The 56220-nt window shown below is 71.0% G+C and carries 54 protein-coding genes (1 of these 54 only partly in view); 27 read left to right on the top strand and 27 right to left on the bottom strand.

The genetic code is table 11. From position 1 onward, the window contains the following. Window positions 1–51 precede the first annotated feature (51 nt). The 3 genes from N1028_RS07935 to N1028_RS07925 all read left to right on the top strand — a co-directional run bounded on the left by N1028_RS07935 (window position 52) and on the right by N1028_RS07925 (window position 3475). Entirely contained in the window at window positions 52–1572 is a 1521-nt protein-coding gene (locus N1028_RS07935; RefSeq protein WP_259526411.1) for an amidohydrolase family protein, read from the top strand. Further along, window positions 1569–2324, top strand: a complete 756-nt coding sequence (locus N1028_RS07930) for a VOC family protein (protein WP_259526409.1) — start codon at window positions 1569–1571, stop codon at window positions 2322–2324. The genes N1028_RS07935 and N1028_RS07930 overlap by 4 nt, the downstream gene beginning before the upstream one ends. 62 nt (window positions 2325–2386) lie before the next feature. Next, window positions 2387–3475: a BMP family lipoprotein gene (locus N1028_RS07925; protein WP_259526408.1), complete on the top strand. Its 1089-nt coding sequence runs from the start codon at window positions 2387–2389 to the stop codon at window positions 3473–3475. A 93-nt stretch (window positions 3476–3568) separates the two neighbouring features. Here the strand turns inward: N1028_RS07925 and N1028_RS07920 are convergent, their stop codons facing one another. Both N1028_RS07920 and N1028_RS07915 read right to left on the bottom strand, forming a co-directional pair. After that, entirely contained in the window at window positions 3569–3955 is a 387-nt protein-coding gene (locus N1028_RS07920) for a RidA family protein (protein WP_259526407.1), read from the bottom strand. A gap of 59 nt (window positions 3956–4014) precedes the next feature. Next, entirely contained in the window at window positions 4015–5217 is a 1203-nt protein-coding gene (locus N1028_RS07915) for an acyl-CoA dehydrogenase family protein (protein WP_259526406.1), read from the bottom strand. 190 nt (window positions 5218–5407) lie between these two features. Between N1028_RS07915 and N1028_RS07910 the strand changes: the two genes are divergently transcribed. From N1028_RS07910 to N1028_RS07880, 7 genes are all read left to right on the top strand, one after another. Then, window positions 5408–6295 carry an N-acyl homoserine lactonase family protein gene (locus N1028_RS07910; protein ID WP_259526405.1) on the top strand — a complete coding sequence of 296 codons (888 nt, stop codon included), beginning with the start codon at window positions 5408–5410 and terminating at the stop codon, window positions 6293–6295. 17 nt (window positions 6296–6312) lie between these two features. Beyond that, window positions 6313–7719, top strand: a complete 1407-nt coding sequence (locus N1028_RS07905; protein WP_259526404.1) for an amidohydrolase family protein — start codon at window positions 6313–6315, stop codon at window positions 7717–7719. Window positions 7720–7740: 21 nt separating this feature from the next. Further along, window positions 7741–8313, top strand: a complete 573-nt coding sequence (locus N1028_RS07900) for a flavin reductase family protein (protein WP_259526403.1) — start codon at window positions 7741–7743, stop codon at window positions 8311–8313. A gap of 48 nt (window positions 8314–8361) precedes the next feature. Further along, on the top strand, window positions 8362–9564 hold the full coding sequence (locus N1028_RS07895) for an acyl-CoA dehydrogenase family protein (RefSeq protein ID WP_259526401.1): 1203 nt from the start codon (window positions 8362–8364) through the stop codon (window positions 9562–9564). Between the two features lie 5 nt (window positions 9565–9569). Beyond that, the gene (locus N1028_RS07890; protein ID WP_259526400.1) at window positions 9570–10262 is read left to right on the top strand and encodes a helix-turn-helix domain-containing protein; all 693 of its coding nucleotides are present in this window, start codon (window positions 9570–9572) and stop codon (window positions 10260–10262) included. 3 nt (window positions 10263–10265) lie between these two features. Then, on the top strand, window positions 10266–11192 hold the full coding sequence (locus N1028_RS07885; RefSeq protein WP_259526399.1) for an alpha/beta hydrolase: 927 nt from the start codon (window positions 10266–10268) through the stop codon (window positions 11190–11192). A 130-nt stretch (window positions 11193–11322) separates the two neighbouring features. Further along, window positions 11323–12753 (top strand): MFS transporter, encoded by a 1431-nt coding sequence (locus tag N1028_RS07880; protein WP_259526398.1) that lies wholly within the window; start codon window positions 11323–11325, stop codon window positions 12751–12753. A gap of 38 nt (window positions 12754–12791) precedes the next feature. Here the strand turns inward: N1028_RS07880 and N1028_RS07875 are convergent, their stop codons facing one another. From N1028_RS07875 to N1028_RS07850, 6 genes are read right to left on the bottom strand one after another with little or no spacing between them, the layout of a single operon-like run. After that, window positions 12792–13472, bottom strand: coding sequence for an enoyl-CoA hydratase/isomerase family protein (locus tag N1028_RS07875; RefSeq protein WP_259526396.1), 681 nt, complete (start codon window positions 13470–13472; stop codon window positions 12792–12794). Continuing rightward, on the bottom strand, window positions 13469–15088 hold the full coding sequence (mhpA, locus tag N1028_RS07870; RefSeq protein ID WP_259526394.1) for a bifunctional 3-(3-hydroxy-phenyl)propionate/3-hydroxycinnamic acid hydroxylase MhpA: 1620 nt from the start codon (window positions 15086–15088) through the stop codon (window positions 13469–13471). Before mhpA ends, N1028_RS07875 begins: the two co-directional genes overlap by 4 nt. Further along, window positions 15085–16122 (bottom strand): branched-chain amino acid ABC transporter permease, encoded by a 1038-nt coding sequence (locus N1028_RS07865; protein WP_259526393.1) that lies wholly within the window; start codon window positions 16120–16122, stop codon window positions 15085–15087. Before N1028_RS07865 ends, mhpA begins: the two co-directional genes overlap by 4 nt. Further along, window positions 16119–16976: a branched-chain amino acid ABC transporter permease gene (locus N1028_RS07860; RefSeq protein ID WP_259526392.1), complete on the bottom strand. Its 858-nt coding sequence runs from the start codon at window positions 16974–16976 to the stop codon at window positions 16119–16121. The genes N1028_RS07865 and N1028_RS07860 overlap by 4 nt, the downstream gene beginning before the upstream one ends. A gap of 13 nt (window positions 16977–16989) precedes the next feature. Beyond that, window positions 16990–18225, bottom strand: coding sequence for an ABC transporter substrate-binding protein (locus N1028_RS07855; protein WP_259526391.1), 1236 nt, complete (start codon window positions 18223–18225; stop codon window positions 16990–16992). Between the two features lie 58 nt (window positions 18226–18283). Beyond that, on the bottom strand, window positions 18284–19816 hold the full coding sequence (locus tag N1028_RS07850) for an ATP-binding cassette domain-containing protein (RefSeq protein ID WP_259526390.1): 1533 nt from the start codon (window positions 19814–19816) through the stop codon (window positions 18284–18286). Between the two features lie 106 nt (window positions 19817–19922). On the opposite strand from N1028_RS07850, the gene N1028_RS07845 reads away from it, so the two are divergent. Further along, a complete protein-coding gene (locus tag N1028_RS07845) occupies window positions 19923–20927 on the top strand; it encodes a LacI family DNA-binding transcriptional regulator (RefSeq protein WP_259526388.1) in 1005 nt (334 codons plus the stop codon). A gap of 11 nt (window positions 20928–20938) precedes the next feature. Here the strand turns inward: N1028_RS07845 and N1028_RS07840 are convergent, their stop codons facing one another. The 5 genes from N1028_RS07840 to N1028_RS07820 all read right to left on the bottom strand — a co-directional run bounded on the left by N1028_RS07840 (window position 20939) and on the right by N1028_RS07820 (window position 25915). Beyond that, window positions 20939–21472 (bottom strand): flavin reductase family protein, encoded by a 534-nt coding sequence (locus N1028_RS07840; RefSeq protein WP_259526387.1) that lies wholly within the window; start codon window positions 21470–21472, stop codon window positions 20939–20941. Continuing rightward, on the bottom strand, window positions 21469–21759 hold the full coding sequence (locus N1028_RS07835) for an antibiotic biosynthesis monooxygenase family protein (protein ID WP_259526386.1): 291 nt from the start codon (window positions 21757–21759) through the stop codon (window positions 21469–21471). The genes N1028_RS07840 and N1028_RS07835 overlap by 4 nt, the downstream gene beginning before the upstream one ends. Window positions 21760–21767: 8 nt before the next feature. Then, entirely contained in the window at window positions 21768–22994 is a 1227-nt protein-coding gene (locus N1028_RS07830; protein WP_259526385.1) for an acyl-CoA dehydrogenase family protein, read from the bottom strand. 125 nt (window positions 22995–23119) lie between these two features. Beyond that, complete coding sequence (locus N1028_RS07825; protein ID WP_259526384.1) at window positions 23120–24109, bottom strand: AraC family transcriptional regulator; 990 nt, start codon at window positions 24107–24109, stop codon at window positions 23120–23122. Between the two features lie 105 nt (window positions 24110–24214). Continuing rightward, a complete protein-coding gene (locus N1028_RS07820) occupies window positions 24215–25915 on the bottom strand; it encodes an endo-1,4-beta-xylanase (RefSeq protein ID WP_259526383.1) in 1701 nt (566 codons plus the stop codon). Window positions 25916–25995: 80 nt separating this feature from the next. Here N1028_RS07820 and N1028_RS07815 point away from each other — a divergent pair, with 80 nt between their 5' ends. Then, entirely contained in the window at window positions 25996–26583 is a 588-nt protein-coding gene (locus N1028_RS07815; RefSeq protein WP_259526382.1) for a histidine phosphatase family protein, read from the top strand. A 35-nt stretch (window positions 26584–26618) separates the two neighbouring features. On the opposite strand, the gene N1028_RS07810 is transcribed toward N1028_RS07815, so the two are convergent. Then, window positions 26619–27659 carry a hemolysin family protein gene (locus N1028_RS07810; RefSeq protein WP_259526381.1) on the bottom strand — a complete coding sequence of 347 codons (1041 nt, stop codon included), beginning with the start codon at window positions 27657–27659 and terminating at the stop codon, window positions 26619–26621. After that, entirely contained in the window at window positions 27656–29050 is a 1395-nt protein-coding gene (locus N1028_RS07805) for a hemolysin family protein (protein WP_259526380.1), read from the bottom strand. Before N1028_RS07805 ends, N1028_RS07810 begins: the two co-directional genes overlap by 4 nt. 177 nt (window positions 29051–29227) lie before the next feature. Here N1028_RS07805 and N1028_RS07800 point away from each other — a divergent pair, with 177 nt between their 5' ends. Beyond that, entirely contained in the window at window positions 29228–30643 is a 1416-nt protein-coding gene (locus N1028_RS07800) for a carboxylesterase family protein (protein WP_259526379.1), read from the top strand. 165 nt (window positions 30644–30808) lie between these two features. Next, on the top strand, window positions 30809–31777 hold the full coding sequence (locus N1028_RS07795) for a PrsW family intramembrane metalloprotease (protein WP_259526378.1): 969 nt from the start codon (window positions 30809–30811) through the stop codon (window positions 31775–31777). Here the strand turns inward: N1028_RS07795 and N1028_RS07790 are convergent. Both N1028_RS07790 and argG read right to left on the bottom strand, forming a co-directional pair. Then, complete coding sequence (locus N1028_RS07790) at window positions 31774–32127, bottom strand: MmcQ/YjbR family DNA-binding protein (protein ID WP_259526377.1); 354 nt, start codon at window positions 32125–32127, stop codon at window positions 31774–31776. The genes N1028_RS07795 and N1028_RS07790 overlap by 4 nt on opposite strands. Before the next feature lie 112 nt (window positions 32128–32239). Continuing rightward, a complete protein-coding gene (argG, locus tag N1028_RS07785) occupies window positions 32240–33682 on the bottom strand; it encodes an argininosuccinate synthase (protein WP_259526376.1) in 1443 nt (480 codons plus the stop codon). Window positions 33683–33843: 161 nt separating this feature from the next. Between argG and N1028_RS07780 the strand changes: the two genes are divergently transcribed. Together N1028_RS07780 and N1028_RS07775 are read left to right on the top strand one after the other, a co-directional pair. Then, complete coding sequence (locus N1028_RS07780) at window positions 33844–34074, top strand: hypothetical protein (protein ID WP_259526372.1); 231 nt, start codon at window positions 33844–33846, stop codon at window positions 34072–34074. A gap of 57 nt (window positions 34075–34131) precedes the next feature. Then, window positions 34132–34674, top strand: a complete 543-nt coding sequence (locus N1028_RS07775) for a hypothetical protein (protein ID WP_259526371.1) — start codon at window positions 34132–34134, stop codon at window positions 34672–34674. 25 nt (window positions 34675–34699) lie between these two features. Here the strand turns inward: N1028_RS07775 and N1028_RS07770 are convergent, their stop codons facing one another. Beyond that, complete coding sequence (locus tag N1028_RS07770) at window positions 34700–35092, bottom strand: PPOX class F420-dependent oxidoreductase (RefSeq protein ID WP_259526369.1); 393 nt, start codon at window positions 35090–35092, stop codon at window positions 34700–34702. A gap of 100 nt (window positions 35093–35192) precedes the next feature. Here N1028_RS07770 and N1028_RS07765 point away from each other — a divergent pair, with 100 nt between their 5' ends. Beyond that, window positions 35193–35927, top strand: coding sequence for a class I SAM-dependent methyltransferase (locus N1028_RS07765; RefSeq protein ID WP_259526368.1), 735 nt, complete (start codon window positions 35193–35195; stop codon window positions 35925–35927). Window positions 35928–36071: 144 nt separating this feature from the next. Here N1028_RS07765 and aztD read toward each other — a convergent pair whose 3' ends face one another. The 4 genes from aztD to aztB form a co-directional block, all read right to left on the bottom strand. After that, the gene (aztD, locus tag N1028_RS07760; protein ID WP_259526367.1) at window positions 36072–37334 is read right to left on the bottom strand and encodes a zinc metallochaperone AztD; all 1263 of its coding nucleotides are present in this window, start codon (window positions 37332–37334) and stop codon (window positions 36072–36074) included. Between the two features lie 23 nt (window positions 37335–37357). Then, a complete protein-coding gene (gene aztC / locus N1028_RS07755; RefSeq protein ID WP_375163443.1) occupies window positions 37358–38296 on the bottom strand; it encodes a zinc ABC transporter substrate-binding protein AztC in 939 nt (312 codons plus the stop codon). 101 nt (window positions 38297–38397) lie between these two features. After that, entirely contained in the window at window positions 38398–39741 is a 1344-nt protein-coding gene (locus tag N1028_RS07750) for an ABC transporter (protein WP_259526365.1), read from the bottom strand. Window positions 39742–39799: 58 nt separating this feature from the next. After that, window positions 39800–40861, bottom strand: coding sequence for a zinc ABC transporter permease AztB (aztB, locus tag N1028_RS07745; protein ID WP_259526364.1), 1062 nt, complete (start codon window positions 40859–40861; stop codon window positions 39800–39802). A 54-nt stretch (window positions 40862–40915) separates the two neighbouring features. On the opposite strand from aztB, the gene aztA reads away from it, so the two are divergent. Both aztA and N1028_RS07735 read left to right on the top strand, forming a co-directional pair. Continuing rightward, a complete protein-coding gene (aztA, locus tag N1028_RS07740) occupies window positions 40916–41596 on the top strand; it encodes a zinc ABC transporter ATP-binding protein AztA (RefSeq protein ID WP_259526363.1) in 681 nt (226 codons plus the stop codon). Between the two features lie 34 nt (window positions 41597–41630). After that, the gene (locus N1028_RS07735; protein ID WP_259526361.1) at window positions 41631–42614 is read left to right on the top strand and encodes an NADP-dependent oxidoreductase; all 984 of its coding nucleotides are present in this window, start codon (window positions 41631–41633) and stop codon (window positions 42612–42614) included. Window positions 42615–42623: 9 nt separating this feature from the next. Here N1028_RS07735 and N1028_RS07730 read toward each other — a convergent pair whose 3' ends face one another. Further along, window positions 42624–42869, bottom strand: coding sequence for a hypothetical protein (locus N1028_RS07730; protein WP_259526360.1), 246 nt, complete (start codon window positions 42867–42869; stop codon window positions 42624–42626). Window positions 42870–42933: 64 nt separating this feature from the next. On the opposite strand from N1028_RS07730, the gene N1028_RS07725 reads away from it, so the two are divergent. Continuing rightward, window positions 42934–45336, top strand: coding sequence for an ATP-binding cassette domain-containing protein (locus N1028_RS07725; RefSeq protein ID WP_259526359.1), 2403 nt, complete (start codon window positions 42934–42936; stop codon window positions 45334–45336). Between the two features lie 227 nt (window positions 45337–45563). On the opposite strand, the gene N1028_RS07720 is transcribed toward N1028_RS07725, so the two are convergent. After that, window positions 45564–46148: a DUF1349 domain-containing protein gene (locus tag N1028_RS07720; RefSeq protein ID WP_375163471.1), complete on the bottom strand. Its 585-nt coding sequence runs from the start codon at window positions 46146–46148 to the stop codon at window positions 45564–45566. 14 nt (window positions 46149–46162) lie between these two features. Continuing rightward, the gene (locus N1028_RS07715) at window positions 46163–46378 is read right to left on the bottom strand and encodes a hypothetical protein (RefSeq protein ID WP_259526358.1); all 216 of its coding nucleotides are present in this window, start codon (window positions 46376–46378) and stop codon (window positions 46163–46165) included. Window positions 46379–46510: 132 nt separating this feature from the next. On the opposite strand from N1028_RS07715, the gene N1028_RS07710 reads away from it, so the two are divergent. From N1028_RS07710 to N1028_RS07700, 3 genes are all read left to right on the top strand, one after another. Continuing rightward, the gene (locus tag N1028_RS07710; RefSeq protein ID WP_375163470.1) at window positions 46511–47071 is read left to right on the top strand and encodes a ribonuclease H family protein; all 561 of its coding nucleotides are present in this window, start codon (window positions 46511–46513) and stop codon (window positions 47069–47071) included. A 36-nt stretch (window positions 47072–47107) separates the two neighbouring features. After that, a complete protein-coding gene (locus N1028_RS07705) occupies window positions 47108–47950 on the top strand; it encodes an aldo/keto reductase (RefSeq protein WP_259526357.1) in 843 nt (280 codons plus the stop codon). A gap of 128 nt (window positions 47951–48078) precedes the next feature. Beyond that, a complete protein-coding gene (locus N1028_RS07700; RefSeq protein ID WP_259526356.1) occupies window positions 48079–49818 on the top strand; it encodes a cell wall-binding repeat-containing protein in 1740 nt (579 codons plus the stop codon). Between the two features lie 186 nt (window positions 49819–50004). Here the strand turns inward: N1028_RS07700 and N1028_RS07695 are convergent, their stop codons facing one another. Next, the gene (locus N1028_RS07695) at window positions 50005–51615 is read right to left on the bottom strand and encodes an ABC-F family ATP-binding cassette domain-containing protein (RefSeq protein WP_259526355.1); all 1611 of its coding nucleotides are present in this window, start codon (window positions 51613–51615) and stop codon (window positions 50005–50007) included. Between the two features lie 125 nt (window positions 51616–51740). Between N1028_RS07695 and N1028_RS07690 the strand changes: the two genes are divergently transcribed. Genes N1028_RS07690 through N1028_RS07680 form a run of 3 tightly spaced genes read left to right on the top strand, consistent with a single transcriptional unit; the run spans window position 51741 to window position 53199 of the window. Continuing rightward, entirely contained in the window at window positions 51741–52466 is a 726-nt protein-coding gene (locus N1028_RS07690; RefSeq protein ID WP_259526354.1) for a hypothetical protein, read from the top strand. A 21-nt stretch (window positions 52467–52487) separates the two neighbouring features. Continuing rightward, window positions 52488–52850: a PRC-barrel domain-containing protein gene (locus N1028_RS07685; RefSeq protein ID WP_259526353.1), complete on the top strand. Its 363-nt coding sequence runs from the start codon at window positions 52488–52490 to the stop codon at window positions 52848–52850. Window positions 52851–52860: 10 nt separating this feature from the next. Further along, on the top strand, window positions 52861–53199 hold the full coding sequence (locus N1028_RS07680) for a DUF3140 domain-containing protein (RefSeq protein ID WP_259526352.1): 339 nt from the start codon (window positions 52861–52863) through the stop codon (window positions 53197–53199). Window positions 53200–53219: 20 nt separating this feature from the next. On the opposite strand, the gene N1028_RS07675 is transcribed toward N1028_RS07680, so the two are convergent. After that, window positions 53220–54104: an SDR family NAD(P)-dependent oxidoreductase gene (locus N1028_RS07675; protein WP_259526351.1), complete on the bottom strand. Its 885-nt coding sequence runs from the start codon at window positions 54102–54104 to the stop codon at window positions 53220–53222. 71 nt (window positions 54105–54175) lie between these two features. On the opposite strand from N1028_RS07675, the gene N1028_RS07670 reads away from it, so the two are divergent. Next, a protein-coding gene (locus tag N1028_RS07670; RefSeq protein WP_259526350.1) for an Ig domain-containing protein crosses the window boundary here: on the top strand, window positions 54176–56220 show its 5' portion. The gene runs 646 nt beyond the window's last position; 2045 of the gene's 2691 nt are visible here — the first part of the coding sequence; its start codon is at window positions 54176–54178; the stop codon falls past the right edge of the window.

The following is a 56220-nucleotide window of genomic DNA, read 5'->3' as shown; positions in this document are numbered from 1 at the left end:
GGCGCACCGCGCCCGCACGAGCCGGCGACCCGACGGTCGCCACGGAGAACCATGAGCACCCTCTGGCAGAACGCCCTCGTCATCGCTCTCGACGACGAGCACGGATCGACCCCCTTCCGCGCCGACGTGCGGGTGGAAGGCGACCGCGTCACCGCCGTCGAGCTGCCGCACTCGGTCGAGGCGAGCGGCCCGGATGCGCCGCGCAGCATCGTCGACGCCACCCACCTCCTCATCACCCCCGGCCTCGTCAATGCCCACACGCACTCGTGGGAGATCCTCGTGCGCGGCACGAGCGATCCGCTCCCCCTCGAGATCTGGACCCTGCTCAGCTACCCGCCCTCCGGCGTCGAGCCGCTTCCCGAGCGGCTCATCTACCTCCGCACCATGGTGGCGGCGATCGAGTCGCTCCTCGGCGGCACCACGGCGCTCCTCGACGACGTGGGCGAACTGCCCGATCAGTCCCCCAGCACGATCGCCCAGGTCTACGCCGCCTACGACGCCGCGGGCATCCGCGCCACCTGCACGGGTGTCGGCATCGACGTGCCCATCGTCGACCGTCTGCCCTTCGCCGACGAGGTGCTGCCGGCCGAGATCCTCCGCGCCAGCCGCGAATCGATGCCGCCCTCGGCCGAGGTGCAGGAGGCCTACTTCGGCTTCTGCGCCGCCGCCCGGGCCCTCACCACCGGGCGGCCGCGACTGCGCTTCGCCGTGGCCCCGAGTGCTCCGCAGCGGGTGACCGACGGATTCCTCGTGCGTGCCGCTGCGGAGGCGCGCGAGCACGGCGAGGTGCTGCACCTGCACCTGCTCGAGACCCGGGCGCAGCAGACGCTCGCGCGCACCCTCTACGCCGGCCGCACCATCGTGGAGCACCTCGACGAACTCGGGGTGCTCGGCCCGAACGTCACCCTCGCCCACGGCATCTGGCTCACCGCGGGCGACCTCGAGCTGCTGGCCGCCTCGGGCGCCACCGTGGTGCACAACCCGCTCTCCAACCTCAAGCTCGGCTCGGGGGTTCTCGGCTGGCGGGCCCTGCACGACGCCGGAGTGCGGGTGGCCCTCGGCACCGACGGCGCCTCGAGCAACGACACGATGCGCATGCTCGACGTGGTCAAGACCACCGCCGGGCTGCACACCCTCACCGACCCCGACTACCGCACCTGGCCCACCGTCGACGAGGTGCTGCACGCCGCCACCGTCGTCGGCGCCCGCGCCGCCGGCTGGGGCCACGAGGTGGGCGGCATCGCGCCGGGGCGGAAGGCCGACCTCGTGCTCTACGACCTCACCGCCGGCACCGCCTTCACACCGCTGAACGACGCCGCCCAGCAGCTCGTCTTCGCTGAGAACGGCTCGTCCATCCACCAGGTGTGGGTCGATGGGCGCCTCGTGGTGGAGGACGGCCGGTGCACCCGGATCGACGCCGACGCCCTGCTCGCCGAATTCCGCGAGGCCGCAGGCGCCTACCTCGCCGAGGCGCTGCCGAGGTGGCGGGCGTTCCAGAGCGAGATGGAGCCGTTCGTGCGCGAGGCCTACCTGCGGGCGACGAACCCCAGCCACGAGGAGGACCACCGATGAGACTCGACGACATCTGCATCGTCAACACCGACGTCACGGCGAGCGACGACTTCTACCGCGAGGGCCTCGGCCTCGAGCGGCGGATGCGCAACGTGCGGTTCGCCGACTTCCTGATCGGCGACGGCCCCAGGCTCGCCATGTGGATGCGCCCGAGCATCGCCGAGACGGTGGGCGAGGCCTACCCCTCGGCGCCCGGCCTGCCCTTCCGCGTGACGGTCGAGCTCGCCGACCAGCAAGCGCTCGAGAGGGCCGCCGCCGTGTCGAGCGCCATGCGGCTGTCGCCGAGCCCCGCGCATCCGGTGCGCTGGGTCGTCACCGACCCCGACGGCTTCGCGACCGTGCTCACCTCCTCGGCCACCGGCCGACCCCGGATCGCCGAGATCGAGCTCACGGTGAGCGACGTGGCCCGCAGCTACGACTTCCTCGAGCGGCTCGGCTTCGTGCCGCGGCCGAGCGACGGGCGCCTGCACTTCGACGGCGGCAACGTGCTGCTCACGGTGCTGGACGCCGCGGCGCCCCGCCTCGGCCCGGCGGAGTCCGCGTCGTTCACCCGCAACGGCGGTCACGTGATGCTCGCGATCGAGCTCGCCACGGGCGAGGAGGTCGACGCCATGCACGCCGACCTCACGGCCCGCGGGCTCGTGGCCTCCGGACCACCCGCCGTCTTCGAGTGGGGGGCACGCTCGACCTACTTCGTCGACCCCGATGGGTACATCTGGGAGATCTACGCCTGGGTTGAGACCCCGAAATGAGACTTCACCGACGCACCATCCGCACCGCATCCCCGCACCACCCGACCGAACAAGGAGCACCGATGTCCCGAACCCTCCCCCGCCTGCTCGCCACGGGCGCCCTCGCCCTCGCCGGCGCGCTCGTCTTCACCGGCTGCGCGAGCGCCCCGAGCGACGCCCCCTCCGGCGACGCCGGCAGCACCGCCGCCGCGGGCGACGTGCTGCCCTGCATCGTCTCCGACGAGGGCGGCTTCGACGACCAGTCGTTCAACCAGCTCGGTCTCGAGGGCACGACCCTCGCCGCCGAGGCGCTCGGCACCGAGCACATCGACGTCCAGTCGCAGTCGGAGAGCGACTACGCCCCGAACATCGCGAGCCTCGTCGACCAGGGCTGCACCACGATCGTGACGATGGGCTACCTGCTCGCCGCCGCCACCGAGGAGGCCGCGCTCGCCAACCCCGACGTGCACTTCATCATGATCGACGACAACACGATCGAGGCCGACAACGTCAAGGGCGTGGTGTGGGACACCTCGCAGGCCGGCTTCCTGGTGGGCTACGCCTCAGCGAGCTACTCCAAGTCCGGCAAGGTCGGCACCTACGGCGGAGCGCAGATCCCGCCCGTGACGCTCTACATGGACGGCTTCGCGCGCGGCGTGGAGTACCACAACGAGCAGAAGGGCACCGACGTGCAGGTCATCGGCTGGGACGCGGATGCGCAGACCGGTCAGTTCACCGGCAACTTCAGCGACATCAACGCCGCGAAGGTGCTCTCGCAGGGCATCCTCGAGCAGGGCGTCGACGTGATCGTGCCGGTCGGCGGCCCGATCTACCAGGGTGCCGCCCAGGCCATCCGCGAGTCGGCCTCCCCGGTCGCGCTCGTGGGAGTCGACACCGACATGTTCCTCAGCGACCCGGAGTACTCCGACATCTGGTTCACCTCGATCGCGCGCGACATGCCGAAGTCGATCTCCGAGGTCATCCAGGCCTCGGCCACCGGCGACTTCTCGAACGAGTCCTACGTGGGCACGCTCGAGAACGGCGGCGTGCTGATGAGCCCGTTCCACGACTTCGAGTCGCTCGTCGACCCCGCGCTGCAGGGTGAGCTCGACGACATCGAGGCGGGCATCATCGACGGCACCATCACGATCGAGACGCCCTCCGCCCCGTAGCGGTCACACGAGAAGGAGCCCGGGTCGCGCGTGCGACCCGGGCTCCTTGCTGTTCGGCCGGTGTCCGGGGCGGCGGTCCGCCCCGGCATGTGCTCAGACGGCGGCGATGGCGTCGACCTCGATGGTGGCGCCGTTGTAGAGGGAGTGCACGCCGATGACGGTGCTGGCCGAGGGCTCGGGCACCTTCACGAGGGCGTTGCGGGTCTCGCGCCAGACCTTCAGCTTCTCCTGGTCGAGCTCGGTGATGTAGACGTTGACCCGCACCACGTCCTCCCAGGTCGCGCCGGCTGCGCGGAGGGCGCGCTCGACCTCGCCGTAGGTGAGCTCGATGGCACGGGCGAAGTCGGTCGGGACCGAGCCGTCGGCCTCGAAGCCGACCTGGCCGGAGATGAACACGAGGTCGCCGGCGGTCACGCGGGTGCTGTCGGAGATCCCGGGGACGACGGGGGCGGGGATGCGGCTGATGCGGTCGTTGGTCACAGTGCTCTCATTTCATTCGGTCGTGGTCACCACGATAGGACGGGTGTCGGCTCGTCGCTCTAGACGATCGGGAGCACGAAGCGGGCGTCGTCCTCGCGGCCGAAGAGGATCTTGCCGAAGGCCTCGTAGCCGCTGGCCGACAGGGTGTGGCCGTGCCTGGCCGCGGTGGCCTGGTCGCGCCAGATGCGCTGCAGCACCGACGACTCCGCGAACCCGGCAGACCCGTGCGCGGTGATGAGGTCGTTGATGAGCGTCGTGATCGTCTCGACCACCCACCCGGCCTTCGCGCGCATCTCGATCCGCTCGGCGTAGGGGGCGTAGTAGCCGGCCTCGGTCGCGGAGTAGATCTGATCGGCGACCTTCTCGGCCACCGCCTCCGCCGCGGCCAGCTGCACGGCCGCCTTCGCGACCGCCGACTGGAAGATCGCCGAGTCGGCCTGCTTCTCGTAGCCGGTGTAGGCGATCGACTTCGACTCCGCCTTCGCGATCACGAAGTCCAGTGCCGCCCGGCCCATGCCGAGGTGGGGGCCCACGAGCTTCATGAACAACGACGGCACGAAGATCGTCTCGTACGACGCCTCCGGGTTCTCGCCCAGGTAGGTGCCCTCGACCGCCGCGGTCAGCGGCAACACCCGGTGCGCGGGCACGAACACGTCCTCGGCGATCTGCATCACGCTCGAGGTCGACTTCATTCCTGCCACGAACCAGTTGTCCTCATACGACAGATCAGCGGTCGGGATGAGCGCCAGGCCCGCGTCGACGACCTCGCCCTGCTCGTTCTTCAATGGGATGCCCAGCAGCGACCAGGTCGCCTGCATGCTCCCCGTGCCATAGCCCCACTTGCCGGTCACCCGGTAGCCGCCCTCGACGGGCGTGGCATCCGACGACGTGGCGAGCACGATCGAGATCAGCGAGTCGAGTCCGCCCTCCGATCCCCACACGTCCTCCTGCGCCCGCTCGTCCATGAGGCTCAGCACCCAGGCGCCGGAATCGAGGATCCCGTCGATCCAGGCCAGGCTGCCGTCGCCACGGCCGATCGCCCGCGCCACCGCGTGCGCCTCGCGGGTGTTCGCGGCCAGGCCACCGAACTTCGTGGGCGCCGAGATGCCGAACGCACCCGTGGCCGCCACGGCCTCGAACACCTCGGCTGGGAAGCGGCGGTTCTGGTCACCCTCGCGACCGGCCGCGATGAGCTGCGGTCGCAGGGCGTCGATCTTCTCGACGATCGCCTCGATCTCGGGCCGGATGGCTGCCACTGGCATGGGGTCTCCTCGTGTTCATCGTCTGCGATGGGATGTCCACCCGACGATTCCAATTCACCACACCATTTGTCAAGCGACACTGAACTTCCGGATGTTTTTACACAGCGGAAACACGATGGTGGGTTCATCGGTGCTAACTTTCTCGACAATCAAAGTAATTGCGACTTAAGCCACTCGTCGAAGGAGACCCGTGCCCACCGACTACTCGATCTGGTCCCTGGAGTTCTGCCACGCCGACATGCCGCACGACTTCTTCGGCGGCTCCGGCATCTTCAGCAACGCGGGCATCATCCGCATCCCGATGCTCTACACGCTCGTCGTGGGCGGCGAGGTCGGCGGCAAGCAGCACGTCGCCCTCGTGGACTGCGGCTTCCGCGACGACTACTGGCTCGACCGCTACGCCTTCTCCAACTGGCAGAACCCGCGCGACGTGCTCGCCTCGGTCGGCTACACCCCCGAAGACGTCGACGTCATCCTGGTCAGCCACATGCACTTCGACCACATGGGCAACTTCGAGGCCTTCCCGAACGCCAAGCTCTACGTGCAGCTCGACGAGTTCACCGGCTGGTCCGAGGCCGTTGCCTCGACTCTGCAGGAGCCGGAAGCCGAGCAGTCGTGGGTGTTCTCCTCCTTCGACCCCACCGACCTGGCGCGCGCCGCCCAGGGCATCGTCGACGGGCGCGTGGTCTTCGTGAAGGGCGACGAGGAGCTGCTCCCCGGCATCACCGCGCGACTGGCGAAGGACTCGCACACCTTCGGCTCGCAGTGGTTCCACATCGAGACCGGCAACGGCCCCTACGTGGCCGCAGGCGACACCGTCTACTGGTACTCCAACGTCGAGAAGATGTGGGCCCCCGGCTACGGCCAAGGCAACTCCTTCAACCTGATCGAGGTCTACCGCACCCTGCAGAAGGAACTCAAGCGCGAGACCGACCGCATCATCCCGGGGCACGACCCCGAGATCGCCGCGCGGCACACCTCCTGGCTCTCCGAGACCGGCAACTCGGTCACCGAGGTCAACCTCCGCGCCGACGACCACTCCCGCAAGCCCCACTCCGCCCCCCAGCTGTTCCGCTGACCCCACCAGGAGACATCATGACGCGCACCACGATCCTCGAGCCGTCCTGGACGCTCGTGCACCAGGGCGGGCGGGCCGAGCTCGTCGCCGACCACTCCGTGGTGGTGGAAGAGGGGCGGATCGCTGAGATCGTGCCCGGTCGGCTCCCGGGCGAGCAGAACCGGATCGACCTCACGGGGCAGCTGCTCCTGCCCGGCCTGATCTCGGCACACACCCACACGGCCCTCGGCTCCGCCACCAGGGGCCTGATCGAGGGCGGCCGCTCGTACGGTCCTCCCGCCGTGATGCTCGAGAGCCTTTCGGACGACGACATCGACGCGCTCACGCAGTACAACCTCGCCGAGATCCTGCGCGCGGGCTGCACCACGCAGGTGGAGCAGTCGCTCACCCTGGGACATGCGAAGTCGTACGTGCGCGTGGCGTCGAACTGGGGCGTGCGCGGTTATCCGTCGACCATGCTGCCGTCGTTCTCCTCGATGCTCCCGATCTGGTTCGGGGACGACGACGCGGTCACCGGATCCTCGGCCGGCACGATCGCGCAGATCGAGGAGTACCTCGCCTGGGCCCGCACGGTGCAGGGCGCCGAGGGCGACCGCATCCGGCCCATGATCGCCCCGCACGGGCCCGAGACGGCGACGCCCGAGACGCTCGACGCGATCCTCGCCGCCGCGAAGGAGCTGGGCACGGGCATCCACACCCACCTCGCCACCCTGCCCTCCGACGCCGAGCGCATGAAGCGGCTCTGGGGCAAGGGGCCGGTCGAGTGGGTGGGCGACCACGGCTGGTACGACGTGCCGCTGCTCGGGGCGCACCTCGGTGGGTGGGAGCCCGAGACCGACGCTCCTTACCTCGCGGCGCAGCCGAACTTCACCTTCGTGCACTGCCCCTCGGGGGCGGGGGCGGGCTCCGGCGAGGGCCGCCAGCCCTACATCGAGGCCCTCGGCGCGGGGATCAACGTGGCCGTGGGGCTCGACACCCACTCCAACGACATGGTGGAGAACGCGAAGCTCGCGGTGCTCTACGGGCGGCTGCGCTACGACATCATCCACGACTCGAGCCCCGTGCCCGTGAAGCGGCCTACGGTCTGGGACATGGTCGACTCCGTCACCGTGAACCCCGCCGACGGCCTCCAGCGCCCCGATCTCGGGCGGATCGAGGCCGGCGCCCTCGCCGACCTCACCTCCATCGACGTGTCGGGCCTGCTCGTGGGAGCCGGCACCGCCGGGCCCGAGCCGCTCAACAACCTCCTCTACGCCAACGGAACCATGGTGCGGACGGTCATGGTGGAGGGTGTGCTGCAGGTGCACGAGGGGCGGCTCGTGATCGCCGACGAGGGCGACGTGATGCGCCGCGGCGCCGCCGTCGTCGAGCGGCTCTGGAAGGACCTCGAGGCCCAGGGGTGGTTCACCCCCACCGAACGCTGAACCCACGGAAGGACGAACACCATGACGAGCAGCACCGCCGAGGCCCTGCGCCACCACCCGATCCGACTCTCCGACGAGGAGCGGACGGGGTCGGTCGACGCCGAGACGTTCAAGAGCGCGTTCCGGCTGCACCCCGCCGGGGTCGCCGTCGTGACCGCGGATCCGACAGGAGACGAGCCCGTCGCGATGACGGTGAGCTCACTCGCCTCGGTGAGCACCGAGCCGCCGATGCTCGTGTTCTCCGTCTCGGCGCTGTCGTCGTCGGCGCCCGCCCTGGAGCGCTCGGACACGGTCGTGGTGCACATGCTCGGGGCCGACCACCTCGGGATCGCCAAGCTCGGCGCCACGAGCGGCATCGACCGCTTCGCCGACCGCGACGCCTGGCGGCGGCTCCCCACCGGTGAGCCCGTCTTCACCGAGGTCTACTCCTGGCTCAGGGGCGAGATCGTGTTCCGGCTCGAGGCGGGCAACTCCACCATCTGCATCGTGCACGTCGTCGAGGCCCACCTCCCCGAGGTCGCACCCGACACCGCACCCCTCGTCTATCACGCGCGCACCTGGCACCGGCTGGGTGAAGGGTCCACGATCGACTGAGAGCCACCCGTCCCCACGATCCCACCCGCCCAGAGAATGAGGTTCCCGATGACCGGCCGCTCCCTCGAACCCGAGATCTCCGCCCTCGTCCAGCGCGTCGCCGCCACCGTGCCGACGCTGCTGGCGAACGGTGCGGAGGGCGAGGTCGACCGGCGCATCCCGGAGCCCTCGCTGCGGGCCCTCATCGACAGCGGAGCCTTCCGCACCTCGGTGCCCACCCGGTTCGGCGGCTTCGCGGGCAGCTCCCGCGCCGGCATCGCCGTGGCCAGGGAGATCGGCCGGGGCGACGGCGGGGCGGCGTGGGTGTTCGGCATCTACGATTCCGGTGCCTGGGTGACCGCTCTGCTCCCCCTCCGCGCGCAGGAGGAGGTCTGGGGCGAGAGCCCCGACACGCTCGTCTCGATCGTGCTCGCCACCACCTCCAAGGCCGTCAAGGTCGAGGGCGGCTACCGCGTGACGGGCAAGTGGAACTACGGCACCGGATCGCAGCACGCCTCCTGGTCGCTGCTCGGAGTGCCGCTCGAGGACGAGCAGGGGAACGTGATCGACGGCGGCCTCGCCCTCATCCCCGCCGCCGACCTCTCGAGCGAGGAGACCTGGTTCGTGGCGGGCATGAAGTCGACCGGGAGCGACACCCAGGTGGCCGACGACGTGTTCGTGCCGGACTACCGCATCCTCCCCCTCTCCCCCGCGCTCGAGGGCGAGTACCCGGGTCGGGGCGTGAACCCCGAGCTGTCGTACCGCACGCCGTTCGTGCCCTCGCTCGTGCTGAAGCTCGTGGGGCCGCACCTCGGCATGGGCCGCACGGTGCTCGACCTCGTGATCGCGAAGGCGTCGACGAAGTCGATCGCCTACACGAGCTACGACCGCCAGGCCGACTCCGTCTCGTTCCAGCTCGCCATCGCTCGCGCCGCCCTGCTGCTCGAGACCGCCGAGCTCTTCCTCGGCAGCCTGGCCGACCAGCTGCAGACCGAGGCCGAGGCGGGCGTCTACCGTCCCTACGCCGAGCGCATCCACGTGCGCGCGGGTGTGGGCTGGGCCGTCGAGTCGGTCACTCAGGAGATCGACACCCTGCTGAGCGCGCACGGCTCCGGAGCCTTCGCCGACGTCAACGCCATCCAGCGCTTCTGGCGCGACCAGGCCACCGCCGCCCGGCACGCGCACTCCCTGCCCTCGATGGGCTACGAGGTCTACGGCAAGGTGCTGCTGGGCCTCGTCGACGAGGCCAGAGCCGTTCTCCCGGCAGTATGAGTGATGTGACCTCCCTCTCCGCCATCGGCGCCCGCCTCAAGTCCGCCCGGGAAGCCCAGAACCTGACGCTCAAGTCCCTCGCCGATGCGATGGGGGTGACTCCGAGCCTGCTCTCGCAGATCGAGAACGACAAGGTGCAGCCCTCGCTCAACACGCTCTACCAGCTGGCGCTGCAGCTCGAGCTCTCGGTCGACGAGCTGCTCGGCATCGAGAGCGGCCGCGACACCCGCCGCCGCACGGGACCCGTGCAGCGATCCGAGGACAACCCGGTGGTGGAGCTCGAGTCCGGCGTGCGGCTGGAGCTTCTCGCGGGCGGCGCGACGGGCGTCGTGGAACCGCTCATGGTGACGTACCAGCCGCACTCCTCCACCACCGCCGGTGCGCTCTGGAGCCGGCACGCAGGCTACGACTTCGGCGTGCTGCTCGAGGGCGAGCTCACCCTGCGGCTCGGCTTCGAGGAGCACGTCATCCGCGCCGGCGACTCGGTGCACTTCGACACCACCAGGCCGCACGTGTACCTCAACGAGGCCGCCGAGCCCGCCCGGGGCGTCTGGTTCACGCTGCGCACCTCGTCCGAGCAGGCCGCCGCCGCCGCCGACACCGACCCCCGCGAACGACGCGACCGCATCTCCCGGGCGAAGCCCGGTTCCCTCAGCGACGTGCTCAACGCGCTGCACAACCACGACGATTGGGGCTAGACCTTGACCCTCCACCCGCACGCCCGCGCCTTCCTCGACATCGTGAAGGATGCGCCGCCGCTCGACACGCAGACCGTCGAGCAGAACCGCGCCGACCTCGAGAACGCGATCCCCCTCACCGGCGAGGGTGCCCCGGTGGCCGTGGTCGAGGACAGGCGCATCGCGGGCGTCGGCGTGCGGGTCTACAGCCCGCGACCGCTCGAGGAGGCGCTGCCCGTGGTGGTCTACTTCCACGGCGGCGGCTGGGTGCTCGGCGACCTCGAGATCGCCGACACCACGGCCCGGGCGATCGCGATCGCCGCAGGCGCCACCGTCGTCAGCGTCGACTACCGCAAGGGGCCGGAGGATCCGTTCCCCGCCGCGGTCGTCGACGCCCTCGCCGTCACCACCGCCGTGCTCACGGGCGACGCGGGCTTCCCCGCGGATGCGCGCCGGGTGGCTGTGGCCGGCGACAGCGCGGGCGGCAACCTCGCCGCGGTGACGGCCCAGCAGCTCGCCGGTGCGCATCCCGGGCTCGTGCATCAGGCCCTCATCTACCCCGCCGTCGACGCACGGATGCCCGACGATGGCAGCTACCGCACCTACGCCGAGGGCCACTTCCTCACCGCCCGCGACATGGCCTACTTCTTCGACACCTATGCGCCCGGTGTCGACCGCTCCGACGTGCGGCTCTCGCCCGCGGCGGCCTCCCCCGCCGCCCTCGCAGGCCTCCCCTCCGCCACCGTCATCACGGCCGAGTGCGATCCGCTGCACGACGAGGGAGTCGCCTACGCGAACGCGCTGGCGGCCGCGGGAGTGCCGGTGGTCTCGGTGACCTTCGACGGCCTCGTGCATCCGTTCGTCTACCTGGGCGGGTTGATCGGGCCCGCGCACACGGCACGGCGACTGATCGGGGGCGAGATCCGGGCCGCGTTCGACGCCGTGGAGTGAGTGCACCCCTGCAGAGCGGGTAGACTCCATGATCTGACCAGCCCCCGGCTGGTGTGGTCGATGCCTTCTGAGTGCATCGATCCGAGGCTGGAAACCTCCGGCAGCCGCATCGACGCCCGGAGGATCCTCCATGAAGACGACAACGCCCAATCGCTGGCTCACGCTCTGTGTGCTCGCCCTCACCCAGCTCGTGGTGGTGCTCGACGGCACCATCGTCAACATCGCCCTCCCCCAGGCCCAGCAGGAGCTCGGCCTCACCGACGGCCAGCGGCAATGGGTGGTCACCGCCTACGCGCTCGCGTTCGGCGCCCTGCTGCTGCTCGGCGGCCGCGTGGCCGACTACTGGGGCCGCAAGCGCACCTACCTCGTGGGCATGGTCGGCTTCGGCATCGCGTCGGCCTGGGGCGGTGTGGCCTCCTCGGGCCTCGAGCTCATCATCGCCCGGGGCTTCCAGGGCGCCTTCGCCGCGCTGCTCGCGCCGGCGGCCCTCGCCCTGCTCACCGTGACCTTCACGCACGGCCGCGACCGCAACACCGCGTTCGCGGTCTTCGGCACCATCGCGGGTGCGGGGGCCGCCGTGGGCCTCGTGCTCGGCGGCGTGCTCACCGAGTTCGCCGACTGGCGCTGGTGCCTGCTCGTGAACGTCGTCTTCGTGATCGTGGGTCTCGTGGGCGGCATCCTGTTCGTGCGCGAGTCGAAGGCCGAGGGCGACAACCGGTACGACCTGCTGGGGGCGGCCACGGTGACGCTCGGCTTCGGCTCGCTCGTCTACGGGTTCAGCCTCGCCGAGCACGGCTGGGGCGCGCCCGACACCATCGGGTTCCTCGCGCTGGGCGTGGGCCTGCTCACGCTGTTCGTCTACATCGAGACCAAGGTCGCCCAGCCCCTGCTGCCGCTCCGGATCGTGCTCGACCGCGTGCGCGGCGCCGCCTTCGGCATCCAGGCCATCGCCGGTATCGTCATGATCGGCGCCACGCTCTACCTGGCCTTCCACCTGCAGATCGTGCTCGGCCTGCCGCCGCTCGAGGCCGGGCTGGCCAACCTGCCGCTCACCATCGCGATCATGATCGTGGCGCCCGTGGCCACGAAGCTCCTGCCCGTGATCGGCCCGCGCCCGCTCATGATCACGGGGCCGATCGTGGTGGCCGCGGGGCTCGTCTACCTCAGCCGCATCACGGCCGACGGCGACTACTTCGTGCAGGTGCTGCCCGGGCTCCTCATCATGGGCGTCGGCATGGCCTGCGTCTTCGTGCCGCTGCAGAACCTCGCACTCACGGGGGTCGCTCCGCACGACGCCGGAGCGGCCTCGGCCTTCACCAACTCGGCCATGCAGATCGGCGGCTCGATCGGCCTGTCGGTCTTCACCGCGGTCTACACCGGGGTCGTGGCCGGAGCGGGAACCGGCGCTCCCACGCCCGAGGCGATGACGAGCGGCTACTCCGCCGTCTTCCTCGGCGGGGCGCTCGTGATGGTGCTCGGCTCCGTGATCGCGGCCGCCCTCATCCGGGGCCCGAAGTCGGCCCTCATGCCCCAGGGCGAGCCCGCGCTGCACCTCGGCTGAGCGGGGTCGTGTGGACTGTTCCACGCCGCCTCAGAGCCTCATCGGGCCGGCCGGTTCATCTCGGCGAACAGCTCCACCGAGGCGTCGAGCGCTTCGTCATAGCCCAGTTCGGCGAACCGGTAGAACGCCGGGCGCCCCACCGCCGTGACAGCGCCCGCACGCGCCGCCTTCTCGAGCCACGCCTGAGCGGCCTCGTGCAGGCGCTCGGGCGCGACGATCTCGTTCACCAGCCCGACCTCGCGGGCCCGCTCCGCGGTGAAGGGCTCCCCCGACCCCACGTTCTCCATGGCCCAGCGCGCGCCCAGTCTCTGGATCAGCGGCACCTGCGCCACCATCGGCCAGATGCCGAGACTGACCTCCCGCGTGCCGATCCGGGCATCCGGAGTGCAGACGGCGTAGTCCATGATGGCCACGAGGGATGCACCGGACGCGACCGCGTCGCCGTTGATGGCGGCGACGATCGGCGTCGACAGGGTGGGGACGAGCTTGAGCAGTCCGGCGAGCGCGGTCGCGAACTCCACCGGGTCTCCTCCGGCCTTGATCGCGGGGATGTCGAGGCCGCTGCAGAAGACCGAACCGGCCCCCGTCAGCATGATGCCCGTCACGGCGGGATCGCCGTCGGCCTGCTGGAGTTCGCCCACCAGCCGCGCGATGACGTCGGGGTTCAGCAGGTTGCCCTCCCCCGAGGGGTTCGAGATGGTGATGGTCGTGACGGTCATGCGGTGATCCTCTCCTGGGCGGCTGCGTCGGTGATGACGGAGGCCGTGATGGTGTCGAAGCGCTCGGCGAGCTGCGTCGCGTCGCGGGCGGTGAAGGCGACGTAGAAGTCGGGCCGCACGAGGAGGTGCTCGACCCCGTTCCGGCTGAACCACTCGGCATAGCCCCCGTCGAGGTCGACGACCTCGGCCCCGCTCCCGGCCGGACCCACGGTGAGCGCCGAGCCGCCCATCGCGTCGAGGAGCTCACGGCGACGGTCGTCGAGATCCGCACCGTGAGGCACGGTGCTGAGAAGGAACCAGGCGTCGCGACCCACGACGTCATCGAAGCGACCGGTGCGCCCGCGGAAGGCCACCCTGCCCTGGATCGAGGTCCGGCCCGCCAGCGGGTCGTCCGCGATCCAGGTGCCGGCCCCGAGCAGCGCATCGTGGGTCGGCACCGGGCCGACCTTCGACTGCACGGCGTATTCGGCCTTCATCCTGGCGTCGCGCAGAGCGGCCTCTGCCGGGTCGGAGATGCAGATCACCTCGCCGAGGCCCACCGAGAACTCGATGTACCACTTGGCCTGCTCGCGACGCTCGTCCGACCACTCGTCCAGGAGGGCCTCGTCGGCCGCTCCCTGCAGCACCCGGTCGAGCCGCCAGACGAGGTTGACCACATCACGGAGGCCTGCGCACATGCCCTCGCCGGCGAACGGCGGCATGAGGTGCGCCGCGTCTCCGACGAGCAGCGCCCGGCCCTCCCGCCACTGCTCGAGGTACTTGGCCTCGAACCGGGTCACCGCGGCACGCTCGAGCTCCGCGGTGTCGGGGCGGATCCCCCACGGCTCGAGCAGCCGCCAGACGTTCTCCTCCGAGCCGAACTGCACGGGATCCTCCCCCGGCAGCAGCATCCACTCCCAGCGCCGGCGCCCGGGGCCTCCGGGCACCACGGTGGTGGGGCGTGCCGGGTCGCAGATCTGGAAGTGCGCGGTGCGATAGCTCGGGTACTCGAAGGGGCGGGTGTCGACGATGAGCCAGGTGAAGAGAAAGCCGAGGTCGGTCATCTCCAGTCCCGTCGAGCGACGGATGAAACTGTTCGCACCGTCGGCCCCGATCGCGTACGAGGCCCGGATCTCGCCGCTCTCCCCGCCCTCGGCGAACTCCACCGTGGTCGTGCCCTTCACGATCTCCCGGTAGCGCAGGGTGACACCCTCGGCATCCTGTTCGAACGAGACCGCCTCCCGACCGTAGTGCACGTGCACGTTCGGCAGGGTCTCGATGAGCACGAGCAGGCGGCGTTCCAGCTCGGGCTGATTGAACCAGTAGCGGTTGTGGTAGCCGTTGGACTCCGTCGAGATCCAGTCGGGCTCCAACAGGATCTCGTCGTCGGCGTTCAACCAGTAGTAGTGATCGCCGTGGTGCTCGATGCCCGGATCGTTGTCGGCGTCGATCCCGAGCATCCCGAGCACCCGGGCGATCTCGTGATCGAAGGTGACCGCGCGAGGGCGGCCGTACTGCTGGTGCCAACGCTCCACGGCGTGCACGGTGTAGCCGCGCCGCCCGAGCAGGATGCAGGCCATGAGGCCCACGGGCCCGAGACCGTTGATGACCACGTCGGCCTTGTGCACGGTGTTCACGATCGTCCTTCTTTCTGCGGGGCGATGCCCGCCTGTCGTCCGCGACGCACGGCACGGATAGTTCTGGACAGGATTCCCCACAGCCCTTCGGGGGCGAGCCGCACGACGAGGATCACCACGAGGGCCTCGATGAGCATCGCCCACTCGCCGAAGTCGGCGGTGTACTGCCTGAGGGCGAACACCACCACCGCACCGAGCAGGGGGCCGTAGAGCGTGCCCACCCCGCCGATGACGCAGACCACGATGGCGTCGAGAACGAACTGGATGCTGAACGCCGATGCCGGGGTGAGGCTGCCCTGCTGCAGGGCGAAGAGCGCGCCGACGAGTCCGGCGAGGAACCCGCTGACGGCCCAGACGGGCAGCAGGGTGCGCACCCGCCGCACGCCCAGGCTCGCAGCGCCGTGCTCGTCGTCGCGGAGGGCGACGAGCCGGAGCCCGAGCGGGGAGGACACGAGGGCGGTGATGGCGACGAGGGCCAGTACCGCGATCACGATGGTGAGCTGGAACAGCTCGGTGAAGCCGAGGGAGTCGCTCATGGGCAGCGGATACGACTGCGACGCCTTCGTGAACGGCCAGTTGAGCATCCAGGCGAGCACCGCGAGCGCGACGCCGAGGGTGCCGATGGCGAAGTAGGGCCCGCGGAGCCGCAGCATCGGGTAGCCGAGCACCATACCCGTCACCGCCGAGAGCAGCGCGGCCGCGATCAGCACGACGGGAAGCGGCAGATCGGTGTAGCTGAGGATGACGATGAGCGCGTAGCCGCCGACACCCACGAACACCTGGTGCCCGAGCGAGAAGAGCCCGCCGTAGCCGCCGATGACGTTCCACGAGAGGGCGAGCAGTGCCAGCAGCAGCAGTTCGGTGCCCTGGTTCGCAATGGAGCGGCCGAGCGCGTCGGCGAGCAGGATGGCCGCCACCCCCAGCACGAGCGGGATCAGGTAGCGCGCCGCGGGAGCGATGCTTCGGCGGCGTGCCGGGCCGGAGCCGTCGACGGCCCGCGCCGTCTTCGGGGTGGAGTCGAGTGAATTCGTCATACGCGCTGCGCCTTCGTGAAGAGCCCTCGGGGCCTGATGAGCAGGATGACGACCAGGAGGCCGAACACGATGATGTCGCGGTACTGAGCACCGACCACCGCCACGCCGACCGTCTGCACCACGCCGAGGATGAGGGCGCCGGCGAGGGTCCCCCTGATGCTCCCGAGGCCGCCGATCACCACCACGGTGAACGCGATGACGAGCCACGACGTGCCGCCGCTCGGCGAGACCGAGTAGGTCACCGCGATGAGCGACCCGCCGATCGCGGCCGCAGCGGCGGCGATGGCGAAGACCATCGCGAACGTGCGGTTGACGTCGATGCCTACCAGGCCTGCCGCCACCGCGTCGCCGGCGGCCGCCCGCACCCGGTTTCCGAAGGGCGTCCTGGTGAGCAGGAGGTGCAGGCCGATCACGAGCACCACACCGATCGCCGTCGCGATGAGCAGCGCGACGCGCACCGTCACGCCGAGCACCTCGAAGCTCGCCGTCGCGTACGGCGCCGGCAGGGAACGGGGGTTCGAGGTGAACAGCAGAAGCAGCACGCTCTGCACCGCCACGCTCACGCCGAACGTCGCCGTCACCGGCGCGTCCGCGTTCCTGGCCATGATCGGCGTGAGCACGTACCGCTGCAACGGGTAGGCGAGCGCACCGAGCACGATGGCTGCGGGGATCGCCAGGATCAGCGGGTCGGCACCCAGCGCCACGACCAGCACCGAGGTGAGATAGGCGCCCACCATGAGCAGCTCGCCGTGGGCGAGGTTGACCATGCGCAGGGTGCCGAACACCAAGGAGAGTCCCAGAGCGGTTGCCGCGTAGAGGCCTCCGGTCAGGAGGCCGTCGATGACGAGTTGCATCGCGGTGCGGTGGCTACCGGAGCCCGGGCGTCGGCACGACCAGATCGGCCGCCGCCTCGCCGTCGGCATCGAGCACCATGATCGCGTCGTTGCCGACCCACTGGGTCTGCACCGCGATCGTGGCGGCCGTGTTGTCGTCGCCGAAGGCGATGCGGCCCGCCGGGTAGACGGCATCCGTGGCGCCGATGGCCTCGTTGATCGCCTCGGGATCGGTGCTGCCTGCCGTGGTGATGGCGTCGAGCAGCACCTTGGCGATCGAGTAGCCGTAGACGATGGTGCCGAGGTCGGAGTTCACACCCCCGAGATCGCCCGCGAACTCGTCGATGAACTCGGCCTCCCGGTCGAGGCCCCAACCCTCCGCGAACCAGTTCGCGGCGAGGGTGCCGTCGGCCAGCCCCTCGGTGAGCTCCGGATAGCCGCCCGTGTTGCCGGCCTTCTCGAGGAAGAACAGCTCGGGGTCGTAGCTCTGGGCCTTGAACTCCTTGAGGAGCGCAATGCCGTCCGGGGGTATGACCTGGGAGATGATGATGTCGGCATCGGCGGCCTTCGCCTCGGCGACCTGGCTGGAGAAGTTGGTGTTGCCCACCGGGAACTGGGCCTGGTAGACGAGGTCGTAGCCGAACTCCGCCGCCTTCTCGGCCCAGAGGCCGCCCATGACGATGCCGTCCTCCTCCTGGTCGGTGAAGAGGGCGACCTTCTTGTTGGTCTCGACCAGATCGGCGGCCTGGAACTGCGTGTCGGTCATCTGGTCCTCGTCGAAGAAGACGTCCCAGGCCCAGTTCCACCCGTCGGGGTTGCCACCCTTCCAGGCCTCGATGGGCGTGATCGTGAACAGGGCCGGGATGCCGGCCTGCTCAGCGGCCGCCGACACCGGGATGCTCAGCGGCGGGGTGGCCGGTCCGAGGAGGGCGACCACCTCGTCGTCGAGGATGAGGTCGCGTGCCTGCGAACCAGCGGTGTCGCCCGTCGACGCGTTGTCCTGCACCACGAGCTCGACCTGGCGCTTCGTGCCGTCGATGTCGAGGCCACCGGCCTCGTTCACCTCGTCGACCGCCTTCTGGTAGCCGATCTCGAGCGAGGTGCCGAAGGCCTGGAGGGGGCCGGTGAGCGGCAGGCTGGCTCCGATCTTCACCGGGTCACCTCCTCCTTCTCCTCCGCCCCCGCCGCTGGAGGCGCAACCGGCGAGGATGACGCTCGTCGTCATGACGACTGCCGCCGTCACGGCGAGCCTACTGGTGGTGGATTTCATCTGCGGACTCCTTCGTCGCTTCATGGGTTCCCGGGTCGGGGTGATGGGTTCGTGGGTGTCAGAGGTCGGCGCCGAGATAGGCGAGTCGCAGCGCTTCGTCGGTGAACTCGCCGGGGTCGCCGCGGAAGACCACGCGGCCCTGCCGGAGCACGAGCGCCTCATCGGCCAGGGCGAGCGCGCGGTGCACGTTCTGCTCGATGAGCACGACCGCCGTTCCCCACCCGGCGATCTCGCCGACGGCCTCGAGGAGGCGGTCGACGACGACGGGTGCGAGCCCGAGCGAGAGCTCGTCGAACACGATGACCTTCGGTTCGGAGGCGAGGGCCCGGCCGATGGCGACCATCTGCTGCTCGCCCCCGGAGAGTGCTCCGGCGGCCCGGTCGGACAGCTCGACGAGCTTGGGGAAGAGGGTGCGCACGCGCTCGAGCGAGTCGGCGGCCGATCGGGGGCCGAGACCCAGCTCGAGGTTCTCGCGCACGGTGAGGTCGGCGAAGAGGCGGCGTCCCTCCGGCACCAGCGAGAGCCCCCGCCGCACCCGCTGGAACGAGCCGAGCCGGTCGATGGGTGCGCCCTCCAACGAGATCGTGCCCGACCGGATCGGGATCATGCCGGCGAGCGATTTGGCCAGTGTCGACTTGCCGGCGCCGTTGGCTCCGAGCACGGCGAGCACACGGCCGGCATGCAGCTCGAGATCGACGTCGTGCAGCACCGTCGCCTGCCCGTAGCCGGCGGTGAGCCCGGTCGCGGTGAGCAGCGGCGCCTCCGTCGTGGGGCGCGGCGCGGTGCGCGCGGGCTTCTCGGCCCCGATGCTCTCACCGAGGTAGATCTCGACGACGCGAGGGTCGGCGGCCACCTCGGCCGGCGAGCCCTCGGTGAGCTTCTGCCCCCACTCGAGCACGACGATGCGCTCGGCGAGCTGATGGAACACCTCCTGCACGTGCTCCACGATCACGAGCGTGCGGCCCTCGTCCCGGATCAAGGCGACGAGGGCGATCAGTTCGTCGAGGTCGCGGGTGTTGAGCCCGGCGGCGACCTCGTCGAGGAGCACGAGGGTGGGATCGAGAGCGAGCACTCTCGCCAGTTCGAGCCGCTTCATCTCGAGCAGGCCGAGCTCCCCCGCCGGGCTGTCGGCCTTCGGGGCCATGCCGCTCATCTCGAGCGCCTTCTCGACCAGGTCGCGGCGGCGGGCGCGCGGAGCGGTCTGGGCGGCGACCCGCACGTTCTCCCGCACCGTGAGCTTGCGGAAGGGCTTGGGGATCTGATGGGCGAGTCCGACACCGAGTCGCGCCATGGCAGCGCGGTCGGCCGACCGCATCCGGCGCCCGGCCACGACCAGTTCGCCGCTCGTGGGGCGCTGAGCCCCAGCCAGCAGGGAGAGGAAGGTCGACTTCCCGGCGCCGTTGGGGCCCATGACGCCGACCACCTCGCCCTCGTGCACGTCGAGGTCGATTCCCGATACGGCCGTGACACCGCCGAACGACTTCGTGACCCCGACAGCGTGGATGAGGGACGGGCGTGCACTCGTGGCCGTGTGGGTCGCCCCTCCGCTCTGCTTCGTCTCCATCGACGTGACCTCTCTTCGGTCCTGCATGTCTGCACTCGTGTGCACGTGCACTCGTGTGCACAATAATGGTGATGGAACCCGCGCTTGTCAAGCCGAGTTCGGAAGCGGCGGCGATCCGCGAGAGGATGGGCAGATGAGCGAGAGCGACGGCCGCGTAGCCACCCCGCGCACGGCGACGCAGCGCGACGTCGCTCGCCTGGCGCACGTCGACCGCGCGACGGTCTCGCGGGCACTGGACCCCGACCGACGCCACCTGCTCACGCCGGAGACCGTGCGCCGTGTGCTCGAGGCCGCCGACGCCCTGCACTACCGGCCGAACACGCTGGCCCAGGGGCTTCGGCGCCAGCGCTCCAACATCGTCAGCCTCTCCGTCCCCCGTGCTCTCCGCGAGCAGAGCTCCGACTTCATCGAGGGCGTCGAAGACAGGCTCGGCCGGGCCGGCGTGGCCCTCGTGGTGAACTTCGGCGACGACGGGCGGCTCCTCAGGGCCTCGAACGGGCTGCTCGACGGCTCGATCGTGCTCGTTCCGGATGCGCGGACGCTCGACCGCGCATCGTTCGCCCACCCGGCCGTCGCCGTCGGCTTCGAGCACGAGCAGGGCCTCGACGTCGTCATCGACCAGGCCCACGGTGTCGCGCGCGCCGTCGACCACCTGCACCGCCTAGGCCACCGGCGTCTGGCGCTTCTGGCCGAGCCGCCGTCGACTCCGCTCGGGCAGCGCTTCCGCGAGGACTTCGCCGCGGCCGTCGATCGACTGCCGGGCGAGGTCACGGCCCTGTACGCCACCTTCATCCCCAAGCGGCCGTCGTCGGCCCCCGAGGCCTGCCAGGGCCTCCTGACCCGGCCCGACCGTCCCACGGCCATCTTCGTGACCGACGGCGGCGCGGCCGCCGGGTGCTACGGCGCGGCCCGCATGACGGGGTTCCGCGTGCCCCACGACGTCTCGATCATCGGCTACGGCGACCCGGCCGCCGCCCCGTACCTGGTGCCGCCGCTCACGACCATCTCCGCGCCCACGCGGCTCGCGGGACGCCGAGCGGCAGAGCTCCTGCTCGCGGCCATCGACGGCGACTCCTCCATGACGGTCTCCCTCGAACCCCACCTCCTGCAGCGAGGCTCGACGGCCGAGCACCTCTGACTCGGCCGCCCTCAGTCTCCAAGGAGAGAGCGCTCACCGATCGCATGCCACGTCCGGTCGTGGTAGACGAGCGGGTCAGGTCGGGCCCCCTTACCGCTCTCACCGGGAATCGAGGGGCCGACGGCATTCACCTGCACCACGACCAGTGAAGAGCCGCCCAGAGGAAGCAGACTGGCGACCGAACCCCGCAGCCACCTCGCCGACGGGAGATAGGGTTCACCGGTCGGCAGCCGACTCCACGACGAGCGATCGGCGAAGCGGTCGACGCCGCTCGTCGAGAAGAGCTTCGCGAGCCCGAGGTGCTCGGAATCCAGCAGATGGACGACCACGGATTCGGCCCGTGCGATCGCGGGCGCGCTCGAGGAGGAGGACACGACCGAGAACACGAGGAGCGGCGGCTCGATGCTGAGTGAGGCGACCGAGGTCGCGGTGAACCCGACCGGACCTCCGCCCACGTCGGCGGTCACCACCGCGACACCGGCCGGGTGGGCTCGGAACGCCTCCCGGAAGGCCTGAGCGACTCCGGCGCCCTCGCCCTCGCTCACGACGCCGCCTCGACGTGGACGACGACCGGAGTTTCGGCGAAGAGGGAGCCGATGAGGTCGTGCAGCTCGGTCGCGGCCGGGCTCGCGGCGAACGTCTCGAGGTGGTCGGAGAGGGAGGCCCAGCCCACCGTCAGCAGGTACTGACCCGGCCGGTCCAGGGTCGGCCGGATCTCGGCCGACGCGCATCCGGGGGAACGGAGCAGGATCGAGCAGGCAGCGGAGATCCGGTTCTCGAACACCGGGACGTCGGCGGGGGCGATGGCGATGATCGCATGCTCGTGGATCACGGCTGCCCCTAGATGTCCATCGTGAGGGCGTCGTCGGCGCCGAGCAGCACTCGGCCGTAGACCTCCTTGCCCACCTCGGGGGTGACGTAGGCGTGACGGCCCGCGATCTCGGCGTCGCGCCAGATCCGGCTGAGCACGTTGGCCTCGGCGAACGACCCGGCTCCATTGGCGGTGAGGAGCAGGTCGAGGCCGTCCTTGACGAGTTCGGCGACCACACCGGTGTCGTTCCGGATCTGTGCCCGTTCCGTGCGGGTCGGCAGTTCTCGCAGGATGGCGCGGTGATCGATGAGGTCGGCGGCCTCGCCGGCCAGCAGCTCGGCAAGGCGGAACTTCGTCGCCGCCGCTGCCACACCGAACTGGTGTGCAGGCGAGTTCTTCGCCTCGGTGTACCTCGTGTAGGCGACAGACTTGCCTGGCAGCTTCACCAGCGTGAGTTCGAGAGCGTGGCGGGCCAGTCCCAGCTGGGGAGCGATGAGCACGAGAGCGGCGACCGGGATGAACGCCATGTTCGAGTTGCGCTCCTCGGCCTGGTGCGGGGTGAGGTACTGCGCCTCGCGCATGTCCTGGAACCGCTGCACCCGGTGGTCGGGCACGAACTGGTCGACGAGCACGATCGTGTCGCTGCCGGATCCTTTCATGCCGGTCACGAACCAGGTCCGCTCGATCGTGAACTGGTCTCGTGAGAACAGGGCCAGAGCGCGCGGGTCCTCCCCCTCGGGCACTGCCATGGCGATGCCGAGAGCGGCCCAATCGGCGGCGAACGACCCGGAGGAGTACGGCCAGCGCCCGCTCACCAGGTAGCCGCCGTCGACCCGCGTCATGGTGCTGCCCGGAGTGAAGATGCCGGCGACCTTCGAGCGCGGGTTCGTTCCGAAGACCTCATCCTGGGCCTCTGCGGAGAAGGTCGTGGCGAACCACGTGCAGACGTTCAGGAGAGACGCCGCCCAGGCGGTCGATCCATCGCCCTTGGCGAGCTCGGCCAGCACCTCCATCGACGTGCGCATCGAGGCTTCATGGCCTCCGTAGCGGTGGGGCACGAACAGACTCAGCAGCTCGGCCTCGTCGAGGGCCGCCATGACGGCCGGTGCGACGAAGCCCTGCTCGGAGGTCTCGGCGGCGTGCTCGCGGATGAGAGGGATGAGCGCCGTGGCACGTGCCACGAGCTCGGTGTCGAAGTGGGGGCGCAGGTGGTCGAACTGGTCGCCGGTGCGTTCCGTGGTGTCGTAGATCGTCATCGATGTGGACCCTTCTGGCCGTCGTCGGCCGGAGCTGATGACCCCACGATAGGAACGACGGGCGCAGCCGGTTCAGCCGGATTGCGACCTGATTCGGCCGTATTCCGCAGCGCACACCCCGCGACTCACTCGGGTTCGGGACCGTGTGCCGCTCTCCGCGCGTCGGCGGGGTTCACCCCGAACTCCCGGCGGTAGAGCGCGGCGAAACGAGCGTGGTTGCTGAACCCCCACCGGTGCATGACTGTGGTGACCGTCTCGTCGCGGTGCGGGTCACGCAGGTCCTCGCCGGCTCGACGCAGCCGCACGAGCGTCTGGTAGGCCAGCGGCGACGAACCGACGTGCTCCTTGAAGGCCTGCTCGAGGCGACGCACCCCCACCCCGGCATGCTGCGCGAGGTCACCCGCGGTGAAGAGCCGTTCCGGAGAGGACTCGATCAGATCGACGACCCGTCGCACCGTTCGCGGGAGGAGCTTCGCGCCGGGCTCCGCGAGCTCCTCGGAGAAGCTGTTGCGAGAGGCGAACAGCAGCTCGCCGACCAGGGCACGCTCGAGGTGATCGAGCACGGCGGGCGGAGTAGGTCCGGTCGCGGCCGATTCGACGAGGAGACCGAGCGTCTGCTGCCATCGCCTTCCCGCCGTCGAGGCGAGATCGAGGGCCATCGAGAAGTCGAGCGGTCTGCCGACGGGGCGGCCGAGAGCCACGGCCAGTTCCTCCTCGACCATCCGCTTGTCGAGCTTGATGCACAACTGGGCGGCGTCGTCGCTCCAGAACGGCAATCGCGTGCGCCCGTTCGGCGTGAAGATGGCCGCCGTTCCCGGTGCCACGAGCACGGACTGCGAGCCGCAGACCGACCCGATCGCACCGGCGACGGCGACGTTGACGTGGTAGGAGTCGATCCGCCCCGGGTCGACGAGCGCCTGATGGCCGAATCGGACGAATCCGATCGTGCTGCGGTGGAGGGGAACCGCGTTCAACCTCGCGTTGTGCAGGCGAGGGCGCTCCCCCACGACGTCGACGAGGGCCGGGTAGTAGGCGGCGTTCAGCTTCTCCCGGAACCGGTCGAGGTCACCTTCAGGTGCGGAGGGGAGAATGCTCTCCTGGTCACTGAACCGCATCGGCCTCCCTCATCGTCAGACCCGGCAGCGTGCACCCACCCTAGGGTCCGCCGCATGAATGGGACAGCCGGAAAACGAAGCGGGCTTGCGCCGAGTTCTCGCCCGTCATCCTCGGCTGAGCCTCCTGAGCGCGTCGTACGCGGGCGTCGGCTCTCCGTCGGCGAACAGGAGGTCGTGGCCCTGCCGCAGCTCGCCGTCGTCGTCGATCCACCAGTCGAACCGGTCGTCCACCCCCCAGGTCGTGTAGGAGACGCAGGCCTCCGAGCGGAGGCAGGCCGCGAGGACCGTGGCGTACTGCTCAGCCTGGGCGGCCCGACCCTCGCTGTCCGTGACGTCGTTCTCGGAGATTCGAACGACCAGGCCGGCGTCCTCGAAGCTGTCGAACGTCGTCGCGAGGTCGTCGGCCGAGATGGCGTCGGTGTCGAGGTGGTAGACGTGAGCCTGAAGACCCACGCCGTCGATGTGTCCGCCCTGCTCGTTCGTGTCGAGAGCGAGCCGGAGCAGGGCGTCCTGACGGGGTCCCAGCACGTCGGCGCCGTTCTCGTTGATGAACTGCCTGATCTCCGGATCGGCATCGTGAACCGCCTGGGAGACGACCACCGGATACGCCGGCCCGAAGACACGGTGCCAGATGTTCTCCTGCAGGCGGGTTCCCTGGTCGACGTCGAACGGTTCGTTGACGACGTCGAGCGAATCGAGCCGACCCCTGAAGTGCGTGACGACGGTGGTCACGTAGTTGAGCAGCACCTGGCCGCTGGCCTCGCGCTCCTGCTCGGTGTCGGCGGGGAGTTCCCGCATCCAGCGGGGCATCGCCTCCGTGAAGGCGATGGTGTGGCCGTGCACGGCCATGCCCTTGCTCTCCGCGACGTCGAGGAGGGCATCGGCCTCCTCGAAGGTGTACTCGCCCTGCCGTGGGGCGAGCGCCTGCGGCTTCATCGCGTTCTCCGGGGTGAGGGCGCCGAAGTCACCGACGACGGTGTTCGCGTAGTCCGTGTCCGAGACGAGCGGACCGAGTGCCACCGCCGCGCCGATCAGGAAGCCAGGGCGAGCGCGGGCAGCGAGAGCCTGCAGACCATCCGGAGAGCGTTCCGCGTCAGCCGCGGCGGAACCCGCGGTGGCCAGGTGAGCGCCGCCCGGGGCTTCGGCGGTGAGGGAACCGACTGTGAAGGACCCGTCCTCGCTCGACAACCCCAACCACAGCTCGCCAGAGCCGAAGACGTCGCCGAAGGGCAGGGAGACCACCGTTCGGTCACCGCTGACGACCTCGAGCTGGTCGCCGGAACGGCTCACGACGAGCTCCGCGTGGGGGTCGGGGACCGTGACGCTCACGTCCTGCACGGGCTGAGGGGCAATCGCATCCTGCGGGAGGGAGCCGTCGAAGATCGTGATCCGGAGTTCGTCGCCGCGGAGCGTGAGCGTCAATCCCGCAGGCTCGATCCGGAATTCGTCGGCGATCACCGGCGGGCTGTCGTAGACGGCCAGGGAGGCATCGGCGGTCAGATCCGTCAACGACGCACGAAGCGAGAAGTCCTCGTCGGCCACCAGATGCGTTCCCGCGAGGTTCACCGGCGGATTCGACCGGCCTCCCTCACCGTCCTGCTCGACGATGCTCCTGCCCGTCGCAGCCACCCGCAGACCATCCCCGTCGGCGACGACCCCCGCCACGTGCCGCCAGTCCTGCTGCAGCATGTCGATGACGGTGCGCCGCTCGGATGGCGGGTCCGCCGGGCTGCAGCCCGAGAGGGCGAGGAGCAGGCCGGCGCTCGCCACGCCCACGACGCGCAGGTATCCGAGAGGGTGGCCCATGAGAAGAACGTAGCAAGACTCGAAAACGATCGTGCGGGGCTCCCGCCCCTTCACCTCCGCGCCTCGGGCAGACTGGACGGGTGACTTCGACGCCCCTCCGCCTGCACCTCGTCCGCCACGGCCAGACCGTGCTCAACTCGGAGGACAAGGTGCAGGGCTGGGACGACTCGTCCCTCACCGAGCCCGGGCTCGAGGGGGTGCGGACGACCGCGGAGAGGCTCCGCGACGTCGAGTTCCAGGCGGCCTACGTGTCGCCGTCGGGGCGCACGGTGGCCACGGCCACGGAGATCCTGCAGCACCACCCGATGGTGCGGATGACGCTCGACGAGCGGCTCAAGGAGCTGCACTTCGGCGAGTTCGAGTCGCGGCCGAACGCCGACCTGCTCGCGGTGGGCGATGTGCGCGAGATCTTCACGGGCATCGTCGGCGGCACGTTCGCGGGCTTCGCCGGGGGTGAGCACGCCCGCGACTACGTCGAGCGCATCGAGGCCGCCTTCGACGACATCGTGGCCGCCCATCCCGAGGGCGACGTGCTCGTGGTGAGCCACGGCGTGACGCTGTTCACCTACCTCACGCGCGCCGCCGCCTATGCCGGGGCCCCGCTCGAGAACGCGAGTGTCACGGTTCTCGAGCGCGGCTCCGACGGCTGGGTGCGGTTCGCCGAGTAGGCGCCGAGGTCAGCGGCTCGGCACAGGCGCTCGGGTCAGGCGCTCGTGGCGTCCTGCACCTCGCCCACGAGCTCCTCGATGATGTCCTCGAGGAAGAGCACGCCCGTCACCGCCCCCTCGGGGGTGAGTGAGCGGGCCACGTGGTCGCCGCGGCGGCGCATGAGCGCCAGGGCGTCCTCGAGGTCGGCGTCGTGCGGCACCGAGCCGAGGCGGCGGATGCGCTTCGCGGGCACGGCCTCGTCGAAGGCGCCGTCGGCCGTGAGGTCCATCACGTCCTTCAGGTGCAGGTAGCCCGTGGGCTCGCCATCGCCGTTCGTGAGGATGTAGCGGGAGAACCCGTGCTCGGCGACCGCGCGCTGGATGTCGCGCGGCGTCGAATCCGGCGCCAGCAGCACCATCTCGGCCACCGGCACCTCGACGTCACGCACCTTCTTCGAGGTGAACTCGAACGCCGCACTGAGGGTGCCCGAGGTGTCGGTGAGCATGCCCTCACGCGTGGACTGCTGCACGATCGACGCCACCTCCTCGAGCGTGTAGGTGCTCGTGGCCTCGTCTTTCGGCGTCACCCCGACGGCGCGCAGGATGAGGTTCGCGAGCCCGTTGAGCGACCAGATCACCGGGCGCACGATCTTCGAGACGAGCACGAGCGGTGGTGCGAGCAGCAGCGCCGCGCGATCCGGCACCGAGAAGCTGAGGTTCTTCGGCACCATCTCGCCGAACACCACGTGCAGGAAGGTCACGAGCACGAGCGCGATCACGAACGCGACGCCGCCGATGAGCTCGGAGCTGAGCGGCGTGAGCGCGAGCGGGTACTCGAGCAGGTGGTGGATGGCGGGCTCGGAGACGTTGAGGATGACAAGGGAGCACACCGTGATGCCGAGCTGGCTCGTGGCGAGCATGAGAGTGGCGTGCTCCATGGCCCAGAGCGTGGTCTTCGCGGCCTTGCTGCCGGCCTCGGCGCGCGGTTCGATCTGCGAGCGGCGGGCCGAGATCACGGCGAACTCGGCGCCCACGAAGAAGGCGTTGACCACGAGCAGGATCACGAGCCAGACGATGCCGGGAACGATGTCGCTCATACGTTCTCCTTCTTCCTGGTCGTCGATCCGGTGGTCGTCGATCCCGTCATGGTCGATCCGGTGCCGACATCGGTCGTCATGCGCTCCGCGAAGATGCCGTCGTCGTCGGGCAGGTAGCGGAGCCGCTCGAGGCGCACCCCGTCGACCCGCTCCACCCGGAGCATCCCGCCATCGATCGCTACCTCGTCACCGAGCTCGGGCAGGCGGTCGAGCTCGTCGATGACGTACCCGGCCACCGTCTCGTAGTCGCCGTCCTCCGGCACGGTCACGCCCGTGCGCTCGAGCAGCTCGTCGGGGCGGAGGCTCGCATCGAACGTGATGGAGCGGCCGGTGCGCACGATGTCGGCGTGCAGGCGGTCGTGCTCGTCCTCCAGCTCTCCCACGAGCTCCTCCACGAGGTCTTCGAGGGTCACGATCCCGGCGGTGCCGCCGTGCTCGTCGGTGGCGATGGCGATCTGGTAGCCGCCCTGCCGGAGCAGCGGCAGCAGCGTGTCGATGCCCATCGACTCCGGCACCCACACCGGCTCCACCATGAACTGCTCCACGGCCGTGCTCTCACGCTCGTCGAGGTCGACCGCGAAGGCCTGCTTCACGTGCACGACGCCCACGATCTCGTCGACGCTCTCGCCGATCACCGGAAAGCGGGAGTACCCCGTCTGCTGGGCCCTCGCGATCACGTCGCCCGCCGTCTCGTGCGGCTTGAGGCTCGACATGCGCACCCGCGGCGTCATCACGTCGGCCGCCGAGCGCTCGGAGAACCGCAGGGTGCGGCCGAGCAGGGTGGCGTGGTCGGAGTCGAGCATGCCCTCGAGGGCCGAGCGGCGCACGAGCGAGCTGAGCTCCTCGGCCGAGCGGGCGCCCGAGAGCTCCTCCTTCGGCTCGATGCCCATGGCCCGGATGAGGGCATTGGCGGTGTTGTTGAACAGCAGGATGACGGGCTTGAAGACCGTGGTGAACAGCGTCTGGAACGGCACCACGACCTTGGCGGTCGCCAGCGGCAGGGCGAGCGCGAAGTTCTTGGGCACGAGCTCGCCGATGACCATCGAGAACAGGGTGGCGAGCAGGATGCCGATGACGGCTCCGACACCCGGCACGACGGCCGCGGGCACGCCGGCGCCGGTGAGCGGGCCGGCGAGCAGCGAGCTGATGGCGGGCTCGAAGGTGTAGCCGGTGAGAAGCGTCGTCAGCGTGATGCCGAGCTGGGCGCCCGACAGGTGCGTCGACGTGATCTTCAGCGCCTTGATGGTGGGACCGAGCCGCTTCTCGCCGCGCTCCTGGCGCTGCTCGAGCTCGTGCCGGTCGAGGTTGACGAGCGAGAACTCGCTCGCCACGAAGAGCCCGGTGCCGATCGTGAGCACGAGGCCCACTCCGAGCATGATCAGCTCATACATGGGGCAGCCCCCTGAGAGTGATCACGTGGTGCGACTGCGTCAGCAGCCGGCCGTGGTCGATGTCTGCAAGGGGCGTGGGCCTGTGATGGGGAGGGTCGTCCATGGTTCGGATCAGCCTAGGGCATCTGTCTGTGAGGGATCCCTGGGAGCGGCGCGGCCGTGCGGGAGGATGGTCGGATGACCGGCCCCGTCTCCCGCCCCCCGCGCGTCACTCCCCCGAGCTTCTCTCCGCCCTGCGGGCCGGTGCGCGGGCGGGTGGATGGCGAGGTCGTGCGGGTGTCCGGCATCCGCTACGCCGTCGCACGGCGCTTCGCCGCGCCCGTCGCGCTGCCCGACCGGCCCGCCGGATCCGCGCCGCTCGAGGCGGTGCAGCCGGCGCCCGCGTGCCCGCAGGGGCCCGTGCCCTTCCTCGACGAGGTGCTCGGCACGCGATCCGGAGAGCTCGCGGCCGACGAGGACTGCCTGCGGCTCTCGCTCACCCTGCCGGCTGAGGTCGGGGCCGGTGAGCGGCTGCCCGTGATGGTGTGGATCCACGGCGGCTCGTACGTCTCGGGCGCCGGGGATCTCGCGATCATGGACCCGAAGGCACTCGTGGCCGAGCAGCGGGTGATCGTGGTGTCGGTGACCTACCGGCTCGGGCTCTTCGGGTATCTGGGGCTTCCCGCGGGGGCCGGATCGGCGGGCCAGGGGACGGCGGGCCAGGTGCCCGCCCGGCCTGCGAACCTGGGGCTGCTCGACCAGCTCGCGGCACTGCGCTGGGTGCAGCGGAACATCGCGGCGTTCGGCGGCGACGCCTCGAACGTGACCGCCTTCGGGCAGTCGGCGGGAGGCGACGCGGTGGCCCACCTCATGGCCACCGGCGAGGCGGCTGCGCTCTTCCGGCGCGCCATCATCCAGAGCGCACCACTCGGCATCTCCCGGGGGCGCGAGCGCATGACGGCCGCCCTGGCCGAGGCGGCGCGCTCCGCCGGCGCGGACGACTGGGCCGCGATGAGCGCCGAGGAGATCGTGGCGCGCGAGCCGTCGGTCGCGGCAGCAGGCCGGCCGTTCGGGCTGCGCGGAGGCATGCCGTTCGGCACCCAGTACGGGCACGATCCGCTGCCCGCCGAGAGTTCGATCGAGGCCGCCTGGGATCGGGTGGCCCCCTCGATCGACGTCATGATCGGGCACAGCGCCGAGGAGGCGCGGCTGTTCGTGGCGCGGGTGCCGGCCATCTCGCGGCTGGCGGCGCTGCCCGTGGTGGGCACGGGCATCCGGCGGCTGCTCGTGGCCGTGGCCACCAGGGCCGTCTACTCCCGTGCGGCGGCGCGCTTCGCCCGGCGGCACGTGCGCGCGGGCGGTTCGGCCCGGCACTACGTGATCGATTGGGCGGCCCCCGGCAACCCCTACGGCTCGGCGCATACGATCGACCTGCCGCTGCTGTTCGGCGACGAAGCCACCTGGCGGCGGGCCGCACTCGTGGCGGGTGCCTCGTGGCCCGAGCTGCACGCGCAGGGGCGGCGGGTGCGGGCGCTCTGGGCGGCCTTCGCGCGCGGCGACGCGCTGCCCCGGCGGGGGCGACTGCCGGGGGCGCTGCGGCACCGGGCCGTCTGAGCGGAGCCCGCCTGAGCAAGCGGGTCGCTCTTCGGGCACGGGGAATCCCGTGGGCGAGGGGCGCGAAGTGGCGCCGAGGTGTAGTCGGATGGCACTCTGCTCGCGGGGAATCACGAGCTGGGCCGCGAGTGCGCACGGCGATGCCCCGCCGAAGGAGGACACGCCGTGAGCACCGGTCCCGATCAGAGCCCGAAGCGCGGGCACCACCGCACGAAGCCGCACAAGCCGATCCGGCGCACCCACACCGTGCTCGTGCTGGCCCTCGGTATCGCGGTATGGCTGTTCATCGGGCTCGTGCCGCTGCACCTCATGCACAACCTCGCCATGGCGCCCGCGTGGTTCGTCATCGGTGCCGCGTTCATCCCGCTCACCCTGCTCTGGATCATGGTGCACCGGCTCACCCCGCTCGACACCCTCACCCCAGAGAAGATCGTGCAGACGGCGGCGATCGGCGGCCTGCTCGCCTTCACGCTCGGTGGCACCCTCGACTCGCTCGTCACGCTCATCCCGCAGGAGGTCGTGGGCGGCGAGGGGGTCACCTCCCTCGCGCTCGCCGGCATCGTCGAGGAGTTCGCCAAGGCGGTGCTCATCGTCGCCGTCGGCTGGAAGGTCGCGAAGACCACGCGCAACGGCCTGTTCCTCGGCGGCGCGATCGGCATCGGCTTCGCCGTTCTCGAGACCACTTACTACATCTGGGAGGCGTTCGGCACGGGTGCCCCCTCTCCGCTCGTCGCCGCGGCCGACGTCGCGCTGAAGCGCGGGCTGCTCTCCCCGCTCATGCACCCGCTGTGGAGCGCCCTGCTCGGCGCGGCGATCTTCCACGCCGCGTCGAGGACCGGCCGCTACCGCCTGACGTTCGGCGTGATCGGCGCCTACCTCGGCGTGGCGCTGCTGCACGGCCTCTGGGATTCGGCCGGGTCCCTCGTCGAGATCGCCACCGGCAGCGCCGTCGCAGGTGCGCTCGCCACCTGGGGCTCCCTGATCGTCGTGGGACTCGTCGGGGGGTTCGTCTGGCGGCACGTGGCCAGGCGGTCGCGCGCCGCGCTGGAGGCCACCGCCGTGGATCCCGGCTCCGCGCCGGCCTCGGCGACGGGCTCGGGGTCGCCTGCCGCCGAGGCGCCCGCCGCGGTTTAGGGGCGCTTCGCGCGCGGGAGGCCGGCGACCACGAGGTCGTAGGAGTTCACGATGAGGTCCTCCACGAGGGCCGCGTCGGTGCGCTCGTCGAAGAGCACCGAGATCCAGTGCCGCTTGTTCATGTGGTAGCCGCGGGTGATCCAGGGATGGTCGCGCACGAGGGCGTCGATGTAGGCGGGCTGCGCCTTGAGGGTCACACCCTCGTCGTCGCTGTCGAGATCCCAGAGCGCGAACACCTTGCCCACCACCTTGAACACGGCGGTCTCGGGGCCGAACGGCCGCTCATCCGTGGTGGCGGGCAGGCCGGAGCACACCTCGAGCACCCGCTCCCGCGTCATCCGCCCACTCATGCCCCCACGCTACCGCCCACCCCGGACAGCGCTCTGTCGAGCCGTCACATTCCACACCAAAAGTGCTCAGGATGTGTGGAAAGTGACGGCTCGGCAGAACCTGGGTGGAGGGCTAGTCGGTGCCCGCGTCGAAGGCCGCACCCTCGGAGGCGAGGTCGGTGGCGCGCTCGAGGGCGTCGGCGTCAGCACTGTGCGGGGCCGTGCTGCCGAGGATCTCGTTCGCCGCGCCCTCCTCGAGGGTGCCGACGAGCTCTGCCGTGGCGCCGCCGATGATGCCGGCCGCCGCATACTGCTCGAGGCGCGAACGGGAGTCGGCGATGTCGAGGTTGCGCATGGTGAGCTGCCCGATCCGGTCACCGGGGCCGAAGGCGGCGTCGCCCACCCGCTCCATCGAGAGCTTGTCGGGGTGGTAGCTGAGCGCGGGCCCGCGGGTGTCGAGGATCGTGTAGTCGTCGCCGCGGCGAAGGCGCAGCACGACCTCGCCCGTGACTGCGGAGCCGACCCAGCGCTGGATGGACTCGCGCAGCATGAGCGACTGCGGGTCGAGCCAGCGGCCCTCGTACATGAGGCGGCCGAGGCGGCGGCCCTCGGTGTGGTAGTTCGCCACCGTGTCCTCGTTGTGGATGGCGTTCAGCAGGCGCTCGTAGGCGATGTGCAGCAGCGCCATGCCAGGGGCCTCGTAGATGCCGCGGCTCTTGGCCTCGATGATGCGGTTCTCGATCTGGTCCGAGACGCCGAGGCCATGGCGGCCGCCGATGGCGTTGGCCTCGAGCACGAGTGCCACGGCATCCGGGAACTCGGTGCCGTTGATGGCCACCGGGCGGCCCGCCTCGAAGCGCACCGAGACCTCTTCGGTGGCGATCTCGACGTCGTCGCGCCAGGCCGCGACGCCCATGATCGGCTCCACGATGTCGAGCCCGGCGTCGAGCTCCTCGAGGCGCTTGGCCTCGTGGGTGGCGCCCCAGATGTTGGCGTCGGTGGAGTAGGCCTTCTCGGTGGAGTCGCGATAGGGGAAGCCGCGCGCCACGAGCCACTCGCTCATCTCGGTGCGGCCGCCGAGCTCGCCCACGAACTCCGCGTCGAGCCACGGCTTGTAGACGCGCAGGCGCGGGTTGGCGAGCAGGCCGTAGCGGTAGAAGCGCTCGATGTCGTTGCCCTTGTAGGTGGATCCGTCGCCCCAGATGTCGACGCCGTCCTCCTTCATGGCGCGCACGAGCATCGTGCCCGTGACGGCGCGGCCGAGGGGCGTGGTGTTGAAGTAGGTCTTGCCGCCCGAGCGGATGTGGAAGGCACCGCACTGGAGCGCCACGAGGCCCTCCTCCACGAGCGCGCTCTTCGCGTCGACGAGACGGGCGATCTCGGCCCCGTACTCGAGCGCACGGGCGGGCACGGTGTCGATCTCGGGCTCGTCGTACTGGCCGATGTCGGCCGTGTAGGTGCAGGGCACGGCGCCCTTCTCGCGCATCCAGGCGACGGCGCAGGAGGTGTCGAGACCGCCCGAGAATGCGATGCCGACGCGCTCGCCGACAGGAAGGGAACTGAGAACCTTGGACATACGAAAACTGTAGCGCGCGCGAGGGGGGCCTCTTCGCGGTGTCGTGTCACCGTCTTCCGGCGAAACACTGTGACCGCTCGCAGGCAACGTTCGTCACACTGCTGGCCGCCGTTCACCTTCCGGCCGTACGTTCGGCTGACAGATCGAAAAGGATGTGAACCATGGCACTCGACTCCACCGCCTGGACCCGCGACCTCCTCTCCCGGCGTCGCGCCCTGCACTCGGCCATCGACGGGCTCGCCCGCCGGCACCCCGCCGACGCCGCGCGCGCCCGGCTCGAGGTCTACACGATCACGCATCGCTTCTCGACGGGCGCGATCGACCGCGCCTCGGTCGAGGAGTCGTTCGCCGCGCTCGAGCACACCCTCGTCGAGGTCGCCCGCGCCGCCTGAGCCGTTCGGGCCCGGTCGGCCTAGGCGACGAAGGCCGAGGAGCCTAGGCTGGCGGGCATGGCGACCGAGTTCCTGCGCGACGGAGTGTTCCTGCTGGCGTGGTTCGGGCTCATGACCTGTGTATGGCTGGGGTGGGCGCAGGAGGATCCGCCCAGGCGCGCGCAGCTGTGGCTCGGCATCGGCAGCGGGCTCGGCATCGTCGCCGCGGTGGGCGGGGGCCTGCTGGTGTGGCGCACGTGGAGCACTCCGTCGGGGCTCGAGGGGCAGTACGCCGTCTTCGGCATCATCGTCGGCATCGAGGTCGTGGCCGCCGGGCTCGCGTGCTTCGTGCTCTGGCGAAGGGGCCGCTCGAAGTGGTTCGCGCTGGCCGTGGGGCTCGTCGTGGCGCTGCACTTCGTGCCGCTCGGCATCCTGCTCGACGACCCGGCGCTCGTGGTGCTCGGGCTCGTGCAGGCCGTGCTCGTGATCGTGGCCGGCCGGGTGGCGCAGAACCGCCGCGTGGCCCCGAGCTTCGCCGTGGGCGTGACGATGGGGGTGACGCTGCTGCTCTCGGCGGCGGTCGCCGCGGCGCGGTGGGTGCCCGAGGCGCTCAGCGCCTGATGCGCCCTGCCCGCCGGGGTGGGCCCTACTGCGAGGTCGTCTTCTCGATGCTCATGACGAGCACCACGCGGTCGGCCGAGTCGGGCGGCGGCGCCTGGTCGGGGTCGCCGTAGCGCTTGCCGAGCACCACGTAGAAGGCGCCCGTGGGATCGGGCTCGACCGCGATCAGCCTGCCGCGCACTTCGAGGTAGCGGAACGGGTTCTCCGGGTCGATGACCGAGAGGCTCATCGCCGGGTTCTGCTGCAGGTTCCGGAACTTGGCGCGCTTCGTGGTGTGGGTGAAGCGGAGGGTGTCGCCCTCGCGCAGGAACCACATCGGGTTGACCTGCACCGTGCCGTCGGGACGCACCGTTCCGAGGTGGCCGTAGTTGGGCTGCTCGAGCAGCTCCGCGTAGTCGGCCGGGATCGCATCGCTCATGACCTCATCCAACCACGACACCCCCGCCCGCCACGATGCCCGGATTGCCGATCCGGCACGTGTCTTTGCAGCCGCACCGCGCATCCGGCAGTGTGATGCCATGAGCCACGATCACGCAGCCCACGATCACGACGCCCACGATCATGTCACCCACGGGCACGACGGCCACGACGACGGCGCCCGCGGCCAGGTCGTGCCGGCGGACGCCTCCGCATTCTGGGAGTCCCGCTACGGCGAGCGCTCCCGCATCTGGAGCGGCAACGCCAACCGGGCCCTGATCGACACGGTCGCCGACCTGAAACCGGGCACTGCCCTCGATCTCGGCAGCGGCGAAGGCGGCGACTCGCTCTGGCTCGCCGAGCAGGGCTGGCGCGTGACGGGCATCGACATCTCGCCCACCGCCCTCGCCCGGGGTGCCGACGAAGCGGATGCGCGGGGCATCCCGGCCGACCGCATCACCTGGCAGCACCACGACCTGGTCGACTGGCATCCGGGTGCCGACGAGCGCTACGACCTCGTCTCGGCCTGCTTCCTGCACGCGCCCGTCGAGGTCGCGTTCCCGCGGGAGGACGTGCTGCGCCGGGCGGCCGGCACGGTCGCCACGGGCGGGCACCTCCTCGTGGTGGGGCACGCCGGCATCCCGCCGTGGGCCACGGAGCACCACCACGACGACACCGAGCTGCCCACCAACGCGCAGGTGCTCGACGCGCTCGCCCTCGACCCGGCCGCGTGGACGACCGTCGTCGACGAGAACCGCCCCCGTCGCGCCACGGCCCCCGATGGCACCGTCGTCGACATCCACGACGCCGTCCTCCTCCTCCGCCGCACGGCCTGAGCCCCGCCGCCGCCGTCGTTGACGCTGATGGTGTTGGGAACGACGAACGTCGCGGCATCCGAGGCCATATACGGCTCGGATGCCACGACGTGTGCACTTCTGAACGCGAACCGCCGTGGCGGGCCGCGGCTGGGGCCCCGCGGGTCAGCCCGCCGCCACCGCCAGCTCCACGGGAGGCGCGGTGAGGGTGCCGGTGGCCGTGACCTCGCCGGTCGCGATGTCGACCGCGTGCACCGAGTCGGTGGGGGGGTCGGTGACGTAGGCGGTGCCGTCGTTCACGGTGAGCGCGGGGTGGGCGTCCTGCCACTCGGCCGGGCCCTCCCACGGGTCGATCACGGGGAACGACTCGGTGATCTCCCCGGTCGCCGGGTCGAGCACGTGCAGCGATCCGTCGGTGGCGAGGATGAGGGCCTCGCCGTCGGGACCGCGAGCCACGTCGCGGAACGTGTACTCCACGCCGTCCGGGAGCTCGACGACCTCGAGGGTCTGCGCCTCCGTGTCGATGAGCGCGACCTTCGAGAGCAGGTAGCCCTCGGCATCCGGGTCGTTCTTGTAGTCGCCCACCACGAGGGGGCTCGTCTCCGAGACGTAGGCGTTGCCCATGCGGCCGTAGGCATCCGGAGCCGTGAGCTTCACGATCTCGCCGTCGTGGTAGAGCAGCGCGCCGTCCTCGCAGCCGAAGACGACGGCCTCGTCGGCGGCCGTGCCCTCGCCGTGCACGCCGGGGCACTGGTCGCTCACGGCCACCTCGGCGCGGTCGGCGTCGAGCACCCGGATGCCCGAGCGGCCCTCCGAGTCGCCGATCGTGGTGAGCATGGTGCCGTCTTCGAGCACGACCGAGACGCCGTGGTGCGCATCCGGAGCCCCGACGACCTCGGCCTCGGGCAGTTCGCCGTCGGCCGTGAGCAGGTCGGCGGTCTCGAAGATCGTGGTGTCGCTCGTGCCGTCGGCGTAGAGCACGGTCTTGCCGCCATGGCGCACCACATGACCGGCGGCCTCGGCCTCGACCACGAGGTCGGTGAGCTCGGGCTCGGCGGTCTCGGAGGTGCCGCCCGCCGTCCAGGTGCCGGCGTCGAGCAGCTGGAAGCCCTCGGAGGTGGTGACGAACACGTGGCGGCCGTCGCCCGCGGCATTCACGCGGGTGAACTCCTCGGTGCTGAACTCGGCGAGGGTGTCGAGGGTCGTGCCGTCGAGCACGGCGATGCCGCCGGTGTAGCTCACGGCGAGGCGGGGCTGGGGGCTGCCGGCGCTCGGGCCGGCGGTGCTGCTGCCCGTGCTCGTGCTCGTGCCGCTGCCGTCTGTGCCGGTGCCGGCCGTCGAGTTCGCGCTGCAGGCGGTGAGCAGCAGAGCGGATGCCGTGAGCAGGGCCGCAGGGGCGGCGAGGCGGTGCAGGGTTCTCTTCTTCATCTCTTCCTTCAGGGTGCTGGGCCTCACGGGGAGAGCCCGGTGGCGATGCGCTCGGTGTTGAGCCGCATCATGGTCAGGTAGGTGGCGGCGCCCTCGCCCGGAGCGGTGAGCGACTCGGTGACGAGCTCGACCACGGCCACGTCGCGATCCGCCTCGTCGGCGAGCACCTGCACGAGCCGGTCGGGCTGCGACGACTCGGCGAAGATCGTGGGCACGCCCGCCTCGTCGATGGCGGCGACGAGCTCGCGGAGGTCCGAGGCGCTGGGCGCCGCGAGCGTGGTGCCGCCCGGGACGACGGCGCCCACCACTCGGAAGCCGAAGCGGTCGGCGAGGTAGCCGAACACGTGGTGGTTGGTGACGAGGGCGCGGCGCTCGGGCGGAATGGCGGCGAACGCCTCGGTCATGTCGGCGTCGAGGGCGGCGATCTCGTCGAGGTAGGCGGTGGTGTTGGCCTGCACCTCTGCCCGCGCCGTGTCGTCGAGGCCGTCGAGCTCCGCCAGGTGGGCGCCCAGGACCTCGACGACGTCGGTCATGCGGGCGGGGTCGGTCCAGAAGTGGGGGTCGGCCACGCCGGCGGCCTCGGTGCCGTCGGCGTAGGCGATCACCTCCAGGTGGTCGCCGGCCTCGAAGACCTCGACCCCGTCGGCTGCGGCCGACTCCACGTGGCGCTCGAGGCCCTCCTCGAGCCCGAGACCGTTCGCCACCACGAGCGCAGCCTCCCGGAGCTGCGCGCCCTCGCTCGCGCTCACCTCGAACGAGTGCGGATCGGAACCCGGCGGCATGAGCGTGAGAACCTCGGCGCGATCGCCCGCGAGCTCGGCCACGACGTCGCCGAGGATGTTCGTGGTCACGACCACGAGCGGGCGGCCACCGCCCGATCCTGCGCCCGCCGCGGTGCCGCTGCAGGCCGCGAGCGAGAGGGTGAGGGCTACGGCGGAGGTGATCGCTGCGAGCGTGCGGATGCGAGCACGGGTGCGGGCATGTTCGCGGCTTTCGGCGCGGGCACGGGTGCGGGTGCTGGTGCGGGTGCTGGTGCGGGTGCCGCGGCCGGCGCGCTGCCGACTCATCGGCCCGTCTCCGCGAGGTGCAGCGGGGCGCTGGGGGTGTCGAAGGTGCGGGAGACGCGGGCCGAGTCGGCGAAGTCGATCTCGAACAGACGATGCTCGGCGGGGGCGTTGAGGTAGGCGCGCTGCTGGTCGGCGACCAGTTCGACGCCGGCGAGGAGCGACGGATCGGCGAGCGCCAGGCTCTCGGTCAACAGCGGTTCGGTGGCCGCGAGGGTCGCCCCGGTCCGGGCGCTCAGCACGAGCACGCGGCCGTCGGCGGCGAGGGCGAGCACGTGGCCGTCGGCGTCGTCGACCGCGGTGGCCTGCAGGAGCGGGACCCCCGCATCCAGCAGCTGCCAGCTGCGCTCACGGGTGTCGAGCAACCAGAGGCGGGTGGTGCCCGCGTCTCCCGCGAGGGCGGCGACCGTGGGGCGGCCCTCGCGGTTGCGGAAGTCGGCGGCCGGAGCCGCATCCGCCCCTGCAGCCGCCCCCGCAGGGTACGCGATCATCTCGAGCGACGGGGCATCCGAGTCACCGGTTCCGCCGGCCGTGGCGAGCGCCGCGCCCTCGTCGCAGCCCACGGCCACGCCCACGACGGTCTCGATCGCATCGCGGGCGTTCGTGCACACGATGGAGTCGAGCTCGGTCCCGCCGCTCTCCACCAGGGTGAGCCGGGTCGATCCGGTCTCGGTGCTCTCGCGCGCGACAGACTCGGCCGCATCCGTTCGGGTCACGAGCGCACCGGTCCCCACTCCCGCGATGAGACCCGCGTGCGGCTCGACCTCGAGGCGGAGGCGCTCAGCGAGGTCGCCGTCGGCGAGACCGGCGGTGTCGAGCAGGACCGCCTCCCCCGACGTCGGCGAGAAGAGTCCGGTGGTGGCGCCGCCGGTGGAGACGGTGGCCGGAGCGGTGCCCGCGAGATCCACCTGGCCGAGCAGGGCGGAGGCGCCGCGGTAGTAGTGGAAGTGGTCGATGTGGCTCCAGGTCCAGAACCCGCTGTCGACCACGGCCACCGAGGCCCCGCCGGCCAGACCCGCGAACACGAAGCGGCCGTCGGTGGCGATCCCGGTGACGTCGCCGACCTCGCCGACCTGCTCGACCGACTCGTCGAGCAGGTCGAGCTGATCGACCGCGCCCTCCGGGTCGAGCGTGAGGAGGTGCAGCGGCGGTTCCGCCACCTCCTGCGCTCCGGCCACGGCGCCGTGGCCGTCGCCGACGACCTCGCCGGCGTCTGGGGAGGTGCGGGAGGGGTCGGAGGCGACCTCCGCGGACGGTGCATCGTTCGCACAGGCACTGAGCACGATCCCGGCGGCTAGCAGAGATGCGGTGACGGCGGCGGTGGAGGTGGGGCGGAGGAGCACGATCGGTTCGACTCGACTTTCGTGGTGCGGGCGGTGGGATGGTGGCTCGGGGTGGCGATCACCCGCGGCGATGTGGCGCCGGCGGCCGGTCGAACGGATCGAGCGGCGCGCGTGAGTGAACGGCGTTCAGATCCGCACGTCTGCACGCTTCCGATCCCGTAGAGGGCTCGGTGCTCGGCATGAGTGCGCTTTCGAACGGCACAGCGGCGCTGGCGGCGGCGCCGACTGACGCATCGGCGGCGGGGTGCGGCGCCCTCCCGCGGCGTTCCGCATCGGCGGCGGCGCGCGGACCGCGCACACGGCGCGTCGCGTCGACGGCAGCACGCGCGAGCCCCGAGACCGCAGCGGCCGCCACCGCCGCCGCCGCGATCGTGGCACCAGCCGCCGTGCCGGCGTGCCAGGAGACCACGAGGCCCACGACCACGCACGCCGCGCCGATCGCCGCCGCGAGCAGCATGATGGCCGGGATGCGTCGTGCCCACCGGCCCGCCGCCACCGCCGGGCCGAGCAGCATGCCCACGACCAGCAGCGACCCGACGGCCTGATACGCGGCGACCACCGCGATCGTCACGAGCCCCACGAGCACGACCTGCGCCAGCCGGGGCCGCAGCCCCAGCAGCTCGGCCTGCCGCGGGTCGAGCGTGAGTGCCACGAACGCGCGGTGGAAGACGAACGCGAGCGCCCCCGCCACGATCACCGCTCCGGCCAGCACCGCGAGATCCCCGGTGCCGATGGCGAGCACGTCGCCGAACAGGATGGCGGTCGCGTCGGTGGCGAAGCTCCTCGAGGCCGACACGATGATGACGCCCACCGAGAGGCTCGCCACGAACAGCAGCCCGATGCTCGTGTCGGCCGAGAGCCGGCCGCGGCGCTGCAGCATCCCCACCCCGACCGCCATCGCCGCAGCGCTGATCGCACCGCCGGCGAGCACGGGCAACCCCAGGATCGTCGCGAGCGCGACGCCCGGCAGCAGCCCGTGCGCCATCGCTTCGCCGAGGAACGCCATGCCCCGCACGACCACCCAGGTTCCGACGAGTGCGCAGAGCACCGCCACGAGCACACCGCCAGCGAGGGCCCGGCGCATGAACTCGGGCTCGAACGCCTCGATCAGGGAAGTCATGAACGCCACGGTACACGATATTGAGAATCGTTATCATCTAGTACAGTGCCGAAGGTGACCCCGTTTCCCGTCCTCCGGCTGCACTCCGTCGGCTACAGCTACCCGGCCGCCGCCGCCACCGCCGCACAGGCTCTCGTGCCGCTCGACCTCGAGATCCATCCCGGCGAGATCCTGGCCCTGACCGGCCCGAACGGCAGCGGCAAGTCCACTCTGCTCGCCCTCCTGGCCGGCCTCATCCGCCCCACCCGGGGGCGCATCGAGCGGATCGGCCGACCGGGCGTCGCCCTCGTCGCGCAGAGCACGCCCGTGCCCGACTCCCTCCCCATCACGGCGGGCGAGGTGGCCGCGATGGGGCGCTGGAAGCACGCCGGCCTCTGGCGGCGGCTCTCCCCCGCCGACAGGCTCATCGTGGCCGAGAGCCTCGAGACGGTCGGCCTCGCGGCCCTCCGGGCCAGGCCCGTGCAGGAGCTCTCGGGCGGCCAGCGGCAGCGCGCCTTCGTGGCGCAGGGCCTCGCCAGACAGGCACCCGTCCTCCTGCTCGACGAGCCGATGACCGCGCTCGACACCGATTCCCGCGCGGCCGTGGTGCGCGCCCTCACCGGTGCCGCACGGGCCGGCACCGCCGTGGTGCTCGTCACGCACGATCCGGCCGATGCAGCCGTGGCCGACCGGATCGTGCGATTGCCCACCCCGGATCGCACACCGGGTCTGGACGCCGCGCCCCGCACTGCTTAGCCTGAGCAGAGATCGGGAAGTCGAGGTGGTCGCGGTGAAGAAGCCGAGCGAGACAGACGTCATCGAGTACGACCGAGCGGGAGACTCCGAGGTGCTCGAGCTCCGTCGGCGCCCGCTCCCGCCGCCCGGCGCGGGCGAGGTCACGGTCGAGGTGATCGCCGCGGGCATCAGCCACATCGACGGCTTCATCCGGAGCGGCCGGGAGACCAGCTGGGCCGATGAGCCGTTCCCCCGCGGAACGGGCAGCTGCTTCGCCGGAATCGTGGTCGACTCCGCCGAATCGGCGCTGCCCCGCGGCACCGAGGTCGTCGGGCACCTGCGATCAGGAGCCCACGCGACCTACCTCACCGTGCCCGCAGCCGCCCTCGTGAAGAAGCCCAGACGGGTCACCTGGGAGACCGCGGGCGGGCTCTACCTCGCCGGGGTCACCGCCCTCGACACGCTCGACGACCTCCGGATCGGCGCGGGCGACACCGTCGTCATCTCCGCGGCGGCGGGCGGGGTCGGCAGCATCGAGGCCCAGATCGCACGCCACCGGGGCGCCACCGTCATCGGCACCTGCGGTGAGCGCAACTTCGACTACCTGCGCCAGATCGGCATCATCCCGGTGAAGTACGGCCCGGGCATCGCCGACCGCATCCGCGAGGCTGCTCGCGGCGGCGTGACCGCCTTCATCGACAACTTCGGCCAGGACGGCCTCGAGCTGGCCGAGGAGCTCGGCGTGCCGGCCTCGCGCTACCGCTCGAGCGCCGACCGCCGTGACACCGAGCTGCGGCTGCTGCAGGACGACGCCGAATCCGTCGAGCACGGCACGCGCCAGCTCGAGGCGGTGCTCGCCCTCGCCGAGACGCAGGCCTTCACGCTGCTCATCTCCGGGCTCTATCCGCTCGCCGAGACGGCGCGGGCCTACGCCGATCTCGATCGGCTGCACTCCCGGGGCAAGGTCGTGCTGGTCACGCATCCGGTCTCGGCGAGCCGTCACCTCAAGGCGCGCGACGTGGCCGACGCGCGGGCCTGAGCGCGGCGGCTAGAACGCGTTGGCGGCGTTCGGGAGGTACGACCCGTAGCCCGCGCGGGGCGGCGGCTGCCGGTGCCAGGCGAGCAGCTGGGGTTCGTACCCGGCGGTGCGGCCGCCCAGGATGAACGCCCACACGTACGGGAAGAGGATCCCGAGCACGAGGAACCCGGTGTCCTTCCGGAACGCCAGCCCCGTGCGCCACATGCCGATGTAGAGGAACACGCACAGCGCCATCAGGGCGAATCCCATCACCACCCAGATCGCCGCGACGGGCAGGATCCGAGAAGCGGATGTCGAAGGGCGCCGCTACCCTTCTGCCATGGCCGCCTCCGAGACCCCGCCGCACCTCGCCGACACGCACGACCTCATCCGGGTGCACGGCGCCCGCGAGAACAACCTCAAAGACGTCAGCGTCGAGCTCCCCAAGCGCCGGCTCACCGTCTTCACGGGCGTCTCCGGATCGGGAAAGAGCTCGCTCGTGTTCGGCACCATCGCCGCCGAGTCGCAGCGCATGATCAACGAGACCTACAGCGCGTTCGTGCAGGGCTTCATGCCCACGCTCGCGCGGCCCGACGTCGATGTGCTCGAGGGCCTCACCACGGCCATCATCGTCGACCAGGAGCGCATGGGCGCGAACCCCCGGTCCACGGTCGGCACGGCGACGGATGCGAACGCCATGCTCCGCATCGTCTTCAGCAGGCTGGGCCTGCCCCACATCGGCTCGCCGAACGCGTTCTCCTTCAACGTGGCCTCGGCCAAGGCGAGCGGCGCGATGACCGTGGAGAAGGCATCCGGGGGCACCGCCGTGGTGCGCGAGTTCACCGTCACGGGCGGCATGTGCCCGCGCTGCGAGGGCCGCGGCCAGGTGAACGACATCGACCTCAGTCAGCTCTACGACGAGTCGAAGTCGCTCTCCGAGGGCGCCATCACCGTGCCGGGCTACACCGCCGACGGGTGGATGGTGCGGGTCTTCGCGGCCAGCGGCTTCCTCGACGGAGACAAGCCCATCCGCGACTTCACCGAGTCCGAGCTCGCCGACTTCCTCTACAAGGAGCCCGTCAAGGTCAAGTTCGAGAACATGAACCTCACCTACGAGGGCCTCGTGCCGAAGATCCAGAAGTCGATGCTCTCGAAAGACCGAGACGCGATGCAGCCGCACATCCGCGCCTTCGTCGACCGGGCCTTCACCTTCACCACGTGCCCCGAGTGCGAGGGCACGCGACTGAACGAGGGCGCCCGCTCGTCGAAGATCGACGGCATCAGCATCGCGGATGCGTGCGCCATGCAGATCAGCGACCTCGCGGCCTGGGTGCGCGGTCTCGACGAACCCTCGGTCGCTCCCCTGCTCGACTCGCTCGCCCAGACGCTCGACTCCTTCGTCGAGATCGGGCTCGGCTACCTCTCGCTCGACCGCCCCTCGGGCACCCTCTCGGGTGGCGAGGCGCAGCGCACGAAGATGATCCGGCACCTCGGCTCGTCGCTCACCGACATCACCTACGTGTTCGACGAGCCCACCGTGGGCCTGCACCCGCACGACATCCAGCGCATGAACCGCCTGCTGCTGCAGCTGCGCGACAAGGGCAACACGGTGCTCGTGGTGGAGCACAAGCCCGAGGCCATCGCTATCGCCGACCACGTGGTCGACCTCGGCCCCCGCGCGGGCACGGCGGGCGGCGAGGTCGTCTACGAGGGCACCGTGGAGGGCCTCCGCACCAGCGGCACGCTCACCGGCCGGCATCTCGACGACAAGGCGGCGCTGAAGGGCGCGGTGCGGAGCCCCACGGGGGCGCTCGAGGTGCGCGGTGCGACCTCGCACAACCTCACGGGTGTCGACGTCGACATCCCGCTCGGCGTGCTCACGGTGGTCACGGGGGTCGCCGGTTCCGGCAAGAGCTCGCTCATCCACGGATCGGTGGCCACGCGGGAGGGGGTGGTCGCGATCGACCAGTCGGCCATCCGGGGGTCGCGCCGCAGCAACCCGGCCACCTACACGGGGCTGCTCGAGCCCATCCGCAAGGCGTTCGCCAAGGCGAACGGGGTGAAGCCGGCGCTCTTCAGCGCCAACTCCGAGGGCGCCTGTCCCACCTGCAACGGCGCCGGGGTCATCTACACCGACCTCGGAATGATGGCGGGCGTCTCGACCACCTGCGAGGAGTGCGAGGGGCGGCGGTTCCAGGCCGCCGTGCTCGAGTACCGGCTGGGCGGCCGCAACATCAGCGAGGTGCTCGGCATGCCGGTCTCGGAGGCCGAGCAGTTCTTCGGGCCGGCGTCGGCCGATCCGGCCTCGCGCATCCCCGCCGCGCACGCCGTGCTCACGCGCCTGGCCGACGTGGGGCTCGGCTATCTGAGTCTCGGCCAGCCGCTCACCACGCTCTCGGGGGGCGAGCGGCAGCGGCTGAAGCTCGCGTCGCAGATGGGCGAGAAGGGCGAGGTCTACGTGCTCGACGAGCCCACCACGGGGCTGCACCTCGCCGACGTGGAGCAGCTGCTCGGGCTGCTCGACCGGCTCGTGGAGTCGGGGCGGTCGGTGATCGTGATCGAGCACCACCAGGCCGTGATGGCGCACGCCGACTGGATCATCGACCTCGGCCCCGGCGCGGGCCACGACGGCGGGCGGATCGTGTTCGAGGGCACGCCGGCCGAGCTCGTGGCGGCGCGTTCGACACTCACCGCGGAGCACCTCGCCGCCTACGTGGGGGCGCATCCGCTCTCACCGGCGTGAGCCCCGGTGCCGCCGCCCGGCCCGGCCTCCCGGCCCGCTGCCCCGACCGGCCCGCCACCCGAGACGGGTGGGAACGACGGAGCCTGAGCCTTGGGGAGCGATCGACGGAGGCTTCATCGCCTGAGGCCGCTGAACTCCGTCGTTCCCGACGCATTCGAGCGGCACGCCGCGGGGCGCGGAGCGGGGGGCAGGGAGTGCGGGGCGGAGGGTGGGAGGGCCGCGGTGGTTCAGGGGTGCAGGGAGGCGTCGGCGGGGCCTCGGGAGTAGCCCGTGTAGGCGACCTCGAAGCCCGCACGGGTGGGGGCGCAGCAGAAGAGGCCGGCCGACACCTCCGCCCCGGCGTCTAGATGCGCCACCCGCACGAGGCGGAACGGCTCACCGGCCGCCTTGGCGCGCACGGTCACGGCGTCGCCCGATCGACTCGCGCGCACGGTCACGACCCGCCCGAGCCACTCGGGCACCGGGGCCACCGACCAGTCGGAGTGGCCGTGGGTGACGACGGCTCCGACCTGCGGAACGCCGTCTGACAGCTCCACCCCCGCCTTGATCCACTCGGTCGCCGAGACGCGGAGGAACACCCCCGCCTGGTCGAACTGCGCGGTGAAGTCGAGCACGAACGAGACCTCCACGGCCTCCTCGGTGCCGAACGGCTCGAGCAGGGCGTGCTCGGTGTCGTGCACGAACCCGTAGGAGGTGACGCGCCAGGTATCGCTGCCTTCGTGCGCCTCGACCCTCAGAACGTCGCCGTCGAGTTCGCTCCGCACGGGCGCGGTGGTCCAGCGCCCGTTCTGCAGCAGTCCGTCGAATCCCACCGCCGTCTCCTCGCTCACATTCCGCCGCCGCCGATGCGCATCCAGGCCTGCGTGCCCTCGGCTCGTCGCGCTGCGTCGCCGGACTCGCGCTCGGGATCGTTCCCCGCTCGCTGCAGATCAGGCGCGCCTTGCCGGCGCGCGGCTGCACGGCGACGGATCAGCACCACCGCCCCCACCACCACGAGTGCGGCGAGCAGCGACATGATCACGACGAGCACGAGAGCGTCCATGCCTCCACGCTCCCAGCATCGCCCGCCGCGCCGCAGTTTCTCGCCGCGAATGCCCAGGCAGCATCGACACCCGCGCATCCGCCGGTCGGCGCCGCGCTCCCGCACCGAGGAGGCCCGCTACCCTGGGAGGCGATGACTATCACCGCTTCCGCCGACGGCTCGGCCCTCGGCAATCCCGGACCAGCAGGCTGGGCCTGGTACATCGACGACAGCACCTGGGGCGCCGGCGGCTGGCCGCACGGCACCAACAACATGGGTGAGCTGAAGGCGGTGCTCGAGCTCTTCCGTGCCACGGCGCATGTCGACGACGACCTGCACATCCTCTGCGACAGCCAGTACGTCATCAACACGATCACCAAGTGGATGCCCGGCTGGAAGCGCAAGGGCTGGCGGAAGGGCGACGGCAAGCCGGTCATGAACCTCGATCTCATCAAGGAGATCGACGAGGCCATCGTGGGCCGCCGCTACACCTTCGAATGGGTCAAGGGCCACATCGGCCACGTCATGAACGAGGCGGCGGATGCGCGTGCGCGCGCGGCCGCGGAGGCCTACGCCCGCAAGAAGGCGCCCGACACCGGCCCTGGCTTCCCGGGCGCTGCGGCCGGCACTCCGGCGAACGCGCCGAGCGCACCGGCCCCCGCTCCTACGGCGTCGGCAGCTCCCGCCCCGGTGCAGCAGGACACGCTGTTCTGATCGCCCCGCCCCGCCTCCCGGCGTAGCGTGGAGGGCATGACTGAACTCGCTCCCCTCCTCGACCTGAACGACGGCCACCGCATCCCCGCGATCGGCTTCGGCACCTATCCGCTCCGCGGCACCGACGGGGTCGAGGCGATCGACTCGGCCATCCGCACGGGCTACCGCTCGATCGACAGCGCGTTCAACTACGACAACGAGGGCACGGTCGGCGAGGCCATCCGCCGGAGCGGCGTGGCGCGCGACGAGCTCTTCGTGACCTCGAAGCTCCCCGGCCGCTACCACGAGAGGGCGCTCGCGCTCGATGCCGTGCGGGAGTCGCTCTGGCGTGCGCAGCTCGACCATTTCGACCTCTACATCATCCACTGGCCGAACCCGAGCGTCGGTCAGTACGTCGAGGCCTGGCAGGCGCTCGTCGAGGCCCGGGAGCAGGGCCTCGTGCGCTCGATCGGCGTCAGCAACTTCCAGGAGGAGCACCTCTCGCGCATCATCGAGGCCTCGGGCGTGACGCCGGCGGTGAACCAGATCGAGCTGCACCCGTACTTCCCGCAGGTGGAGCAGCGCGCGGTCAACGCCCGTCTCGGCATCCTCACCGAGTCGTGGAGCCCCCTCGGCAAGGGTAACGCGCCCTACGAGGAGCCCGCGGTGGTGGCGGCCGCCGAGGCGCACGGCGTCACGCCGGCACAGGCGATCCTGCGCTGGCAGGTTCAGCTGGGCAATGTTCCCATCCCGAAGAGCTCCACCCCCTCCCGCCAGGCCGAGAACCTCGACGTCTTCGGCTTCGAGCTCACCCCCGCCGAGGTCGACGCCATCACCGCGCTCGGCAAGCCCGACGGCCGCCTCTTCGGCGGCGACCCCGCCACCCACGAGGAGCAGTAGCCCGCGACGACGGCCGCGGAGTCCGCACCGTGGTCGTCGTCCCGCCGCACGGCGACACGCTACGCTTGCCCGACCAGTGTCGAACAGGGCACCGAATCGGGGGGATTCGCATGAATGGGATCACAGAGTTGCGCGCACGGGCAACGGTTTTCGCGACGGCGGGTGCGCTCATCCTGAGTTCGCTGCTGACGGGGCCGGCCGTCGCCGCAACGGCCGTCGAGACGACACCCTCGGCGGCCGCTACCGCGTCGGTGCGCGTCACTCCGGCCGGTCGCGGCATAGACGCAGTCTGGTCGACGGGCTACGTCGCCGGCACCGCCACCACGCTCCGGGTCACGCTCCCCGCGGAGATCGGCAGCCTCGACCTGCCCGCGCTCACCTGGACGCTGGACGACGCCGCGACCACGACCTCCGGCACCGTCACAGCCGGCGCCCGGACATTCGACGTCCCTCTGCGTGAGGGACCGGCGATCTCCTCGCCGATCGAGCTCACCATAACCGGGCGCGACGAGAAGACCTCGAACTTCGTCCGCCTCTCCGTGTTCCTCTACCCGAGCGTGCCGGGTGCGGGCAGTCCTGTGAGCACGATCGCGCCCGTCGACCTCTCGCTCGCCCGAGCCTCGAGCGGCGGCACGATGCACCGCTACGGAAGCGACCCGTCCCCCGCCGCCATCGTCTCCGACGGCCGCCTCACGGTCGCCGCGGACAGGGGCTTCTTCACGGACGGCCCCGACGGCATCTGGTCCACCACGGGAGGGCCCGCCATGATCGCCACACTGTTCGATCGCGTCTCCGGAGGTGAGTACTCCGTCGGGTACAGCGCCTCCGCAGATGGCGCGGCCCTCGAGCTGACACTCCCGGAGGACCTCAGCGGCTTCACCACCGGATGGATCTGGATCACGGCCGGCCCGGCCATCACCACGGGCACGGGCGGACGCGCCGAGATCACGATCCCCGTGGTCATCGACGGCACCATCGCGACACAGCGGATCGACGGTGCGGATCGCTACACGGTGTCGGCCGCCGTCTCGAAGGCCGGCAATCCGGCAGGATCGGACGTCGCCTACCTCGTGTCGGGCACCGGTTTCGCCGATGCCCTGAGCGCCGGGCCCATCGCGGCCGCCGAGCGCGGTCCGGTGCTGCTCACTACTCGCGACGCCCTTCCGGCGGTGGTGGATGCCGAGCTGCGGCGCCTCGATCCCACTCGCATCGTCGTGGTGGGCGGCACGGCCTCCGTGTCCGAGGCCGTGCAGCGCGCGGTGTCCGCGCTCGCTCCCACCGTGCGGATCAGCGGCGCGGATCGCTACGACGTCTCCCGGGCCCTCGCCGCCGAGGCGTATCCGGACGGTGCAGCCTCCGTGTACGTCGCCACCGGCGCGAACTTCCCCGACGCGCTCAGCGCGGGTGCCGCCGCCGGGGCGGCGGGTGTCCCCGTTCTCCTCGTGCGCGGCGGGGCCGCCTCGCTCGACCCCGAGTCGCGTGCCGCCCTCGCGGCTCTCGCGCCGCAGGACATCCGCATCGCCGGCGGACCGGCCTCGGTCTCCGAGGGCGTCGCCGCTGCCCTCGGAGAGATCGCGCCGGTCACCCGTTACGGCGGCGCGGATCGGTACGCGGCATCCGTGAGTCTGAACCAGGCGGCGTTCAGCACGAGCGACCGGGCCTTTCTGGTCACCGGCCGCACGTTCCCGGATGCCCTGACGGGGTCGGCGCTGGCCGGCGCGGAGGGTGCACCGCTCTACACGTCGCGCCCCGATTGCGTGCCGCCGGCCACCCTCGCAGCGATGCGCCTGCAGGGTGTGCGCGAGGTCACCCTGATCGGCGGTCCCGCGTCGCTGTCCAAGGCGGTTCTCGCCCTCCGCCCCTGCTGACCCGCGGGCTCCGGCTGCGCGGTTCGGTACCGCATTCGTCCGCCCATTCGAGCTCCTGAGCGCGCTGGAAGCCGCGATCTTCGCGGACTTCGCCACGTCTGAACCACATCGGCCCGATACAGCGGTCGGTCTGCGGCTGGTTTGGCGAAGTCCGCGCGACGCTCCGCCGACCACCGGCGGGAGGGGTCAGAGGGCGCCGGAGGCGGCGCGCTCCTCGACGGCGGGGGTGCCGTCGAAGATGAGGAGCCGGTCGGCGAGCTTGTCGACGAAGAAGCGGTCGTGCGAGACCACGAGCACCGCCCCCGGGAAGTGCGTGAGGGCCCGCTCCATCACCTGCGTGCTCGTGATGTCGAGGTGGTTGGTGGGCTCGTCGAGCACGATCACCGCCGCACCAGACAGCAGGCACTGCGCAATGGCCACGCGCGCCCGCTGCCCACCCGAGAGCGTGCCGATCTTCTGCTTGAGGTCGGCCTCCGAGAACTGCAGCATCGCGAGGAACCGGCCCACGCTCTTCTTCGTGGCACTGAAGGCGAGCGAGTCCGGATACGCGTTGACGGCGTGCCCCACGGTGTCGGTGAGGTCGAGCTCGGCGTAGACCTGGTTGTAGGAGATGAACCGCGCACCCTTCGCCCAGCGGATCTGCCCCGCATCCGGTTCGGTCTCGCCCGTCAGCACATCCAGCAGCGTCGACTTGCCCGAACCGTTCGAGCCGAGCACGGCCACGCGGTCGCCGCGGTGCAGGCTGAAGCTCAGTCCCTCGAACAGCGGCGATCCGCCGAAGCCCTTCGTGAGCTTGACCACCTCGAGCAGGTCGTTGCTCACGCGGAGCCCGCCGTAGATGTCGGTGATGATCTGGTCGATGGGCCGCGGCGCCTGCCGCTTCTTGATGTCGGCGAGCCGGCGCGCCACCGCATTCGACGGGTTGCGGGCGGCCTCACGGCGCGCGGCGCTGGCCGCCTGCTCGTAGGCGAGCAGCTCCTCCTCGTGCGCGAACTGGCGCTCGAGCATCTTCAGGCGCGACTGCTTGGCGTGCACGTAGGCCGAGTAGTCGCCCTCGTACTCCTGCAGGCGGTAGTTCTCGATCTCGACGATGCGCGTGACCACCCCGTCGAGGAACTGCCGGTCGTGGGACACCACGAGCACGGCGCCCTGGTAGCGGCCGAGCCAGTTCTCGATCCAGCGCACACCGTCGAGGTCGAGGAAGTTGGTGGGCTCGTCCAGCAGCAGCACGTCGGGCGACTGGATGAGGATGCGGGCGAGCGCCGCCCGGTTGCGCCAGCCGCCGGAGAGCCGGTCGACGGGCAGCGAACGCCGCGACTCGTCGAAGCCGAGGCTCGTGAGCACCGAATCGATCGTGTTCTCGAACGACCAGCCGTCGATCGCGTCCATCGTCTCGAACAGCTCACCCTGCTCGGCGAGGAGCCCCGTCATGCTCGCCGGACCGCTGCCTTCCAGATCGAGGCCGGGCGCCGCGAGCGCCTCCCCGATCTCGTCGAGCCGGCGCTGGGTGGCGTGCACGGCCTCGAAGTGGTCGCTCAGGATGCCGTGGATGCTGCGCTCACCATCGAGCTCGGAGAACTGCGAGAAGTAGCCGATCGTGGTGCCGAGCGTGACGTCGACCGTGCCGGTGGTGGGCTCGAGCCGGCCGAGCATGAGCTCGAGGAACGAGGTCTTGCCCGTGCCGTTCTTGCCGATCAGCCCCACCCGGTCGCCGGCCTTCAGCTTGAGGAAGGCCTCCTTCACCACGGGGCGCCCGTCGAACTCGATGCTGACGTCGTTCAGGCGGATGAGACTCACGGTGCCTCAGCCTAACGTCGGCACCTGGCAGCTGCCGACCCAGCACGATCGTGGGTTGTCAAGCCGCGGCGGAACCGGCGCTGCCGTCGTAGGTTCGAGCCTGACGGACCTGGAAAGGACCCACCATGACGAGCACACCTCCCCCTCGCGAGCCCGACCACGCCGCGGCGACGCCGAGCACCGGTTCCCAGCCCACCGGCTCGGTGCCCGCCGGATCGCAGCCCGCCGGATCCGTGCCCGCCGGCTCCGTGCCCATCGAGGATCGCAGCACCCTCCGCGAGAACGTCGTCGAGCGGGAGCGCCGCGAGTACGGCGGCTTCAAGTTCGGTTCGGCGTTCTTCGGCTGGCTGACCGCGACCGGCACCGCGGTGCTCCTGACCGCCCTCGTCGCCGCGACCGGAGCCGCCGTGGGCCTCGGGGTCACCGATAGCGGCGCGATCGACACCGGCACCGGATCCGGCTCGATCGACGGCGACCAGGCCGCGACGGTCGGCATCGTGGGGGCGATCGCCCTCGTGGTCGTGACCCTCGTGGCCTACTTCTGCGGCGGCTACGTGGCCGGGCGGATGGCCCGCTTCGACGGCGTGAAGCAGGGGCTCGCCGTGTGGCTCTGGGCCGTGGTGATCGCCGTGGTCGTGGCCATCGTGGGCGCGATCGCCGGCAGCCGGTTCAACATCCTGGCCAACGTGAACGGCTTCCCGCGGATCCCGCTGAACGAGGGCGACGTCACGACGGTCGGCATCATCACCGCGGTCGCCGTGGCACTGGCGAGCCTCGGCGGGGCCCTCCTCGGCGGCGTCGCCGGAATGAGGTTCCACCGCAAGGTCGACCGCGCCGGACTCGGCCGCTAGCAAATGGGAAGAGGAGACGGAATGCTGCCCTCGCAGAACATCCAGAGCATCATCGGCGCGACCGTGCACGGCCGTGACCGCGCTCGCATCGGCCGCATCGACCAGGTGCTCGTCGACGCGGCCGACGGCCACCCCACCTGGGCGGTGGTGAACGGCGGCCTGTTCGGGCGCACGAGCCTCTACGTGCCGCTCGAGGAGGCGACCTGGGAGCACGACGACGTGTTCGTCGAGCTCGACAAGGACGACGTCAAGAACGCCCCGCATCCCGACCCGGAGGGCGGGCTGACGCCCGAGCAGGAGCAGGGGCTGCGCGGATACTACCGCGGGCTGGGTGCCGACGACCGGCCGGCGACGGCGGGGCGCACCGACCCCACGCAGGCTTAGGATCGGCGGCATGAGCGACACCGACGACGCCCGCAGGCAGACGCGCGACGAGTTCGGCGAGGCCGTGAACATGACGGCGACCGAGCTGAAGACGTGGCTCGAGACCGACGAGTCGAAGGCCGTGGGCCAGAAGTCCGGCGGCGGCGAGTCGACGGGCCATGAGAGCGGCCGGCACATCGTGCGCATCCTCGAGAAGAGGCAGGCCGACTACACCGACGCCGACTACTCGCACATGCGGAAGGTCACAGGCTACGTGGCCCGCCACTCCGCTCAGCGCCCGAAGGGCGACGTCGAAGACACGCCGTGGCGGCACTCCCTCATGAACTGGGGCAACGACCCCCTGAAGTAGCGCCGGCCCCGCGACCACCGTCACAGCGGGAATCGCGGATCGCGCCGGTAGTCGGTGAGCCTCGCCTCGAGAGCCGCGGCCACCTGACCGGGGGCGTCGTCGCCCACGAGCAGGCGCAGGCGGGTGTCGGACGGATCGGCCAGATGCGCGAGGATCGCGGCCGCGGCGGTGGCGGGTGACGTGACGGAGGCGGCATCCGCCTCCGCATCCCCACCGCTGTCGGCCGGCTCGTCGAGCGCCGCCTCCGTGCCCGCTGTCGCATCCGGCGCCGGCCACGGCACCTCGGCAGTACCGAACAGCTCGCTGCGCACCTCGTCGTAGGCCGGCACCGGGCTCGCGAAGCGCATGCTCGAGCCCGCCCAGTCGGTGTCGAGGCTCCCGGGCTCCACGATCGTCACCCGGATCCCGAACCGCGCCACCTCGGCCGCCATCGCGGCGCTGAATCCCTCGAGCCCCCACTTCGCGGCGTTGTAGAGCCCCAGCGTCGGCATCGCGCCGACAGCCCCGGTGGTCGAGATCTGCACGATCTCGCCCGACCCCTGCGGCCGCATCACCTCGACCGCCGCCTGGCTCGCCCAGAGGGCGCCGAGCAGGTCGGTGTCGAGGATCGCGCGCGCATCCTCCTCCGAGACCTCCTCGACGGCCCCGACGAGCCCGTAGCCGGCGTTGTTCACGAGCACGTCCAGCCGCCCGAACTGCTCCGCCACGTTCCTCACGGCCTCGCGGGTCGCCCCCCGGTCGCGAACGTCGAGCGCCCGCACCGTCAGCCTCTCGTGCGCGGGAAGCGAGTGCTCAGCACGCGCGGTCGCGACCACCGTGTGCCCCCTCTCGAGCGCGGCGACGACGATCGCCCGCCCGAGTCCGCGCCCGCCGCCTGTGACCAGCCACACCTCTGGAGCATCCATCTCCTCATCATGCCCCGGGTGGCCCCCTGTATGGGGCCCACCCCTTCTGGGAGTTATGCACGGGGAACCCCGTGCCTACAGTGGAGGAGCTCGGTGGTCTCCGGGCCGATCCCGCTCGAAAGGCCCTTCCCGTGCGCCCTCTCCGCGCTGCGCTCCTGCGCGCCTCGATCCTCGCCGTCGCCGTCGCCTGCGCGGTCTCGGTCACCCCTCTGGCCGCATCTGCCGCGCCGATCACCGCCGCCGCGGACGCCCCCGGCGCGGGTGAGCAGAAGGCACTCGAGAACGTGCTCTTCGAGCACTCCTACGATTCCGAGCAGCCGACCGAGCGCTACACGATCGTGCCCGACTGGAACACCGGTCTCGCCATGATCAAGAACTCCCGGGGCACGTGTCTCACCACACAGCCGTCCGGCGGCGGCCGCCCCGAGCACCCGTCGCTCGACCGCACCACCTGCCAGGCGGGCAACCCCTACCACCTGTTCTACTTCATCCCTCAGAACCACAATCCGCGCTCGACCGCGGACTCCACGAAGGGCGCCGAGTACTTCTCCATCGTGAGCGCCTACGACGACGACTGCGTCTGGGCGGGGAACAAGGGGCTCAACTTCGGCTCGGACGACTTCGACCAGCAGGCCCACATGTGGCGCTGCGCCGAGGGCGACCGTGGCCAGGCCTGGGTGATCGGCAACGAGGTGCGGGAGGACGGCAAGACCCTGCACTGGTCGCAGCTCCTCGCGCTCGCCACCGTGCACTCCACCAACCGCTGCCTCGACCGCCCCGGATCCTGCCAGGTCTCACCCGACTCGGGGCCTTACGCGGGTCAGTGGTTCGACTCGGCCGATCCCGACGTCTCGCTCCTCGGCGTGGTCACCACGGTCTCGCAGGGCTGCGGCAGCGGCAAGACGAGCTCCACGGTCAACGCGACCACGCAACCGGCTCCCGCCACCGTGACCGGCACGGTCTCGGTGGCCAAGAGCCTCTCCCTCTCGGGCACCCTCACGCAGAGCTCGAAGGCCGTCGCCGAGGTGGGGGTCAAGGATGTCTGGGGTGCGGAGCTCAGCTCGAGCTTCGCCATCGGCGAGCAGATCGCGCAGACGATCGGCGAGACCACGAGCGTCACCCGCTCCATCTCGACCACCATCGCTCCGGGGGCGTCGCTCATGGGGCTGTACACCCAGCGCACCTTCGCCCTCTCTGGAGCCTGGCAGATGGACATCGACCACCCGCGAGCAGCGGGGTCGCTGGCCTGGTCCATCCCGGCGCGCACCACGCTGCCCGTCATCCTCGACGGCGCCGACCCGACCACGTACACGCCCGTCGGCTCCAAGTACGGCAAGAACTGCACGGCGGCCGCCCCCTCGCTCAACACCGTGGCCCCCGTGATCACCACGGATCCGGCCACGTGCGCGTCGACCCCGCGGGTTCCCACCGGCGCCGACCAGGAGATCCTCTACGTCTGCCCCGGCACCTGGGACCTGGGGGCCACGACCGAGCCGGCGCAGTACTCCTACGAGTGGTACCTCACGCAGGGCGGCACCGACGGCATCCATCCGGTGGCCGGGTCGATCGGCGCCGGCGACCGCTTCCAGATCAGGGGGTCGACCACCCCGGCCACGACGCCCACCTACCTCGGCGTGCGCATCACCGAGGTCGGCAGCGTCGCGAGGCTCGACTCGAACGTCGCCGTGGCCTCGAACCCCGTGCTGATCGCGTCGACCGTGCCGAAGCCCGCCGGGGCACCGGTCGCCGCGCCCGTGCCGGAACAGGCCGCGCTGCAGACCGCCTTCATCCCAACTCTGCCCGTTGGCCTCACGGGTGAGCCCTACGCCACGAGCGTCGTGGCTGACCCCGCCGCAGGGATCGACCTGGCGGTAGCGCCCGCGAGCGCCCTTCCCGAGGGGCTGACGCTCTCCGCGTCGGGCGAGCTCACCGGGACACCCGCGGACAACGGGATCTACGACCTCGCCATCGTGGAATCAGGTGCCGGCGGCGCCGAACCGTCGTCCACCACCGTGCGCCTCGTCATCGAGGCGCCGCTCACGGAGTACGCCGAGAGCACCGAGCTGAGCGCCGTCGTGGGCACGGCCTCCGAGGTCGCGCTCGTCGCCGACGCACC

The organism is Herbiconiux oxytropis (assembly GCF_024979315.1).
In the GTDB taxonomy this organism is placed as follows: domain Bacteria; phylum Actinomycetota; class Actinomycetes; order Actinomycetales; family Microbacteriaceae; genus Herbiconiux; species Herbiconiux oxytropis.
The sequence above is the reverse complement of the archived record's forward strand: the minus strand, read 5'-3'. Positions and strand labels throughout refer to the sequence as shown.

Bases quoted from the DNA above. Each gene is read 5' to 3' on its own strand.
- N1028_RS07935 (WP_259526411.1), top strand. From the start codon at position 52: ATGAGCACCCTCTGGCAGAACGCCCTCGTCATCGCTCTCGACGACGAG.
- N1028_RS07930 (WP_259526409.1), top strand. From the start codon at position 1,569: ATGAGACTCGACGACATCTGCATCGTCAACACCGACGTCACGGCGAGC.
- N1028_RS07925 (WP_259526408.1), top strand. From the start codon at position 2,387: ATGTCCCGAACCCTCCCCCGCCTGCTCGCCACGGGCGCCCTCGCCCTC.
- N1028_RS07915 (WP_259526406.1), bottom strand. From the start codon at position 5,217: ATGCCAGTGGCAGCCATCCGGCCCGAGATCGAGGCGATCGTCGAGAAG.
- N1028_RS07905 (WP_259526404.1), top strand. From the start codon at position 6,313: ATGACGCGCACCACGATCCTCGAGCCGTCCTGGACGCTCGTGCACCAG.
- N1028_RS07900 (WP_259526403.1), top strand. From the start codon at position 7,741: ATGACGAGCAGCACCGCCGAGGCCCTGCGCCACCACCCGATCCGACTC.
- N1028_RS07895 (WP_259526401.1), top strand. From the start codon at position 8,362: ATGACCGGCCGCTCCCTCGAACCCGAGATCTCCGCCCTCGTCCAGCGC.
- N1028_RS07880 (WP_259526398.1), top strand. From the start codon at position 11,323: ATGAAGACGACAACGCCCAATCGCTGGCTCACGCTCTGTGTGCTCGCC.
- N1028_RS07875 (WP_259526396.1), bottom strand. From the start codon at position 13,472: ATGACCGTCACGACCATCACCATCTCGAACCCCTCGGGGGAGGGCAAC.
- N1028_RS07865 (WP_259526393.1), bottom strand. From the start codon at position 16,122: ATGACGAATTCACTCGACTCCACCCCGAAGACGGCGCGGGCCGTCGAC.
- N1028_RS07860 (WP_259526392.1), bottom strand. From the start codon at position 16,976: ATGCAACTCGTCATCGACGGCCTCCTGACCGGAGGCCTCTACGCGGCA.
- N1028_RS07855 (WP_259526391.1), bottom strand. From the start codon at position 18,225: ATGAAATCCACCACCAGTAGGCTCGCCGTGACGGCGGCAGTCGTCATG.
- N1028_RS07850 (WP_259526390.1), bottom strand. From the start codon at position 19,816: ATGCAGGACCGAAGAGAGGTCACGTCGATGGAGACGAAGCAGAGCGGA.
- N1028_RS07845 (WP_259526388.1), top strand. From the start codon at position 19,923: ATGAGCGAGAGCGACGGCCGCGTAGCCACCCCGCGCACGGCGACGCAG.
- N1028_RS07830 (WP_259526385.1), bottom strand. From the start codon at position 22,994: ATGACGATCTACGACACCACGGAACGCACCGGCGACCAGTTCGACCAC.
- N1028_RS07825 (WP_259526384.1), bottom strand. From the start codon at position 24,109: ATGCGGTTCAGTGACCAGGAGAGCATTCTCCCCTCCGCACCTGAAGGT.
- N1028_RS07820 (WP_259526383.1), bottom strand. From the start codon at position 25,915: ATGGGCCACCCTCTCGGATACCTGCGCGTCGTGGGCGTGGCGAGCGCC.
- N1028_RS07810 (WP_259526381.1), bottom strand. From the start codon at position 27,659: ATGAGCGACATCGTTCCCGGCATCGTCTGGCTCGTGATCCTGCTCGTG.
- N1028_RS07805 (WP_259526380.1), bottom strand. From the start codon at position 29,050: ATGTATGAGCTGATCATGCTCGGAGTGGGCCTCGTGCTCACGATCGGC.
- N1028_RS07800 (WP_259526379.1), top strand. From the start codon at position 29,228: ATGACCGGCCCCGTCTCCCGCCCCCCGCGCGTCACTCCCCCGAGCTTC.
- N1028_RS07790 (WP_259526377.1), bottom strand. From the start codon at position 32,127: ATGAGTGGGCGGATGACGCGGGAGCGGGTGCTCGAGGTGTGCTCCGGC.
- argG (WP_259526376.1), bottom strand. From the start codon at position 33,682: ATGTCCAAGGTTCTCAGTTCCCTTCCTGTCGGCGAGCGCGTCGGCATC.
- N1028_RS07780 (WP_259526372.1), top strand. From the start codon at position 33,844: ATGGCACTCGACTCCACCGCCTGGACCCGCGACCTCCTCTCCCGGCGT.
- N1028_RS07775 (WP_259526371.1), top strand. From the start codon at position 34,132: ATGGCGACCGAGTTCCTGCGCGACGGAGTGTTCCTGCTGGCGTGGTTC.
- N1028_RS07770 (WP_259526369.1), bottom strand. From the start codon at position 35,092: ATGAGCGATGCGATCCCGGCCGACTACGCGGAGCTGCTCGAGCAGCCC.
- N1028_RS07765 (WP_259526368.1), top strand. From the start codon at position 35,193: ATGAGCCACGATCACGCAGCCCACGATCACGACGCCCACGATCATGTC.
- aztD (WP_259526367.1), bottom strand. From the start codon at position 37,334: ATGAAGAAGAGAACCCTGCACCGCCTCGCCGCCCCTGCGGCCCTGCTC.
- aztB (WP_259526364.1), bottom strand. From the start codon at position 40,861: ATGACTTCCCTGATCGAGGCGTTCGAGCCCGAGTTCATGCGCCGGGCC.
- N1028_RS07725 (WP_259526359.1), top strand. From the start codon at position 42,934: ATGGCCGCCTCCGAGACCCCGCCGCACCTCGCCGACACGCACGACCTC.
- N1028_RS07715 (WP_259526358.1), bottom strand. From the start codon at position 46,378: ATGGACGCTCTCGTGCTCGTCGTGATCATGTCGCTGCTCGCCGCACTC.
- N1028_RS07710 (WP_375163470.1), top strand. From the start codon at position 46,511: ATGACTATCACCGCTTCCGCCGACGGCTCGGCCCTCGGCAATCCCGGA.
- N1028_RS07705 (WP_259526357.1), top strand. From the start codon at position 47,108: ATGACTGAACTCGCTCCCCTCCTCGACCTGAACGACGGCCACCGCATC.
- N1028_RS07690 (WP_259526354.1), top strand. From the start codon at position 51,741: ATGACGAGCACACCTCCCCCTCGCGAGCCCGACCACGCCGCGGCGACG.
- N1028_RS07685 (WP_259526353.1), top strand. From the start codon at position 52,488: ATGCTGCCCTCGCAGAACATCCAGAGCATCATCGGCGCGACCGTGCAC.
- N1028_RS07680 (WP_259526352.1), top strand. From the start codon at position 52,861: ATGAGCGACACCGACGACGCCCGCAGGCAGACGCGCGACGAGTTCGGC.
- N1028_RS07675 (WP_259526351.1), bottom strand. From the start codon at position 54,104: ATGGATGCTCCAGAGGTGTGGCTGGTCACAGGCGGCGGGCGCGGACTC.